This is a genomic window from Streptomyces sp. NPDC001816 (genome assembly GCF_042892235.1).
Taxonomy (GTDB): Bacteria; Actinomycetota; Actinomycetes; order Streptomycetales; family Streptomycetaceae; genus Streptomyces.
This window is the reverse complement of record NZ_JBIATY010000003.1, coordinates 167,251-223,609: the sequence shown is the minus strand read 5'-3', so window position 1 is coordinate 223,609 and position 56,359 is coordinate 167,251. Positions and strand designations below refer to the sequence as shown.

At 71.4% G+C, this 56,359-nt stretch carries 49 protein-coding genes, 3 tRNA genes and 1 pseudogene (2 of these 53 running past the window's edge); 23 read left to right on the top strand and 30 right to left on the bottom strand.

What is annotated here, in order from left to right:
* Positions 1 to 429: the 5' portion of a vancomycin high temperature exclusion protein gene (locus ACFYZZ_RS12040; RefSeq protein ID WP_389174237.1), read on the bottom strand. It extends 249 nt beyond the left edge of the window; the window shows 429 of its 678 coding nt (coding positions 1-429); its start codon is at positions 427 to 429; the stop codon falls past the left edge of the window.
* Between the two features lie 184 nt (positions 430 to 613).
* Here ACFYZZ_RS12040 and ACFYZZ_RS12035 point away from each other — a divergent pair, with 184 nt between their 5' ends.
* The 4 genes from ACFYZZ_RS12035 (at position 614) to dnaG (ending at position 6,267) form a co-directional block, all read left to right on the top strand.
* Positions 614 to 1,474 (top strand): sirohydrochlorin chelatase, encoded by an 861-nt coding sequence (locus ACFYZZ_RS12035; protein WP_389174234.1) that lies wholly within the window; start codon positions 614 to 616, stop codon positions 1,472 to 1,474.
* 170 nt (positions 1,475 to 1,644) lie between these two features.
* Positions 1,645 to 2,922, top strand: a complete 1,278-nt coding sequence (locus tag ACFYZZ_RS12030) for a deoxyguanosinetriphosphate triphosphohydrolase (RefSeq protein ID WP_386572030.1) — start codon at positions 1,645 to 1,647, stop codon at positions 2,920 to 2,922.
* Positions 2,923 to 3,059: 137 nt separating this feature from the next.
* Positions 3,060 to 4,325 carry an NAD(P)/FAD-dependent oxidoreductase gene (locus ACFYZZ_RS12025; RefSeq protein ID WP_389174231.1) on the top strand — a complete coding sequence of 422 codons (1,266 nt, stop codon included), beginning with the start codon at positions 3,060 to 3,062 and terminating at the stop codon, positions 4,323 to 4,325.
* Between the two features lie 37 nt (positions 4,326 to 4,362).
* The gene (dnaG, locus tag ACFYZZ_RS12020; protein ID WP_389174229.1) at positions 4,363 to 6,267 is read left to right on the top strand and encodes a DNA primase; all 1,905 of its coding nucleotides are present in this window, start codon (positions 4,363 to 4,365) and stop codon (positions 6,265 to 6,267) included.
* Here dnaG and ACFYZZ_RS12015 read toward each other — a convergent pair.
* A complete protein-coding gene (locus ACFYZZ_RS12015; RefSeq protein ID WP_389174226.1) occupies positions 6,264 to 7,250 on the bottom strand; it encodes a nucleotidyl transferase AbiEii/AbiGii toxin family protein in 987 nt (328 codons plus the stop codon). The genes dnaG and ACFYZZ_RS12015 overlap by 4 nt on opposite strands.
* Complete coding sequence (locus ACFYZZ_RS12010) at positions 7,247 to 7,885, bottom strand: hypothetical protein (RefSeq protein WP_389174223.1); 639 nt, start codon at positions 7,883 to 7,885, stop codon at positions 7,247 to 7,249. Before ACFYZZ_RS12010 ends, ACFYZZ_RS12015 begins: the two co-directional genes overlap by 4 nt.
* 199 nt (positions 7,886 to 8,084) lie before the next feature.
* Between ACFYZZ_RS12010 and ACFYZZ_RS12005 the strand changes: the two are divergent.
* Positions 8,085 to 9,294 (top strand): annotated as a pseudogene (locus tag ACFYZZ_RS12005) (RNA polymerase sigma factor).
* Positions 9,295 to 9,330: 36 nt separating this feature from the next.
* Here the strand turns inward: ACFYZZ_RS12005 and ACFYZZ_RS12000 are convergent.
* The 4 genes from ACFYZZ_RS12000 to ACFYZZ_RS11985 all read right to left on the bottom strand — a co-directional run bounded on the left by ACFYZZ_RS12000 (position 9,331) and on the right by ACFYZZ_RS11985 (position 14,969).
* Positions 9,331 to 11,259 carry an ABC transporter ATP-binding protein gene (locus tag ACFYZZ_RS12000; protein ID WP_389174220.1) on the bottom strand — a complete coding sequence of 643 codons (1,929 nt, stop codon included), beginning with the start codon at positions 11,257 to 11,259 and terminating at the stop codon, positions 9,331 to 9,333.
* On the bottom strand, positions 11,259 to 12,992 hold the full coding sequence (locus ACFYZZ_RS11995) for an ABC transporter ATP-binding protein (RefSeq protein ID WP_389174218.1): 1,734 nt from the start codon (positions 12,990 to 12,992) through the stop codon (positions 11,259 to 11,261). The genes ACFYZZ_RS12000 and ACFYZZ_RS11995 overlap by 1 nt, the downstream gene beginning before the upstream one ends.
* 131 nt (positions 12,993 to 13,123) lie before the next feature.
* Positions 13,124 to 14,581: an FGGY-family carbohydrate kinase gene (locus tag ACFYZZ_RS11990; RefSeq protein ID WP_389174215.1), complete on the bottom strand. Its 1,458-nt coding sequence runs from the start codon at positions 14,579 to 14,581 to the stop codon at positions 13,124 to 13,126.
* Between the two features lie 82 nt (positions 14,582 to 14,663).
* Complete coding sequence (locus tag ACFYZZ_RS11985; RefSeq protein WP_389174213.1) at positions 14,664 to 14,969, bottom strand: YtxH domain-containing protein; 306 nt, start codon at positions 14,967 to 14,969, stop codon at positions 14,664 to 14,666.
* 158 nt (positions 14,970 to 15,127) lie between these two features.
* Between ACFYZZ_RS11985 and ACFYZZ_RS11980 the strand changes: the two genes are divergently transcribed.
* The 3 genes from ACFYZZ_RS11980 to ACFYZZ_RS11970 all read left to right on the top strand — a co-directional run bounded on the left by ACFYZZ_RS11980 (position 15,128) and on the right by ACFYZZ_RS11970 (position 15,532).
* Positions 15,128 to 15,200, top strand: a tRNA-Asn gene (locus ACFYZZ_RS11980).
* A 6-nt stretch (positions 15,201 to 15,206) separates the two neighbouring features.
* Positions 15,207 to 15,279 (top strand) — tRNA-Asn (locus tag ACFYZZ_RS11975).
* Positions 15,280 to 15,455: 176 nt separating this feature from the next.
* Positions 15,456 to 15,532: transfer RNA gene (locus ACFYZZ_RS11970), tRNA-Ile, on the top strand.
* Between the two features lie 398 nt (positions 15,533 to 15,930).
* Here ACFYZZ_RS11970 and ACFYZZ_RS11965 read toward each other — a convergent pair.
* Both ACFYZZ_RS11965 and ACFYZZ_RS11960 read right to left on the bottom strand, forming a co-directional pair.
* Complete coding sequence (locus ACFYZZ_RS11965; protein ID WP_389174211.1) at positions 15,931 to 16,185, bottom strand: Txe/YoeB family addiction module toxin; 255 nt, start codon at positions 16,183 to 16,185, stop codon at positions 15,931 to 15,933.
* Positions 16,182 to 16,445 (bottom strand): type II toxin-antitoxin system prevent-host-death family antitoxin, encoded by a 264-nt coding sequence (locus ACFYZZ_RS11960; protein WP_351228691.1) that lies wholly within the window; start codon positions 16,443 to 16,445, stop codon positions 16,182 to 16,184. Before ACFYZZ_RS11960 ends, ACFYZZ_RS11965 begins: the two co-directional genes overlap by 4 nt.
* Positions 16,446 to 16,728: 283 nt before the next feature.
* Here ACFYZZ_RS11960 and ACFYZZ_RS11955 point away from each other — a divergent pair, with 283 nt between their 5' ends.
* Together ACFYZZ_RS11955 and ACFYZZ_RS11950 are read left to right on the top strand one after the other, a co-directional pair.
* Positions 16,729 to 18,411, top strand: coding sequence for an SWIM zinc finger domain-containing protein (locus ACFYZZ_RS11955; protein WP_389174209.1), 1,683 nt, complete (start codon positions 16,729 to 16,731; stop codon positions 18,409 to 18,411).
* Positions 18,412 to 19,091: 680 nt separating this feature from the next.
* The gene (locus ACFYZZ_RS11950; RefSeq protein ID WP_389174206.1) at positions 19,092 to 20,504 is read left to right on the top strand and encodes a helix-turn-helix domain-containing protein; all 1,413 of its coding nucleotides are present in this window, start codon (positions 19,092 to 19,094) and stop codon (positions 20,502 to 20,504) included.
* Between the two features lie 75 nt (positions 20,505 to 20,579).
* Here ACFYZZ_RS11950 and ACFYZZ_RS11945 read toward each other — a convergent pair whose 3' ends face one another.
* Positions 20,580 to 20,741 carry a hypothetical protein gene (locus tag ACFYZZ_RS11945; RefSeq protein WP_389174203.1) on the bottom strand — a complete coding sequence of 54 codons (162 nt, stop codon included), beginning with the start codon at positions 20,739 to 20,741 and terminating at the stop codon, positions 20,580 to 20,582.
* A gap of 446 nt (positions 20,742 to 21,187) precedes the next feature.
* Between ACFYZZ_RS11945 and ACFYZZ_RS11940 the strand changes: the two genes are divergently transcribed.
* From ACFYZZ_RS11940 to ACFYZZ_RS11910, 7 genes are read left to right on the top strand one after another with little or no spacing between them, the layout of a single operon-like run.
* Positions 21,188 to 21,889 carry a hypothetical protein gene (locus tag ACFYZZ_RS11940; RefSeq protein ID WP_389174200.1) on the top strand — a complete coding sequence of 234 codons (702 nt, stop codon included), beginning with the start codon at positions 21,188 to 21,190 and terminating at the stop codon, positions 21,887 to 21,889.
* 1 nt (position 21,890) lies between these two features.
* The gene (locus tag ACFYZZ_RS11935; RefSeq protein WP_389174198.1) at positions 21,891 to 23,168 is read left to right on the top strand and encodes an ATP-grasp domain-containing protein; all 1,278 of its coding nucleotides are present in this window, start codon (positions 21,891 to 21,893) and stop codon (positions 23,166 to 23,168) included.
* Positions 23,161 to 24,444 carry an acetyl-CoA carboxylase biotin carboxylase subunit family protein gene (locus ACFYZZ_RS11930; protein ID WP_389174195.1) on the top strand — a complete coding sequence of 428 codons (1,284 nt, stop codon included), beginning with the start codon at positions 23,161 to 23,163 and terminating at the stop codon, positions 24,442 to 24,444. The genes ACFYZZ_RS11935 and ACFYZZ_RS11930 overlap by 8 nt, the downstream gene beginning before the upstream one ends.
* Positions 24,441 to 25,550 (top strand): LLM class flavin-dependent oxidoreductase, encoded by a 1,110-nt coding sequence (locus ACFYZZ_RS11925; RefSeq protein ID WP_389174192.1) that lies wholly within the window; start codon positions 24,441 to 24,443, stop codon positions 25,548 to 25,550. Before ACFYZZ_RS11930 ends, ACFYZZ_RS11925 begins: the two co-directional genes overlap by 4 nt.
* On the top strand, positions 25,550 to 26,839 hold the full coding sequence (locus ACFYZZ_RS11920; protein WP_389174189.1) for an MFS transporter: 1,290 nt from the start codon (positions 25,550 to 25,552) through the stop codon (positions 26,837 to 26,839). The genes ACFYZZ_RS11925 and ACFYZZ_RS11920 overlap by 1 nt, the downstream gene beginning before the upstream one ends.
* Positions 26,836 to 27,372 carry a flavin reductase family protein gene (locus ACFYZZ_RS11915; protein ID WP_389174186.1) on the top strand — a complete coding sequence of 179 codons (537 nt, stop codon included), beginning with the start codon at positions 26,836 to 26,838 and terminating at the stop codon, positions 27,370 to 27,372. Before ACFYZZ_RS11920 ends, ACFYZZ_RS11915 begins: the two co-directional genes overlap by 4 nt.
* Entirely contained in the window at positions 27,369 to 28,358 is a 990-nt protein-coding gene (locus ACFYZZ_RS11910) for a 2-hydroxyacid dehydrogenase (protein WP_389174183.1), read from the top strand. Before ACFYZZ_RS11915 ends, ACFYZZ_RS11910 begins: the two co-directional genes overlap by 4 nt.
* 301 nt (positions 28,359 to 28,659) lie before the next feature.
* Here the strand turns inward: ACFYZZ_RS11910 and ACFYZZ_RS11905 are convergent, their stop codons facing one another.
* The 5 genes from ACFYZZ_RS11905 to ACFYZZ_RS11885 all read right to left on the bottom strand — a co-directional run bounded on the left by ACFYZZ_RS11905 (position 28,660) and on the right by ACFYZZ_RS11885 (position 37,422).
* On the bottom strand, positions 28,660 to 29,697 hold the full coding sequence (locus tag ACFYZZ_RS11905) for a rod shape-determining protein (protein WP_389174180.1): 1,038 nt from the start codon (positions 29,695 to 29,697) through the stop codon (positions 28,660 to 28,662).
* Positions 29,698 to 29,819: 122 nt separating this feature from the next.
* Positions 29,820 to 34,316, bottom strand: a complete 4,497-nt coding sequence (locus ACFYZZ_RS11900; RefSeq protein ID WP_389174177.1) for an SAV_2336 N-terminal domain-related protein — start codon at positions 34,314 to 34,316, stop codon at positions 29,820 to 29,822.
* On the bottom strand, positions 34,306 to 35,358 hold the full coding sequence (locus ACFYZZ_RS11895) for an AAA family ATPase (protein WP_389174175.1): 1,053 nt from the start codon (positions 35,356 to 35,358) through the stop codon (positions 34,306 to 34,308). Before ACFYZZ_RS11895 ends, ACFYZZ_RS11900 begins: the two co-directional genes overlap by 11 nt.
* Positions 35,359 to 35,383: 25 nt before the next feature.
* Positions 35,384 to 37,048, bottom strand: coding sequence for a trypsin-like peptidase domain-containing protein (locus ACFYZZ_RS11890; protein WP_389174172.1), 1,665 nt, complete (start codon positions 37,046 to 37,048; stop codon positions 35,384 to 35,386).
* On the bottom strand, positions 37,045 to 37,422 hold the full coding sequence (locus ACFYZZ_RS11885; protein ID WP_389174170.1) for a CU044_2847 family protein: 378 nt from the start codon (positions 37,420 to 37,422) through the stop codon (positions 37,045 to 37,047). Before ACFYZZ_RS11885 ends, ACFYZZ_RS11890 begins: the two co-directional genes overlap by 4 nt.
* A gap of 219 nt (positions 37,423 to 37,641) precedes the next feature.
* Between ACFYZZ_RS11885 and ACFYZZ_RS11880 the strand changes: the two genes are divergently transcribed.
* Positions 37,642 to 41,274, top strand: a complete 3,633-nt coding sequence (locus tag ACFYZZ_RS11880; RefSeq protein ID WP_389174167.1) for a S8 family serine peptidase — start codon at positions 37,642 to 37,644, stop codon at positions 41,272 to 41,274.
* A gap of 1 nt (position 41,275) precedes the next feature.
* On the opposite strand, the gene ACFYZZ_RS11875 is transcribed toward ACFYZZ_RS11880, so the two are convergent.
* The 5 genes from ACFYZZ_RS11875 to ACFYZZ_RS11855 are packed head-to-tail and all read right to left on the bottom strand — an operon-like array spanning position 41,276 to position 45,857.
* On the bottom strand, positions 41,276 to 42,637 hold the full coding sequence (locus ACFYZZ_RS11875; RefSeq protein WP_389174164.1) for a carboxyl transferase domain-containing protein: 1,362 nt from the start codon (positions 42,635 to 42,637) through the stop codon (positions 41,276 to 41,278).
* The gene (locus tag ACFYZZ_RS11870) at positions 42,630 to 44,117 is read right to left on the bottom strand and encodes an acyl-CoA synthetase (RefSeq protein ID WP_389174162.1); all 1,488 of its coding nucleotides are present in this window, start codon (positions 44,115 to 44,117) and stop codon (positions 42,630 to 42,632) included. Before ACFYZZ_RS11870 ends, ACFYZZ_RS11875 begins: the two co-directional genes overlap by 8 nt.
* A 54-nt stretch (positions 44,118 to 44,171) precedes the next feature.
* Entirely contained in the window at positions 44,172 to 44,777 is a 606-nt protein-coding gene (locus tag ACFYZZ_RS11865) for an O-methyltransferase (RefSeq protein WP_389174159.1), read from the bottom strand.
* Between the two features lie 33 nt (positions 44,778 to 44,810).
* Positions 44,811 to 44,996 (bottom strand): DUF397 domain-containing protein, encoded by a 186-nt coding sequence (locus ACFYZZ_RS11860; protein WP_389174156.1) that lies wholly within the window; start codon positions 44,994 to 44,996, stop codon positions 44,811 to 44,813.
* 9 nt (positions 44,997 to 45,005) lie between these two features.
* A complete protein-coding gene (locus ACFYZZ_RS11855; protein WP_389174154.1) occupies positions 45,006 to 45,857 on the bottom strand; it encodes a helix-turn-helix domain-containing protein in 852 nt (283 codons plus the stop codon).
* Between the two features lie 203 nt (positions 45,858 to 46,060).
* On the opposite strand from ACFYZZ_RS11855, the gene ACFYZZ_RS11850 reads away from it, so the two are divergent.
* A complete protein-coding gene (locus ACFYZZ_RS11850) occupies positions 46,061 to 46,471 on the top strand; it encodes an ATP-binding protein (protein ID WP_389174152.1) in 411 nt (136 codons plus the stop codon).
* Positions 46,472 to 46,522: 51 nt separating this feature from the next.
* On the opposite strand, the gene ACFYZZ_RS11845 is transcribed toward ACFYZZ_RS11850, so the two are convergent.
* The 8 genes from ACFYZZ_RS11845 to ACFYZZ_RS11810 form a co-directional block, all read right to left on the bottom strand.
* A complete protein-coding gene (locus ACFYZZ_RS11845) occupies positions 46,523 to 47,014 on the bottom strand; it encodes a GNAT family N-acetyltransferase (protein ID WP_389174150.1) in 492 nt (163 codons plus the stop codon).
* Positions 47,008 to 47,877 carry a protein kinase gene (locus ACFYZZ_RS11840; RefSeq protein WP_389174148.1) on the bottom strand — a complete coding sequence of 290 codons (870 nt, stop codon included), beginning with the start codon at positions 47,875 to 47,877 and terminating at the stop codon, positions 47,008 to 47,010. The genes ACFYZZ_RS11845 and ACFYZZ_RS11840 overlap by 7 nt, the downstream gene beginning before the upstream one ends.
* Complete coding sequence (locus tag ACFYZZ_RS11835) at positions 47,847 to 48,257, bottom strand: hypothetical protein (RefSeq protein ID WP_389174146.1); 411 nt, start codon at positions 48,255 to 48,257, stop codon at positions 47,847 to 47,849. Before ACFYZZ_RS11835 ends, ACFYZZ_RS11840 begins: the two co-directional genes overlap by 31 nt.
* Before the next feature lie 191 nt (positions 48,258 to 48,448).
* Positions 48,449 to 48,865, bottom strand: a complete 417-nt coding sequence (locus ACFYZZ_RS11830) for a hypothetical protein (protein WP_389174145.1) — start codon at positions 48,863 to 48,865, stop codon at positions 48,449 to 48,451.
* Positions 48,866 to 49,058: 193 nt separating this feature from the next.
* Entirely contained in the window at positions 49,059 to 49,910 is an 852-nt protein-coding gene (locus ACFYZZ_RS11825) for a helix-turn-helix domain-containing protein (protein ID WP_389174143.1), read from the bottom strand.
* A gap of 20 nt (positions 49,911 to 49,930) precedes the next feature.
* A complete protein-coding gene (locus ACFYZZ_RS11820; protein WP_389174141.1) occupies positions 49,931 to 50,440 on the bottom strand; it encodes a DUF6879 family protein in 510 nt (169 codons plus the stop codon).
* Positions 50,437 to 50,682, bottom strand: a complete 246-nt coding sequence (locus ACFYZZ_RS11815) for a hypothetical protein (RefSeq protein WP_389174138.1) — start codon at positions 50,680 to 50,682, stop codon at positions 50,437 to 50,439. Before ACFYZZ_RS11815 ends, ACFYZZ_RS11820 begins: the two co-directional genes overlap by 4 nt.
* A gap of 113 nt (positions 50,683 to 50,795) precedes the next feature.
* Positions 50,796 to 51,869, bottom strand: a complete 1,074-nt coding sequence (locus ACFYZZ_RS11810) for a MerR family transcriptional regulator (protein WP_389174135.1) — start codon at positions 51,867 to 51,869, stop codon at positions 50,796 to 50,798.
* 138 nt (positions 51,870 to 52,007) lie between these two features.
* On the opposite strand from ACFYZZ_RS11810, the gene ACFYZZ_RS11805 reads away from it, so the two are divergent.
* Positions 52,008 to 52,886 (top strand): RimK family alpha-L-glutamate ligase, encoded by an 879-nt coding sequence (locus ACFYZZ_RS11805; RefSeq protein ID WP_389174133.1) that lies wholly within the window; start codon positions 52,008 to 52,010, stop codon positions 52,884 to 52,886.
* On the opposite strand, the gene ACFYZZ_RS11800 is transcribed toward ACFYZZ_RS11805, so the two are convergent.
* Positions 52,883 to 53,818 (bottom strand): LysR family transcriptional regulator, encoded by a 936-nt coding sequence (locus ACFYZZ_RS11800; protein WP_389174131.1) that lies wholly within the window; start codon positions 53,816 to 53,818, stop codon positions 52,883 to 52,885. The two genes, ACFYZZ_RS11805 and ACFYZZ_RS11800, sit on opposite strands and share 4 nt — an antisense overlap.
* A 95-nt stretch (positions 53,819 to 53,913) precedes the next feature.
* Here ACFYZZ_RS11800 and ACFYZZ_RS11795 point away from each other — a divergent pair, with 95 nt between their 5' ends.
* Positions 53,914 to 54,744, top strand: coding sequence for an oxidoreductase (locus tag ACFYZZ_RS11795; protein ID WP_389174128.1), 831 nt, complete (start codon positions 53,914 to 53,916; stop codon positions 54,742 to 54,744).
* A gap of 4 nt (positions 54,745 to 54,748) precedes the next feature.
* Here ACFYZZ_RS11795 and ACFYZZ_RS11790 read toward each other — a convergent pair whose 3' ends face one another.
* Entirely contained in the window at positions 54,749 to 55,315 is a 567-nt protein-coding gene (locus ACFYZZ_RS11790) for a hypothetical protein (protein WP_389174125.1), read from the bottom strand.
* Positions 55,316 to 55,465: 150 nt separating this feature from the next.
* On the opposite strand from ACFYZZ_RS11790, the gene ACFYZZ_RS11785 reads away from it, so the two are divergent.
* Positions 55,466 to 56,239, top strand: coding sequence for an IclR family transcriptional regulator (locus tag ACFYZZ_RS11785; RefSeq protein WP_389174123.1), 774 nt, complete (start codon positions 55,466 to 55,468; stop codon positions 56,237 to 56,239).
* Positions 56,236 to 56,359, top strand: partial view of an SMP-30/gluconolactonase/LRE family protein gene (locus ACFYZZ_RS11780; RefSeq protein WP_389174121.1) — the beginning only. Its footprint extends 722 nt past the window's final position; 124 of the gene's 846 nt are visible here — the first part of the coding sequence; its start codon is at positions 56,236 to 56,238; its stop codon lies beyond the right edge, outside the window. The genes ACFYZZ_RS11785 and ACFYZZ_RS11780 overlap by 4 nt, the downstream gene beginning before the upstream one ends.

The window sequence follows — 56,359 nt, the reverse complement described above, 5'->3', positions numbered from 1 at the left end:
CCCGAAGATCTTCCTGGCCCGCACACAGGAGTCCCAGGTGTCGAACCCCGCGTAGTCGCTGACGATCCGGCCGTCCGGCACCCCGTGCTGCCTGAGGTACGTGCGCATGGCGTCCGGCTCGTCGTAGTCCTTGCGGCTGTTGTCCCCGGTGACCAGCACGACCTTGATCCGGCCCGCCCGGTACAGCTTCGCCGCCGCGTCCAGCCGGTGCGCGAGATACGGCGACGGCTCCCCGTCCCACAGCCCGGCCCCGAACACCACGGCGACGTCGGTGCGCGGCACGTCCGCCGTCGTCCGCAGCCGGTCCGCCGTCGACACGTACAGCCAGGTGGCCGGCAGCAGCGCCAGCACACACACGGCCATCACGGCCTGCACCAGCTGCCGCTGCCCCCTGCGCGTGCGCGGCAGCCGCGGTCGACGGATCTTCATACGGTCCCCCAGTGCTCGGTTCCCCCAGTGAGTGGTCCCCCAGAGATCGGTTCCGACCTTGGAGGACGCGCGGGACACCGATCCGGTTCGCCTCACATCGTGCATTCGTACGAAGTGAACGCACGGAAAATACCCGTGACGGCCCGGCAACGGCGGCGCAACCTCCCGGCGCCAGGATCCTTCCATGACGGCGTCGAACCCTCCTCGCGACGAGTCCCGCATCCACCTCGACAGCACGGCGCACCTCATGAACAGCATCAGCAGCCAGCTCGTCGGCCGGCTCCGGCTCGTCTCGCCGATCGGCCGCCGCCGCCCGGTCCCGCCCGCCCTGGTCCTGGTCGCCCACGGCAGCCGCGACCCGCGCGCGCTCGACACCGTACGGGCCCTGATGGACCGGGTACGCGAACTGCGTCCCGCCCTTCCCCTCCACCTGGGTCACATCGAGCTGAACGAGCCCCTGCTCCCCGACACCCTCGCCGCCCTCGGCGACGCCCCCGCCGTCCTCGTCCCGCTGCTCCTCGGCCGCGGCTACCACGTCAAGCAGGACATCCCCGAGATGGCCGCCGCCGCACCCGCCCGCACCCGCGTGGCCGCCCCCCTCGGCCCCCACCCGCTCCTGGTCGACGCCCTGCACACCCGCCTGACCGAGGCCGGCTGGCCCACCACCATGGACGCCGCCACGCGCCGCTCGACCGCTGTCGTCCTCGCGGCAGCGGGCTCCCGCGACCCCGACTCGGCCACCGACACCCGCCGCACGGCCCGCCTCCTCGCCGACCGCCTCGGCGTCCCGGTGATCCCCGCGTACGCCTCGGCGGCGACCCCCACGGTCGAGACGGCCCTGCACGCCCTGGCAGCGAGGGGCCGCCACAGAGTGGCGATCGCGTCCTACTTCACGGCCCCGGGGCGTTTTGCGACGCAGTGCGGGCAAGCAGCGCCGTGGATCGCGTCGGCCCCCCTGGGCGCCCAGGAGACGATGGCCCGTCTGATCCTGCACCGCTACGACCAGGCGCAGGCGAGCACGGAGGCGGAACTGGCCTCAGCTTGAAACTCGGAACTTGCTTCAGGCTGAAACAAGGGGCGACGGCAACTCCTTAGGGGCGCGGGGAACTGCGCGACCAGCCACAACGCACCCGCACCCGCCACACAACCCAACTCGGCAGACGAGTAGGCACCCGGCATCCCCCATTTGTCACTGCCGCCCCTTACTGTCGAATCATGGAAGGCACCGCACAAGAAGACACCGCCTACGACCCGACGTCAGTCGACCGCTGGGCCCCCGAACCCGACAAACGCCCAGGCCGCACCGCCTTCCAACGCGACCGCGCCCGCATCCTGCACAGCGCAGCACTTCGTCGCCTGGCCGGCAAAACCCAGGTGGTCACGCCCGGCACACGCAGCCTCGCATGGGACGCCAGCCCCCGCACCCGCCTCACCCACTCCCTGGAGTGCGCCCAGGTGGGCCGAGAGCTGGGCGCGGCCCTCGGCTGCGACCCCGACCTGGTGGAGGCGGCCTGCCTCTCGCACGACCTGGGTCACCCGCCCTTCGGCCACAACGGCGAAGTCGCGCTGAACGAATTCGCCGACGACTGCGGCGGTTTCGAGGGCAACGCGCAGTCCCTGAGGCTCCTCACCCGCATCGAGCCCAAGCGCTTCACCCCTGAGGGCTCCGTCGGCCTCAACCTCACCCGTGCCGCCCTGGACGCCGCCACCAAGTACCCCTGGCCGCGCGGCGCCCACCCCACCGCCCCGAAGTCCCCGAAGTTCGGCGTGTACGAGGACGACCGCCCGGTGTTCGACTGGGTCCGCAAGACCGCACCCGGCACCCGCACCTGCTTCGAGGCCCAGGTCATGGACTGGTCGGACGACGTGGCGTACTCGGTGCACGACGTCGAGGACGGCCTGCACGCGGGCCACATCGACCCCAACTGCCTGCACGCGGAGCCCGAGCGGCAGGCGGTGTTCGAGGTGGCCATCGGCCGCTACGTCCCCGCGGACACCGACCCGGCGGAGCTGGCCGCCGCCCTCGACCGCCTCCAGGACGAGGAGTGGTGGCCGCACGGCTACGACGGCACGGCGGTCGCCCAGGCCCGCCTCAAGGACGCCACCAGCCAGCTCATCGGCCGGTTCTGCCTGGCCGCCGAGACCGCCACCCGCGCCGCGTACGGCACCGGCCGGCTCACCCGCTACGGCGCCGAACTCGTCGTACCCCGCGAGACCCGCATGGAGTGCGCGGTGCTCAAGGCGGTCGCCGACCGGTACGTCATGCAGCGCGCCGAGCAGGAGCGGCTCCGTGCCGACCAGCGGGTGGTCGTCGCCGAGCTGGCCGAGGCGCTCACCGCCCGCGCGCCGGACGGTCTGGAGCCCCAGTTCCGGGCGCTGTTCGAGGAGGCACCCGACGACCACGCGCGCAAGCGGGTGATCGTCGACCAGATCGCCTCCCTCACCGACGCCTCCGCACGCTCGCTGCACGCGAGACTGACGGGGCATATGTGAGAGGAACGTGACGCAGGGTGGCCTGATCGGGGCACTCCCTCTTCCCGCAGCACGCTGCGTGCGGGACGCTCGCATGTGGCGGCACCCGCTGTGTTTTCTGAGGGGACACCCCTCAGACACCCCGTAGGAGGCATCAAGTGGTCGACGCGGATCAGACATTCGTCATCGTCGGAGGCGGTCTCGCCGGTGCGAAGGCGGCCGAGACGCTCCGGGCGGAGGGCTTCAGCGGCCGGGTGATACTGATCTGCGACGAGCGTGACCACCCGTACGAGCGCCCGCCCCTGTCCAAGGGCTTTCTGCTCGGCAAGGAGGAGCGCGACAGCGTCTTCGTGCACGAGCCGGCCTGGTACGCGCAGAACGACGTCGAGCTGCACCTCGGCCAGACCGTCGACCGGATCGACCGCGTGGCGAAGACCGTCCGCTTCGGCGACGACGGCACCCTCGTCCACTACGACAAGCTGCTGCTCGCCACCGGCGCGGAGCCCCGCCGCCTCGACATCCCCGGCACCGGCCTCGTGGGCGTCCACCACCTGCGCCGCCTCGCCCACGCCGAGCGGCTCAAGGGCGTCCTGCAGCACCTCGGCCGGGACAACGGGCACCTCGTGATCGCGGGCGCCGGCTGGATCGGCCTGGAGGTCGCGGCGGCGGCCCGCGAGTACGGCGCCGAGGTCACCGTCATCGAACCGCTGCCGACCCCGCTGCACGGCGTGCTCGGCCCGGAGCTGGGCAACGTCTTCGCCGAGCTGCACCGCGAGCACGGCGTCCGCTTCCGCTTCGGCGTCCGGCTCACCGAGATCGTCGGCCAGGACGGCATGGTCCTCGCCGTGCGCACCGACGACGGCGAGGAGCACCCGGCGCACGCCGTCCTCGCGGCGATCGGCGCGGCGCCGCGGGTCGCGCTCGCGGAGTCGGCGGGGCTGGAGATCGCCGACCGGGCGCACGGGGGCGGTGTCGTCGTGGACGAGCGGCTGTGCACCTCCGACCCGGACATCCACGCGGCCGGTGACGTCGCCGCGTTCCCGCTGGCGCTCTTCGGCACCCGGATCCGGGTCGAGCACTGGGCCAACGCCCTCAACGGCGGCCCGGCCGCCGCCCGCGCCATGCTCGGCAGCGACGTCGTCTACGACCGGGTGCCCTACTTCTTCACGGACCAGTACGACCTCGGGATGGAGTACAGCGGCTGGGCGCCGCCGGGCTCCTACGACGAGGTCGTCATCCGGGGCGACGCGGGCAAGCGGGAGTTCATCGCGTTCTGGATCAAGGAGGGGCGCGTCCTGGCCGGGATGAACGTGAACGTGTGGGATGTCACAGAGCAGATCCAGAACCTGATCCGTTCCCAGGCCCGGGTGAACACGGAGGCCCTGGCAGACCCGCACGTGCCCCTCGACAGCCTGGTCTCCTGAACCCGGAGGTGTCACTGCCGCCCCGTAGAATCACCTCGTGGCAGGACGGATCAACGACGAGGACGTGAAGGCGGTACGGGACGCGGTCCCGATCGACGCCGTGGTCTCCGAGTACCTCCAGCTGCGCAACGCCGGTGGCGGCAACCTCAAGGGGCTGTGCCCCTTCCACGACGAGAAGTCGCCCTCCTTCCAGGTCAGCCCGAGCAAGGGACTCTTCCACTGCTTCGGCTGCCAGGAGGGCGGCGACACCATCACCTTCGTCATGAAGGTGGACCACCTCTCCTTCTCGGAGGCTGTCGAGCGCCTGGCCGCCCAGGCCGGCATCACGCTGCGCTACGAGGAGGGCGGGTACAACCCCGCCCACCAGCGCGGCGAGCGCATCCGCCTGGTCGAGGCGCACAAGATCGCCGCCCAGTGGTACGCCGAGCAGCTCGCCACCAGTCCCGAGGCCGAGACCGGCCGGATGTTCCTCGCCGAGCGCGGCTTCGACCAGGCCGCCGCCGTCCACTTCGGCGTCGGCTACAGCCCTCAGGGCTGGGACCACCTCACCCGCTACCTGCGCGGCAAGGGCTTCACGGACAAGGAGCTGGTCCTGTCCGGACTGTCGCAGGAGGGCCGCCGCGGTCCCATCGACCGGTTCCGGGGCCGCCTCATGTGGCCCATCCGGGACATCGGCGGCGAGGTCGTCGGCTTCGGCGCCCGCAAGCTGTACGAGGCGGACAACGGCCCGAAGTACCTGAACACGCCCGATACGGCGATCTACCGGAAGTCCCAGGTCCTGTACGGCATCGACCTCGCCAAGCCGCACATCGCCAAGGCCAGCCGGGCCGTCGTCGTCGAGGGCTACACGGACGTCATGGCCTGCCATCTGGCCGGTGTGACGACGGCCGTCGCCACCTGCGGTACGGCCTTCGGCGGCGACCACATCAAGATCCTCCGCCGACTCCTCATGGACAACGGCTCGGCCCGGGTGATCTTCACCTTCGACGGCGACGCGGCCGGCCAGAAGGCGGCCCTGCGCGCTTTCGAGGACGACCAGAAGTTCGCCGCCGAGACCTACATCGCGATCGCGCCCGACGGCATGGACCCCTGCGAGCTGCGCCTGGCCAAGGGTGACGAGGCGGTCGTCGACCTGGCCGAACCCCGCACTCCGCTCTTCGAGTTCGCGCTGCGCCAGATCGTGAGCCGCTACGACCTCGACACCCCGGCGGGCCGCGCGGCCGCCCTGGACGAGGCCGCGCCGATCGTCGCCCGCATCAAGAACAGCGGCGCCCAGCACGAGGTGGCCGTCGAACTCGCCGGCATGCTCGGCATCCTCGACACCCAGTTCGTGGTCAAGCGCGTGGCCCAGCTCGCCCGCTGGGCGCGCGAGCGCGGCGGTAAAGGGCCGCAGCAGCAGCCCCGCGGCCCCCAGCAGCAGTGGGAGGCCGGCCCCCGCCCCGGCCCCTCCGGCCCGGCCCTCACCCTGCGCAACCCCGTCTTCGCCGCCGAGCGCGAACTCCTCAAACTCGCCCTGCAGCGGCCCGAACTGGTCTCCCCGGCCTTCGACGCGTACGGCATCGACGAGTTCACCGCCCCGCCCTACGCCGCCGTACGCCAGGCGATCGCGGAGGCGGGCGGCGCCGAATACGGCGTCCCGGACTCGCAGGAATACCTGGTCCGCGTCCGCGAGGCCGCGCCCGACGACGCGGTCCGCGCGATGGTCACCGAACTGGCCGTCGAGCCGATCCTGCGCCGCACCGTGGACGAGACGTACGCGGGGACGGTGCTGGTGCAGATCCGCCGCCGCGCCGTGGAGCGCCGCATCCGCGACATCCAGTCCCAGCTCACCCGCCTGTCCAGCGGCGGCGACCCCGCCCAGCTGGCCGCCGTGCAGAACGAGATGTGGGTTCTGCAGCAGTACGACCAGACCCTGAGGGAGCGGGGCGCGGCAGCGCTCTAGCCGGCCTGGGGCGGGAACGCCGGTGCCACCGCCCGCACCAGCCGCTCCGCGAACTCCTGCCCCCGCTCGGCGAACTGCGGGTACTCGGTGACGAAGTGCTGCCACTCCGCGTGCCCGGCGGCCTGCACGACGTTCGCCAGGGGGATCGGCCGCTCCAGCGAGGGGTTCGGCCACTCGCCCGACTCCCGGACCACCTCCTGCAGCAGCTCGTGGGAGAGCGAATGGCGCTCGGCGAGGAGGACGGCGTCGTACAGGTCTTTGCCCTGCGGGTAGATGTCTGTGATCAGCCACATGAGCTTCCAGGCGAGCGACAGCCCGGGCGTCGCGGCGAGCAGGGTCGCGCCGCCCGGCAGTTCCACGGGCTCGGGCGCCTGCGGCAGCCGTTCGTTGAAGACGAAGTCGAGCTGGACGTGCCCGCCGGGCAGCCTGGGTGCCGACCAGGGCAGGACCACACGGCGGCCGGGCACCCTCTCGTAGGTCCAGATGTCCTCCACGACGGCCTTCCGCGCCGAGAAGCGAACGGGGCCTTCCCGGACCTCGGCCGCCTCCGCGATGCCGTCGAGCATGCGGGCGGTGCGCTCCTCGTCGATCCGCCAGGCGGCCGGTACGACGACGAAGTCCAGGTCACCGGGGTCTCGGGCGGACTGCCCGAACCACATCGACATCAGCATGCTGCCGCGCAGCACCAGCGCCTCGGCCCACTCGGAGTCCGAGATCGAGGCCAGCACGAGATGCAGCGCCTGCCGACGGGCCGTACGCCATGCCTCGCCGAGCGCCGGGTCGGTGAAAACGGGGTCGGTGGCCCGGTAGGCGTTCTGGTACTGCTTCAGGGCCGGCTCGAAGACAGGCCGCTGTGTCACTCCGTCGCCGGGCACCCAGGTCAGCGTCCGGGGCAGATCCTTCGCCTGCCGCGTCGCCTCGTCCAGCGGCTCGTGCGGGATCTCCTCGCTGCGATATCCGAACTCCCGCCATGTTCCGCTCATCCGCGCACCCCCTGGGACACCGGCTCCTCGAGCCACCCCTCGTCCACCGACTCGTCGCTGTCGTAGAGCACGAACTCCCGCTCCACGGACAGCACGTCGAACCCGTCCAGCTCCGCCAGCAGCCGCTCCAGCGCCTGCCCCGCGTCCTCGTCCGCCACGCCCCGGCAGCGCTGGGTGACGAACCGCTCGTGCCGTCCGCCCCGCTGTACCCGTCGGGCGTTCCACGACAGGTGTGCGCCGTGCGGGACGACCCGTGCGGTCAGGGCGCCGAGGTCGGTGTCCGCGTCCAGGAGCAGCTTCACGTGGTGCTCGAAGTACTGGCCACGGGACCGTCCGCCACCGCAGGGACCGGCCGGCACCTCCGGTGCCCACGGCACCGACTCGATCTTCACCCGGACCGGCGCGAAACCGTCCGCCCGCAGTGCCGCCACGGTCCGGTCCGCCCGCGCCGACTCCTCGGCGTACGACGTGGATCCGGCGAGGGTGAGCATCGGCTGCTGCCGCATCCGGCCGCGGGCCAGCACGATGTGCGTCAGCTTCAGCCCCGCGGCAGCCGCCCAGACGCGCAGCCGCTCCGCCTCGGCGGGGGCCGCGCAGTCGACGGTCACATGGGTTTCGTACAGGAGTCCGGACACCGGGAGATCGTCGCAGACCGGCCGGGGTGCGGCACCCGTGTTTCCGGCCCTGGTCACCAACCGGTCACGGGCCGGATGCAAAAAGTCACCGCAAGCCCCTCGTGGCGGAGATGTGTCTTCCCCCACACTGGGGGCGGTGCCGAGTCCCCAGGGCCTGTCCAGGAGCGCAGGCCGTCGACTCTCCGCTCCCGAAGTACCGCTGCCGCACACCTTGAGCAGCGATCATCCTGGAGGTCGCCCCCGTGCAGACCCAGACCCTCAGCCAGACCGACAGCAGCACCAGCGCCACCGCCGACGAGTCGGACGCCGAGTCCGACGTCCTGGTGGCCGTGCCCCCGCAGGGCCGCGCCCTCGGCCACCCGGACGGCGCCCCCGAGCCGGCGGAGCCGCCTGCCGAGGCGCTGCGGGAGGACCCCGACGAGCCCGGCGAGCCCGAAGCGCCGGAGGAGACCCCCGAGCCCGTCGAGGCCCCGCCCGCCGCCCGCGCCGAGACCGGCGGGCCCTCCTCGGACCTGTTCCGGCAGTACCTGCGCGAGATCGGCCGCATCCCGCTGCTCACCGCGGCGGAGGAGGTCGAACTCGCCCGCCGGGTCGAGGCGGGGCTGTTCGCCGAGGAGAAGCTGGGCAGCACCCCGGACCTGGACAGCCAGCTCGCGCTCGACCTGGACCGGCTCGTCGTCATGGGCCGGATGGCCAAGCGCCGCCTCATCGAGGCCAACCTGCGACTCGTGGTCTCCGTCGCCAAGCGGTACGTCGGCCGCGGCCTGACCATGCTCGACCTGGTCCAGGAGGGCAACCTCGGGCTCATCCGGGCCGTGGAGAAGTTCGACTACGCCCGCGGCTACAAGTTCTCCACCTACGCCACCTGGTGGATCCGGCAGGCCATGTCCCGCGCCCTGGCCGACCAGGCCCGCACCATCCGGGTCCCCGTGCACGTGGTGGAGCTGATCAACCGGGTCGTCCGGGTGCAGCGCCGCATGCTCCAGGAACGCGGCTACGAGCCGACGCCGGAAGAGGTCGCCGCGCATCTGGACCTGCCCCCCGAGCGGATCGGCGAGGTGCTGCGCCTGGCCCAGGAGCCGGTGTCCCTGCACGCCCCGGTCGGCGAGGAGGACGACGTCGCGCTCGGCGACCTCATCGAGGACGGCGACGCCACGAGCCCTGTCGAGTCGGCCGCGTTCCTGCTGCTCCGCGAGCACCTGGAGGCCGTGCTCTCCACCCTCGGCGAGCGGGAACGCAAGGTCGTCCAGCTCCGCTACGGCCTGGCCGACGGCCGTCCGCGCACCCTGGAGGAGATAGGGCGCCTGTTCGGCGTGACCCGGGAACGGATACGGCAGATCGAGTCGAAGACGCTGAACAAGCTCCGGGATCATGCCTTCGCGGACCAGTTGCGGGGATACCTGGACTGAGGGGGCCGCCCACCTGACGTGAGCGACCCCCGGGAATCAGTCGACCTCGGCCACCGCCTGCGCGAACTGTGCCTTGTACAACCGCGCATAAGCCCCGTCGGCGGACAACAGCTCCGCGTGGGCGCCCTGTTCGACGATCGAGCCGTTCTCCATCACCAGGATCGTGTCGGCGTCCCGGATGGTGGAGAGCCGGTGCGCGATGACGAACGAGGTCCGCCCGTCGGCGAGTTTGGCCATCGCCTTCTGGATCAGCACCTCGGTGCGGGTGTCGACGGAGCTGGTCGCCTCGTCCAGCACCAGGATCGTCGGGTCGGACAGGAACGCCCGCGCGATGGTGATGAGCTGCTTCTCACCGGCGCTGACCCCCGTGCCCTCGTCGTCGATCACGGTGTCGTACCCCTCGGGCAGGGTACGGATGAACCGGTCCGCGTGGGCCGCCCGCGCCGCCTCCTCGATCTCGCCCGGGGTGACTTCGCGCGAGGCGCCGTAGGCGATGTTGTCCGCGATGGACCCGCCGAACAGCCAGGTGTCCTGCAGCACCATGCCGATCCCGGACCGCAGTTCGTCCCGGGACATCTTCCGGATGTCCACGCCGTCCAGGGTGATCCGGCCGCCCGAGACGTCGTAGAACCGCATCAGCAGGTTGACCAGCGTGGTCTTGCCGGCACCGGTCGGGCCGACGATCGCCACCGTCTGCCCGGGCTCCACCGTCAGCGACAGGTCCTCGATCAGCGGCTTCTCCGGGTCGTACCGGAAGGACACGCCCTCCAGCGCCACCCGCCCGCGCAGCTGCGCCGGCCGCTCGCCCGGCACCGGATCCGCCTCCTGCTCCTCCGCGTCCAGGAGTTCGAAGATCCGCTCGGCCGAGGCGACACCCGACTGCACCAGGTTCGCCATCGACGCGACCTGCGTCAGCGGCATCGAGAACTGCCGCGAGTACTGGATGAAGGCCTGCACGTCACCGATGGACAGCGCGCCCGACGCGACCCTGAGGCCACCGACGACCGCCACCAGCACATAGTTCAGGTTCGACACGAACATCATCAGCGGCTGCATCACACCGCTGTTGAACTGCGCCTTGAACCCGGCCTCGTACAGCGCCTCGTTCTGCTCGGCGAACTGCTTCGCCGACTCCTGCTGCCGCCCGAACACCTTCACCAAGGTGTGCCCGGTGTACATCTCCTCGACGTGCGCGTTCAGCTTGCCGGTGGAGCGCCACTGCTGCACGAAGTGCGGCTGCGACCGCTTGCCGACCCGGGTGGCGACCACGAACGACAGCGGCACCGTCACCAGCGCGACCAGCGCCAGGATCCAGGAGACGTAGAACATCATCGCGAGCACGCCGATGATGGTCAGCACCGAGTTGATCAGCTGGCCCATCGACTGCTGCAGCGTCTGCCCGATGTTGTCGATGTCGTTGGTGGCCCGCGACAGCACCTCGCCGCGCTGGCGCTTGTCGAAGTACGACAGCGGCAGCCGGGACAGCTTCGTCTGCACGTCCTCGCGCATCCGGTACATCGTGCGGTTCACGGCCCGGTTGACCAGCCGGGTGGCGACCGCCATCAGCAGACCGGCGACCAGGAAGGTGCCGAGCGCGAGCAGCAGGACGTTCCCGACGGCATCGAAGTCGATGCCCTTGCCGGGGGTGAAGTCGGTGCTCTTCAGCATGTCGGCGATGGAGCCCTGGCCCCGCTCGCGCATCGACCGGAGCACCTGCTCCTTGGTGGCCCCGGCCGGCATCTGCCGGCCGATGATGCCGGCGAACACCAGGTCGGTGGCCCTGCCGAGGATCTTCGGGCCGATCACGTTCAGGGCGACGCTGACGACCACGCACAGGATCAGGGCGTAGATGGTGACCCGTTCGGGCCTGAACCGGGCGACGAGCCGTTTGCCCGACCCCTTGAAGTCCATCGAGCGCTGGTCGGGGCCGCCCCCGGCCATCATGCGTCCCATGGGCCCGGCCATCAGGCAGCCTCCGCTTCCGTGAGCTGGGAGAGCACGATCTCCCGGTACGTCTCGTTGCCCGCCATCAGCTCGTGGTGCCGGCCGGTGCCGACCACCAGGCCCTCGTCCAGCACGACGATCCGGTCCGCGTCCCGGATGGTCGCCACGCGCTGGGCGACGATGACGACGGTCGCCTCGGCGGTCTCCTGGGCGAGCGCCGAGCGCAGCAGAGCGTCTGTCTTGTAGTCGAGCGCGGAGAAGGAGTCGTCGAAGAGGTAGATCTCCGGGCGCTGGACGAGGGTGCGGGCGATGGCGAGGCGCTGGCGCTGACCGCCCGACACGTTCGTGCCGCCCTGCGCGATCGGCGCGTTCAGGCCGCCCTCCAGCTTTGTCACGAAGTCCTTGGCCTGCGCCACCTCCAGCGCGTGCCACAGTTCCTCGTCGGTGGCGTCCGGGTTGCCGTAGCGCAGGTTGGTCGCGACCGTCCCCGCGAACAGGTACGGCTTCTGCGGCACGAGCCCGACGGTCTTCGCGAGCAGCGCCTGCTCGACCTGCTGGACGTCGACACCGTCCACCAGGACCTCGCCCTCGGTGGCGTCGAACAGCCGCGGGACCAGACCGAGCAGCGTCGACTTGCCGCTGCCGGTCGAGCCGATCACGGCGGTCGTCTCACCCGGCCTGGCGACCAGGTCGATGGACTTCAGCACCGGCTCCTCGGCACCCGGATAGCGGAAGCCCGCGCCCCGGATCTCCAGATGCCCGTGCCGGCGCAGCTCGACGACCGGGGAATCCGGCGGCACCACGCTCGAGTCGGTGTCCAGGACCTCCTGGATGCGCTCGGCGCACACCTCCGCGCGCGGCACCATCATGAACATGAAGGTGGCCATCATCACGGACATGACGATCTGCATGAGATAGGCGAGGAACGCGGTCAGGTCGCCGATCTGCATCCCGCCGCTGTCGATGCGGTGCGCGCCGAACCACACCACCGCGATCGACGACAGGTTCACCACCGTCATGACGATCGGGAACATCAGCGCGAGCATCCGGCCGGTGGCCAGCTGCATCTCGGTCAGGTCGCCGTTCGCCTTCCCGAACCGGCCCTGCTCGTACTCGTCCCGGACGAAGGCGCGGATCACCCGGTTGCCGGTGATCTGCTCGCGCAGCACCCGGTTCACCGTGTCCAGGCGGACCTGCATGGCCCGGAACAGCGGCCGCAGCCGGCGCACGATCAGCGTCACGGAGATGCCGAGCACGGGCACGACGGCGATGAGCACCGCGGACAGCGGCACGTCCAGGCCGAGCGCCAGCACGATCCCGCCGACACACATGATGGGCGCCGACACCATCAGCGTGAACGTCATCAGGGCCAGCATCTGGACCTGCTGGACGTCGTTGGTCGTACGGGTGATGAGCGAGGGTGCCCCGAAGTGACCCACCTCACGGGAGGAGAAGGACTGCACCCGGTCGAACACGGCACCGCGCACGTCCCGGCCGAGCGCGGAGGCGGTGCGAGCGCCGTAGTACACGGCACCGATGTTGCAGACGACCTGGGCCAGCGAGATGCCGATCATCAGGGCGCCGAAGGACAGGATGTAGCCCGTGTCACCCTTCACGACACCGTTGTCGATGATGTGCGCGTTGAGCGTGGGCAGGTAGAGGGTGGCGCAGGTCTGCAGGAACTGCAGCAGCACCAGGAGAGCTATGGGTTTCTTGTAGGGCCTGAGGTAGGTCCGCAGAAGTCGTATGAGCACGCTACGTCTCTCGGAGTCGGCGGTAGGAGCTGGTCGGTTGCCCCTGGCCCCTATCGTCGAACACTCCACCCGCGTTACCTCAACCGATTAACCCAACGGCGGTGCCCGTACGACCCTGTGGGTTTTTGGCGCTATGGGCGAAATGCCCCGGGGTGGGTCTGCTCCCGCACCGACACGAACTGCTGCCGCACGGCCTGACCCACAGCCAGTTGGTCGCCCGGCTCCAGGATCTGTGCGGCCGGCCCCGGCCAGACCGGCGGGGTGCGCGGGTCGAGTGCACCCTGCGACACACCGAGCGCCCACGCGGCCTGCCGGGCCGCTCCGATCGCCGCGTAGTCCGCGGGCTGCGGTACGACGACCTGCACGCCGAACAGCGAGGGCGCCGCGGCCTGCACGGCGGGCAGCTCGGCGGCCTGGCCCAGCAGGAAGATCCGCCGCACCTCCACACCCCGCCCGCGCAGCACGTCCAGCGCGTCGGCCAGCCCGCACAGCATGCCCTCGAACGAGGCCCGCGCCAGATGCTCGGGCTTCATCGACTCGCGCCGCAGCCCGGCGATGGTGCCGGCGGTGTGCGGCAGACTCGGCGTCCGCTCACCCTCCAGGTACGGCAGGAGCACCAGCCCGTGCGACCCCGGAGTCGACTTCATCGCCAGCTCGGACAGGCTCTCCAGGTCCGGCAGACCGAGGAGTTCGGCGGTGCCGCGCAGGGTGCGTACGGCGTTCAGGGTGGTGACGACCGGCAGGTGCATGCCGGTGGCGTCGGCGAGGGACGTGATCATCCCGGCCTGGTCGGCGAGCGCCTCCGGGTGCACGGCCATCACGGACCCGGAAGCCCCGAGCGACACGACCGCGTCCCCGAGCCCGATCCCGAGCCCGAACGCGGCGGCCATGGTCTCCCCGGTGCCGGCCGAGATCAGCAGCCCCTCCGGGGTCGTACCGGCCGCGTCCGCCGGGCCGATCACCTCGGGCAGCATCGCCTGGTGGCCGAGCGCCAGCTCGACCAGGTCGGGCCGGTAGCCGCCGGTGGCGGCGGACCAGTACCCGGTGCCGGAGGCTCCGCCGCGGTCGGTGGTCCGGCGCACGGGCCGCCCCAGCAGCTGCCACACCAGCCAGTCATGAGCCTGCAGCAGAGCGGCGATCCGGTGCGCGTTCTCGGGTTCGTTCTTCGCGAGCCAGCGCAGCTTGGTCACCGGCTGCGCGGCCTGCGGCACACAGCCGACCGCCTGCGCCCAGGCCTCCCGGCCGCCGAGCGCGTCGATGAGATCGGCCGCCGCGACCTGCGCCCGCTTGTCGCCGCCGACCAGCGCCGGACGCACCGTGTTGCCCTGCGCGTCCAGCGGGACCAGCGCGTTCTGCTGCGAGGAGACCCCGATGGCCTGCACGCCCTCCAGCAGGCCGCCCCCCGCGGCCTCGCCCAGGGACAGCAGCCAGGCCTGCGGATCCACGTCGCTGGGCCGCCCGCCCGCGCCTTCCGGTGCTTCCACCGGATGCGGGGCGTACCCCTGCCTCAGTACGGCGCCCGTGTCCGCGTCGCAGACGACGATGCGCGTGAAATCGGGCGAGCTGTCCAACCCGGCGACTATCCCCATGTCCAAAATTCTGCCGTATCGCTGCGCTTGCTTTGGCCGTGGGCGCCGTGGGAGTTGTCGTGTTCGGCGCCGATAGGTTCAGCTACGTGTTGCTCGTGCCCCAGTCGTCCTCCGGGAAGCCGTTGGTGTTGCGTTCGCGCAGGGAGCGGACGCGTTGGGTCACCGAGTCGGGGACGTGGTCGCCGACCTTGTGGGTGACCGTGTGGAAGGCCTTGCCCGCGTACACGCGGCCCTGCTGGGCGGCGGTCTCCGCGGTGTTGCGTACGGCGGGGTTCTGCGCGATCTGACGAGCGGACTTCTTCAGCTGCTCGTAGCGCTCGCGTCCAGCCCTCGTGCCGAGTACGTAACCGAGGGCCATTCCGGCGACGAACGTGAGCCGGTAGCGCATGGCTGTCACCCTTCCCTGGGGTAGGTGTGTGGTGCGGCGTCGGGACCGGGGGGAACCGATTGGCGGAGCACCCCCCTGCTTGCGCTAATGTATGTGTCGCAGCGAGCGCCCGCCGCCTGGCGAACACCCAGGTAGGTACGTTCGATGCAACGAGGCGATCCTCCGTAGCTCAATTGGCAGAGCAGCCGGCTGTTAACCGGCAGGTTACTGGTTCGAGTCCAGTCGGGGGAGCTTCGGTCCTCCGTAGCTCAATTGGCAGAGCAGCCGGCTGTTAACCGGCAGGTTACTGGTTCGAGTCCAGTCGGGGGAGCACGCTGAACGAGGACCCTTCGGGGTCCTTTTTCATGTCCGCGGGAACCACGGCGCGCGCGCCGAAGTCCTCAAGGTCAGGAAGCAGCGCAGAAGCCGACCATCCGAAGCAGGAGATCGTATGAGCGGCTATGCTGCGGCAGACGGCGCGCACACATGTACGCGACACGCCGCTATGGGGCGGTAGCTCAGCCGGTTAGAGCAGCGGACTCATAATCCGTCGGCCGTGGGTTCGAGTCCCACCCGCCCCACCAGGCGCTACACGCGCAGAAGCGTTTCTACCTGCGGAGATGTAAGGGCGAGGGTCGCCACGCCAGCGTGGCGACCGCCGTTCACTCCCTCAGGTCAAGATCCAGGGGACACGCAGGGGACACGGTCAGGCGACATGCGAGTCATGGCCGGAATTGGTTGTATCGCCTGATTGGCGCCGTGGGTGGAAGGCGTCGAGCGAGGCCTCGGCTCTGGGCTGCCTCTTCCGTGCGCCGGGGCGCCACAGTTCCGGGGCGGGCACATCGGCGGTCGGCGTGTTCGTGCTGGAGCGCCCGCACTCCGCTGCCGGCTCGGCCCACCGCTACGAACGGGACGAGCAGTTGGGTGCTCTCCGTCGGCGGCGTCGCCACATTTTGGGCCGGTGATGGTTCTTCGGACCGAGTCAGTAGTGGTATCGAGCCTGGACGATGATCAACTCATCGTCGGTCGGCTTGTACACGAGTCGGTGCGTGTCGTCGATTCTCCGAGACCAGTAGCCCGACAGGTCACCCTTCAGGGGCTCCGGCTTGCCGATGCCCTTGAAGGGATCGCGCGTGGTGTCGTCGATCAGCTTGTTGATGCGCTTGACCATCTTGCGGTCGCTCTCGGCCCAGTAGGTGTAGTCCTCCCAGGCGTGGGACGTGAACGAGATCTTCACGCACGCTCCGCGTCGGGGTCGATCAGCGCGCGATTCTGGGCCTTGCCGGCCTCTGCCTCGGCGATGGAGTCGAGCAGGCGGCGGGCGTTCTTGGGGGAGCGCAGGAGGTGCACTGTCTCGGTCCAAGAGCTGAAGTCCTCTTCGGACATGAGCACGGCGTTGCCCTTGCGGGAAGTGATGTGAACCGGAGCGTGATCCTCGTTGACCTGCTCGATCAGCGGGAACAGGTTCTGACGCGCCTCGCTGGCGGTGATGGACATGGTTGCTGCCCCCTTTCTCGACTTGTACAAGATATAGTACGAGTCTTGATCGTGTCCACAGATCCCGGCGCGTCCGCTGGAGTGGTGTATCGAAGCCACTCAGTGGTCTCGTTTGCGGCCATGCAGTGGGTTCGGTGGGCAGGGCGGCCTGTCTCGCCGTTTTCTGTCCCGATCGGGTAGAGGCGGGCCTTGGCCGGCAAGGTCAAGTCCCATGTAGCGGGGGCCTCCACCCACTCGTCGTTCAGCTCGGTCGGTACCGCGCCTTCCGCGGTTGAATACCGGTGTGGCACGGAAAGTGGTGGGATTCGACGAGGACGATCTGAGGGCGCTGGCCGGAGCTCGGTCCTTCGAGCGGGGGCTGGGGTATCTGGACGCGGTGAGCGGTCTGGAGGTTGGGGAGGGCTCGGTCACCGCTGTGGTACACGGTACGGATGTCTACGAGGTGGAGCTCACCCTCGGCGGCGAGGAGGGGATCTCGGGATGGTGCGGCTGCCCGTACGGACGGGAGGCCAACTTCTGCAAGCATTGTGTGGCGGTCGGGCTGACCGTGCTGCGGCGGGCGAAGGCGATCCCGCATCAGCAAGCCGCCGCACAGGCGCGGTCTTCCGCCTTGGAGGCGTGGCTTTCGGCGCTGTCACGTGACGAACTCCTGGCGCTGGTGCGGGAGCAGGTTGCCGAGGACCGGGAGCTGCGTCGGCGCTTGGAGCTGCGGGCCGCTGCTGCTCGTTCCGACCTCGGTACGGTCCGGGATCGGATCATCGCCCTGATCGATCCACGGCCGTTCGCCCGGTACGGGTACATCGAGTACGCGGATGCCTCCGGGTATGCGCGGCAAGTCGCCGAGGCGGCGAGCGCCCTGCGTGCCTTGGCCGCCGACGGGCAGGCGGCACAGGCGGTCGGTCTGGCCGAGGAGGCGATCCGGGTGTTGGGGGAGGCGTACGGGGAGATCGACGACTCCGATGGTGTGGTCTGGGAGGCCGCCGCCGCGGTGGCCGAGGCCCATGTGGAGGCCTGCGGGGTCGCCCGCCCCGATCCGGATCGGCTGGCCGAGTGGCTGGTTGGCACGGTGCTCGACGACAGCAACGACGTGACCGACCTGGATCCGCTCGACTATGCCGACGTGCTGGGGCCGAGCGGACTGGCCCGCATGCGGCAGCTGACGGCCGAGGCGCTCAGGCGCGGGCCGTCCGGCTGGGCGGCGCGGTACCTGATGGAACGCCTGGTCAAAGCAGAGGGCGACGTCGACGCGCTGGTCGCCCTGCATGCGCAGGACCTCGACCCGTCCGGTGCCACTCATCTGCGTATCGCCGAGGAGCTGGAATCGGCGGGACGTGTGGACGAGGCGCTCGCCTGGGCGGAGCGCGGACTGCGAGAGTGCGCTGCCGAGACATACATCGATGGCCGCCTGGTCGACTACGTGTGCGTGCGGTACGCGCAGACGGGGCGGGCTGCCGACGCGGTCGCGGTGCGCCGAAACCGGTTCCGTCTCGAGCGGTCCCTGGCCGCCTACCGGCAGCTGCGCTCCGCCGCCCGGGCTGCGGACTGCTGGGAGGCCGAGCGCGCGGCGGCGCTGGCCACCTTGGAGGAGGACGCCCGTCGTGAGCGCGGCGGCCGGTACGGCGGGCCCGTGCTGATCGACGCGCTGCTCGACGACGGCGACCTGGACGCCGCCTGGCGGGAGGCCGCCGGTCACGCCGACGACCGGCAGTGGGCGCAGCTCGCCGACCTGTCGCGCGAGACGCGCCCGGCCGAGGCGCTCGGCGTGTACCTGCGGCTGGTCGAGCGGTCGAAGGAGCCGACGGGTGACCGCGCCTACGAGCACCTGGCGTGGCTGCTCCAGGCTGCCCGTGACTGCCATCGCGCGCTGGGGACCGAGGACGCGTTCACCCTGTTTCTCGCCGACCTGCGGATGGAACTGAAGCGCAGGCGGAAGCTGATGAGCATCCTTGACCGGCACGGGCTGTGAAAGGGCTCCGGCAGAGGCCTCATCGGCGATGGGAGAACGACCGGGACAGGGGCCGGCTCTCCCCGTCGGAAGGCAATTCCGCTGCCGGAGGGTGGTGAAAAGGGGCCACCCCATTACTCGACCTGGGCTGATGCAGCTCGACGTCCCCAGTTCCCCTCACGGGAGGGCTCTGCGGACCGTCAGGGGACACGCAGGGGACGGAAGGACCCGGAAAAATCAGGAAGGCCGACGCGGAGCCAGAACGGCAAAGTGCCTCTGACCTGCGGTTATAGGAAAGACGAAGTAAGAGCCGGAACCAGACGGCTCCGTGCACGGAATGGACCAGCTCTTTCCCCGGCGCCGCAGATCGGCTAGGGCTCACGCCTGCACGCCAGGGGCCGCCGCGCATTGCCCCGCCATTGGTCGTCGGCGCCTGCCCCATGGGGGTGTCTTCGGTGACCGCTTCGAGCCGGGAACGAAAGGCTCTCACGGGGGAATCGCCGCTTGCTGCGGTCGGCCGGTCTTGAGTGGGCCGGTGATCCAGGAGCCGCCCTGACTGGAGGGGAGGTCGAGTACGGACATCGCAGTCGGCACTTACAGCGAGATCTTGTGTCGAGCCTGGTGTACGAGCCATTTGACTCAAAGGCATGACCCACTAGTGTGTCGGCACACGCCTTCATTGCCGGAGAAGGGGACCCGCGGTGACCACGTCTGTCAGCACTCTGGGGCAGCGCCTGCGCGCGTTGCGGCGTGAGCGGGGCCTAAGTCAGAGCGATCTGGCCGGAGGCGCGGTCTCCGCCAGTTATGTGTCGTTGATCGAGTCCGACCGCCGCACTCCGGAGCCGCCGGTGGTCGAGCTGCTGGCCGAACGCCTGGGCACGACCGTGGAGTACCTGCTGACCGGCCGGGACCGCGCCGAGCTCAACGAACGCCGACTCCGACTGCGCTTCGCCGAGCTGGCGCTCGCCAACGGCGCCGCCCTCGAGGCCAGGGACCGGCTGCTCGACCTGGCTCAGGAGAGCGACCCGGAACTGCGCTGGGAGATCCTGTGGGCGCTGACCCGGGCGTACGAGGCACTGGGCGAGACCGACCGGACGCTGGACGGGGTCGAGCGGCTGATCGACGCCGCCCGGCGGGGTGAGACGCTGCCGGTCGGACTGCTGCCGCTGCTCACGCAGCGATGTCGGATCCTCAGCGAGGCCGGCGACTTCGGCCGGAGCATCGAACTGGGCGAACAGGCGTTGCAGGAGGTGCGCCTACTGGGCCTTGAGGGCACCGACGACGAGATCCGGCTCGCTTCCACGCTGGTCGCCGGCTACTGGGGCCGCGGTGACCTGGCGACCGCGCAGCGGCTGGTCTCCCGGGTGATCGAGCGGGCCGAGCGCAACGGCTCGCGCCGGGCGCGCGGCTCCGCGTACTGGAACGCGGCGTTGGTCGCCGAGGCCCGCGGTGATCTCGCACTCTCCTTGGGGCTGGTGGAGAAGGCCCTCGCCCTGATGGCCGAGGACGACTCCGAGCACAGCCTGGCCCGGCTGCGCCTGACCTACGCCTGGCTGCTGCTGCGAGCTGAACCGCCGGAGCTGGAGCAGGCCGGGCCATTGCTGAACCAGGCGTACGAGGTGCTCGTGCGGGTGTCGGACACCGGTGACCTGGCCGCATGCGAGACGGAACTCGCCCGCCTGGAACTGCTGTCGGGCCGCCCCGCGGACGCCGTCGGCATCGCGCTGCGCGCCATGGGCAGGCTGGAGACCCGCAAGGCGGTCGAGGCGGGCCGGGCTCGCTGGGTGCTCGGCCTGGCGATGGTGTCGGACGGCCGGACCGCTGCCGGGATCGAGGAGTGCCGGACGGCCGCCGAGGAACTCCAGTCACTGGGGGCCCAGCTCGAGGCCGCCCAGGCGTGGCGTGAGGTCGCCGAACTGCAAGCCCGTCACATCGGCGCGGACCAGGCCCTGGAGGCATACCGCCGGATGGCGGACTGCGTCCGGGTCAGGCCTCCGACCCGGCTGCCGGACCCGGACGCCGGCGGACCCCGCGAGCTGAAGTCCGCGGCGGCCGGTGCCGCGGCCGACGGTCTCGCATCAGCCCGCGCCCGGGACAGCCACGCAGGCCACTGACCACGCGCAGTAGGCCGACTTGCCGTGCCGCCACGCCCCACACCGGCCTCATCCCTGTGGGACGTGGTGGGGAGCTCAGCCCGGGAGCACGTCCTGTCCGATGATCTTGCAGCACGGACCCGGGCCGTCCGCCTTGGCCTCGACGGTCGTCGTACCCGGCGTGGAAGCCGGCAGGGCCGCTGTCAGAACAGCGATGACGAGCGTTGCCATCGCTTGTCCGACCTGTGTCCTAGTCATGTCATTTCCTCCCCCGATACGGGCCCAGTCATGGCCCTCAGCTGAACGTCAGCGACGATCGCGCAGTCAAGTTCTCCCGTCAACTCGGTCGCTCGGTACTTCATGGGCATTTCACATAGGGCTGCACCGGCATCTCTCGTCAAGCTTCTGAGCTGCACTTTTGTGGCCCTGGCGGGTGGGGTGGTGGAGTGGGCCCGTCCATCTTGGCGGTCTTCTCACGCTGTTCGTTGAGTCGAGAAGTTCCTTGACTCGCTCCTCGCGGGCTGTGTACGTTCGAGACGAAGCCGCAGCGATGACCAGATCGCCTGAAGGGCTTTTGTGCCTGTGATTGCAGTACGGGGGAGGCACCGAACCTTCGAACCATGGGTGTGTTCTGCCCGACCTCCCTCTCACGACGCTGTCGGAAACGCGGCGAAAGTCCAGTGAAGAAGGGTTGTCAATTCACCATGTCCAAGCTTGACCGCGCGCGTCTCGAAGCGCTGGCCGCGGAACTCCTGGAGAAGCAGTTCGCTCGCGTACCCAAGCTCCGCGAGCTGCACCGCGGGGAGTGGATCGACCGCGACTACTACGTTCGGCACATCACCGAAACGGTTCTGCGCATCCGCCTGAACAACGAGGTCGACAGCTACGCCCTCTACAAGGTCGGTTCCCAGGACGACAACCTGGCCGCCAAGCTCGCCCGCTACCTCGCGGAGGAGTTCGGGCACGAGAACATGTTCACCAAGGACCTGCGGAAGTTCGGACTGACCGTCGACGAGCTCGACGCCACGCCGGTCTTCCCCTCCACCGCCAAACTCATGGGCTACCTGCGGCTGGAGGCCGACCGGTCCGGTCCGGCGCCCACCACGATCTGGGACTGGTTCGTGGAGTGGTACTCCGACCGCTACAACCCGGTCATCACCGCGAAGGCCGAGCAGGAGTTCGGCAAGGAGTACGTGCACGGCACCCGTGCGCACCTCGCCTTCGACGAGGACCACGACCACGACGAGCTGATGTTCCGCACGGTCTCCCGCGCCGTCGAGAAGTTCAGCACTCCCGAGCAGGCCGAGGTGTACCTGACCGTCTTCATCGACCTCATCGGCGACTACTTCAGCGAGCTGTACGAGTCCACGGTCGGGGCACGCGAAGCAGTGCCGGCCGGAGTCTGACATGACGACCGACCTCCGCGACGCGCGACCCGGCCGAGTGCTGGTCGTCGAGCCGGTCTCGTCCGGGACGGCGCTGCTGAGCGCCGCCCGGGACCTGGGGCTGCAGACCGTGGTGGCGTCCTTCGACGCCGACGACCGCCGCCTGCCGGACCGGGTCCGGCAGGACATCGACACCCTGGTCACCGTCGACACCAACGACGAGACCGCCCTCACGCAGGCCGCGATCCGGCTGCACGAGGACGGCGGCCTGCTCGGTGTCCTGCCGGGCTTCGAGTTCTACGTCCCCGTGGTCGCCCGGCTCGCCGCCCGGCTGGGTCTGGCCGGGGTCGCGGAGGACTCGGTCGAGCAGGTCCGTGACAAGACCGCGATGCGGCAGCGGATCGACGCCGCCGGGCTCCGGGTGCCGCGGTGGGCCCCGGCGTCGTCGGCCGCCGAACTCGACGCCGCCGCCGATCACGTGGGCTTTCCCTGCGTCCTCAAACCCACCGACTCGGCCGGCAGCGTCCACGTCAGCCGCGCCGACACCCGCGCCGGACTCCACCGGGCCTACCGCCTCCTGGCCGCGGACTCCCGCCCGGATCTGGGCCGCCGGCTCGACGGCCGGGTGCTGGTGGAGGAGTACCTCGACGGGCCGGAGGTCTCCGTCGAGGGTTGTGTGAGTGCCACCGGTGAGGTGGTCATCGTGGCCGTCACCCGTAAACTCCTCGGACCCGAACCGTACTTCGTGGAGCTGGGCCACATCGTCCAGGCCGGGCTGAGCACCACCGAGCGGGACGCCGTCGAGGCGTATGTCACCGAGGTGGTCGCCGCGCTCGGGGTGCGGGTCGGGCCGTTCCACTGCGAACTGCGGCTGCCCGGCGGCGAACCCGTGCTCATCGAACTCGGCGCACGCATGGGCGGCGACCACATACCCGACCTGGTGCGGCTGGCGACCGGCATCTCCCTGCCCCACCTCGCGGTGGCCGCGCACACGGGTCTGCCGCTGGATCCGGCCCGGCTGCCGACCGGCGTCCCGGCGACGGCGCCGCGCGCCAAGCACGCCGGCATCCGCTTCTTCACCGCGCCCGGCCGCTCCAGCTACCGCACCGTCTCAGGCCTCGCGGACCTGCGGGCCCGGCCCGAGGTGCTGGACGTCGAGCTGTATCTGGCGCCAGGTGAGCCGATTCCGCCCGCGCACGACTTCCGCTGCCGGATCGGGCACGCCGTCTACACCGCCGACTCGTACGCCGACGCCGTCGAGTTCGGGCACCTCATCGACCGTGGAGTGAGCTTTGAGTAACGCCGCATCCCTGCCCGCGTCCGATTCCCTGCCGCTGCTCCTGGTCATCAACCGGTACGACGACGAGTTCGGCGAGTACCACCGCTTCGTACCGGACGGCACCCACCGGCTGGCCTACCTCACCACCGAGGACGGCCTGCCGCCGCTGGACCGTGACACCGCCGTGGCGACCGTCGTCGTACCCGACCTGGAGTACACCACCCTGCTGCCGCACGCCCGGCGCATCGCCGAGGCGCACGGACCGCTCGCCGGCATCGTCGGCGTCTCCGAGTTCGACCTGCTCACCGCCGCCGAACTGCGCGCCGCCCTCGGCGTCCCCGGCTGGAGCACCGACTACGTCACCCGCTTCCGCGACAAGACCGTCATGAAGCGGTGGATCGGCTACGCGGGCATCCGCGCCCCCCGCTACCTCGGACTGACCGCCGCCGCCACCGCCGCCGCAGTCCTGGCACCCGACGCGGGACTGCCCGGCCTGCCGCTGATCCTCAAGCCACGCGACGGCGCCGCCTCCAAGGGGGTCCGGCTGGTCCGCAGCGAGGGGGAACTCGCCGCGGCACTGGGGGACATCGGCCCCGAGGCCCTCCAGGGGTACGAGGCCGAGGAGTACGTCGAGGGCCGGATCCACCACGTGGACGGCATCCGCAGCGGCGGCCGCTTCCACTTCGTCACCGTCTCGGAATACGTGAACACCTGCCTGGACTTCAACGGCGGCACCCCCCTCGGCTCCGTTCTCCTCGACCGCGGCCCCCTCCACGAGCAGCTCACCGGCTTCGCCGCCGACTGCCTGGACGCCCTGGAACTGTGGGACGGCCCCTTCCACCTGGAGCTGATCCTCACCGAGACCGGCGAGCCGGTGTTCCTGGAGGTCGGCCTGCGCCCCGGCGGCGCCGGCGTGCCCTTCCTCCACCGCGACCTGTTCGGCATCGATCTGTACTGCGAGGCCGTCCGCACCACGATCGGCCTGCCGCCGCTCACCGACGAGGCCGTGCTGCGCGGCACCGAGGCCTCCGGCGGCTGGCTGGTCTTCCCCGAACCCCGGCCCCTGCCCGCCCGGGTCACCGCCCGTGACTCCCTGGTCGGCTTGGTCCCCGAGGTGTATGCCGAGGCGCTGCCCGAGGTCGGCCACGTGTTCGACGGCGACGGCGGCTACGACCACGCCGGCGGCCGCTTCCTGCTGCGTGGTACCGGCCAGGCCGCGGTGCGCCGGGCCGTCCAGGAGGCCATCGTCCGCTACCGGCTGGTGGCCGAACCCGCCGCAGTGGAGGTCGGCGCGTGAGCGAGCTGCGTTTCCACTGGGGCTCCGCGCTGGACGACGGCCAGGAGAAGACTGCCCAGAAGTACGCCTCCGACGTCCTGGACCTCGATGGCGCCATCGACTTCACCCGGGAGGCCGACGAACTCGGCGTCGACTCCCTGCTGATGGCGCAGAGCTTCGACCTGCCGGATCCGCTGCCCATCATCGGGACCTTCATGCGCGAGACGCGGAGGCTGAAGTTCATCCTGGCCTACCGGCCCGGCCTGCTCTCGCCGACCCTCTTCACCCAGGTCGTCAACACCCTGTCCTGGATGTCCGGCGGCCGCATCTCGCTCAACATGATCGCCGGCATCTCCCCGGCCGAACAGGCCTACTACGGTGACTTCCTGCCGCACGACGACCGCTACGCCCGCGCCGCCGAGTTCCTGGAGATCGCCCACCGCTTCTGGCGGGACCCGGCCACCCCCTTCGACTACGAAGGCGCCCACTACCGGGTGAAGCAGGCCCAGTTGGGCCTGGGATACCACGGCGGCGGCCGTCCCGAGATCTACGTCAGCGGCGCCTCGGCCGTCGCCCAGGCGAACGCCGTCAGATACGGGGACTGCTGGTTCCGGTACGCCGACGTCCCGGAGGCGGTCGCGAAGTCCGCCGAGCCCGTCCTCGCACAGGGCTGCCGGGTCGGCCTGCGCATGCAGGTGCTGGCCCGCGAGACCCGCGAGGAGGCCCTGGCCGACCTGGCCACGGTCGTCGCCGGCGGCGATGAGAAGCACCGCGAGTGGGTCGCCGAGTTCGTCGAACAGGGCGACTCCCAGGCCGTGAAGAACTCCTTCCGCCTCGCCGAGGAGGCCGGGCACGGCTGGCTCGACCCCGTGCTGTACTCGGGCGTCGTCGCCTACCGCGGCGGCCCGGCGCTGTGCCTGACCGGAAGCTACGCGGAGATCGCCGAGGCCCTTCTCGCGTACAAGGCCGCCGGTGTCGGCGAGTTCATCCTCTCCGGCTGGCCCGCCCGTGACGAGATGCGGCGCTTCTTCACCCGCGTCCTTCCCCTGGTACGCGCACTCGAACAGCAGGAGGAGCTCGAACAGCAGGAGCCGACCGGGTCCGTGGCCGAACGGCAGACGGTCTGATGGCAGGCGAACGGGCCCGGCGCTCGCTCTTCTCGAGCGGCGTGCTGATCGGGCTCATGGCCCAGCAGATCGTGCTGTTCGCCGTACCACTGATCATCTACCGCGACACCGGCGGGGTCACCGCGCTGGGCCTGGCCTACGCGCTGGAATGGCTGCCCAACCTGGTGGCCTACCCCTTCGCCGGGGTGCTCGCCGACCGCGACGGCGGGGTCCGGCTGTTCTCCCGGGCCAACCTCGCCCGGGCCGCGCTGCTCGGCATCGCGGTGGTGCTCTGCCTGACGCTGCCCGGCTGGTCCACACCGGTGCTCCTGGTCAACGGCGCCCTGCTCTCCACGCTGATGGCGGGTGTCCACATGTCCGTGGAGAAGGTCGTCCCGCAGATCGCCGAGGGCGAGAACCTGGTGAAGACGCAGTCCCTGGTGCAGAACATGGAACTGCTCGCCATGGCGCTCGGTCCGGGTCTGGCGGTGGTCGCCGTCCTCGTCCTGGGCAAGGTGGGGCTGCTGGGCCTGGCCGGCGCCATGTTCGCCACCGCCGCGGCCTGCTGGCTGCCACTGCCCCGGCACCGCCCCGAGCCGGCTGCGCGGACGGATGCCGAAAGCTCCGGCGCCCTGCGGGACTCCGTGGCCGAGATACGCCAGGGCTGGCGGCTGCTGGTCGGCAACCGGCCCGTGCTGATGCTCGCGGGCTTCAACTTCCTGATCAACCTGGTGGCTTCGGTCGCCCTGGCCACCAACGTCGCTGTCGTCACAGGTGTGTTCAAGGCCCCCGAGTCGACCTTCGCCCTGCTCAACACCTGTGTCGGCGTCATGGGCCTGATCAACCTCCTGCTCACCCCGCTGCTGCTGCGGCGGTTCCATGTCAGTGCGCTGGGCGTGATCGGGTTCACCGGGCTGTGCGGCGCGCTGCTGCTGCTGGGTCTCGCGTCGTCTCTCGTCGTCTACGCGGTGGGGTTCGTCGGGATGTGGGTCGCCGCCGCGTACTTCAACGTCTACAACCGCACCCAGCGGGTGAAGGCCATCCCCCAGGAGCACCTGGGCAAGGTCACGGGCTCGTTCTTCATCGTGAACGACCTGTCCTTCCCGCTCGCCGGAGCACTCGTAGCGGTCGCCGGTGACGCGATCGGGCCGCAGCGGCTCACCGCCGTACTGACCCTGCCTCTGGCGTTGTTCGGGGTGGTGTTCCTGCCGCTCACCATCCGTGGTTTCCGACGGGCCCTGGCGAACCGCCCGACCGGTGCGGAGCCGGCGGCGGCCACGACCACGGCCGTGACGGGAGGGCAGGCGTGAGCGCCCCGGCCCGCCGCCCGGCGGCACCGCTGGACCAGGACACGTTCCGCGAGGCCATGTCCCATCTGGCCACGGCCGTGTCCATCGTCACCACCACCGACGACCACGGGCGCCGCTGGGGTTTCACCGCGGGCTCCGTCGTCTCCGTCTCCCTCGGCCCACCGCTGCTGCTGGTCGGCGTGGACAACCGCTCCAGCTGTCTGAACGCCCTGACCGGCTCCCGCGAGTTCGCCGTCAACGTCCTGGGGGAGCGCCACCGCCACCTCGCCACCCTCTTCGCCCGGCACGGCGCCGCCCGCTTCGACGGCGCCGACGCCCACGCGTTCGGCCCCTGGCCCGGCTCCCAGGACGGCCCGCCGCTGCTCGCGGGCACCAACGCGGCCTATCGCTGCACCACCGTGAACAGCGTGCCGGCCGGCGACCACCACCTTGTCATCGGCCAACTGACCGGTCTGGTCACCCACGAGCGGGCCGAGCCACCACTCGTCTGGTACCGCAGAGCCTTCGTCACCACGGGAGATCCCCAGCAGTGAACACATCCGCCCGAGGCGGGCGCCGGATCGTCATCACCGGCGCCCCCTTCCCCGAGCCCTCGGTCCGTGCGCTGCACGCCGCCGGCTTCGAGGTCACCACGGCCCCCGGCGATCTCGACGAGCAGGGGGTGATCCAGGCCCTCGACGGCGCCTGGGGATATGTCCTCGGCGGCAGCGAGCGGCTGTCCGCCAAAGCCTGGGACCGGCTGCCGGACCTGGCCGTCGCCTGCTTCCTCGGCACCGGATACGGCTCCTTCATGGAACTGCCCACGGGCCCCTCGCCCATCCGCTTCGCCAACACACCGCACGCCAACGCGGTCGCGGTCGCCGAGATGTCCCTCGCCCACATCCTCGACCTCGTCCGGGCCGTCACCCGCACTGCCACCGAGGTCGCCGAGGGGCAGTGGAGCGAGCGGCCCACTCCTTCCCTCGCCGGTGCCCGCCTGGGCATCGCGGGCATGGGCCACATCGGCCGTGAGCTGGCCCGGATGGCGCACGCCGCCTTCGGCACGGAGATCCTCTACTGGAACCGTACGCCCCGGCCCGAGCTGGCGGCACTGCCCTACAAGGCGGTCGCGTCCCTCACCGACCTCTTCCACTCCGCCGACGTGGTGAGCCTCAACCTCGCCCACGAACCCGGGGTGAACGACGGCGTCATCGCCGCCGAACACCTGGGCGCGCTGGGTCCCTCCGGATACCTGGTCAACTGTTCGCGCGCCGCGCTGGTCGACCCGGCGGCTCTGCGGTCCGCCCTGGCCGAGGGCACCATCGCGGGCGCGTCCATCGACGGCTATTACACCGAGCCCACCCCGTCCCCCGCCGACGACCCCCACGGCCTGCTCGCCTTCGCCCCGACCCGCCTCCTCGTCACACCCCACAGCGGCTTCCACAGCACGCAGGCGATGGCCCGGATGGCCGAGATGGCGGTGGAGAACCTGCTGGCCGTGCGGCGCGGCGAGGTTCCGCCGCACGCCGTACCCGGGTAACCGGCTTCCACCCGCTTCGCGGCGGTGGCGGCCGGCACCTTACGCAGAGCGGTCCACCGACAGGCCCGAGCCGCTCAAGCGTCAAGACATCGCCCGTACTTGGCTTGGACATGTTCTGTCCTGGGCACGGACCTCCTACGAGCCGCCGCGGGGCGGCGCAGGCAGAAGGAGGGCGTCATGGACCGTCGGATCCGGGTACGTGTCAGTCGTCGGCCCGCCGCCCCGCGCGGGCAGGAGATCGACCGCAGGACGCCTTCGGGGCGCATCCTGCCGTACTGACGACCACAGGTCACGGGCCGCCTCAGGCGGCCAGCGGGTCGAGGAGCAGTGGCTCGATCCGGCCCTCCATCATGGCCCCGAGACCCTGTACGGCGCACACGTCGGGCCGTTCGGCGATGTATACCGGGATGCCGGTCGCCTGGCGCAGCATCTGGTCCAGGCCGGGCAGCAGCGCGGAGCCGCCGACCATCGTCATCCCGCGCTCGGCGACGTCGGCCACCAGGTCGGGCGGGCAGTCGCGCAGCACCTTGCCGATCCCGTCCAGGACCGCCGTCAACGGGGTCTGGATGGCGTCGCGCACGGCGGCGGTGTCGACGTGCACGCTGCGCGCGAGCCCGGTGGCCACGTCCCGCCCGTGGATCTCCGTCGAGGCCGGTCCGTGCGGGGTGAGCCCGTTGCCGGACAGGGCGAGCTGCAGCGGCCGTACGGCCCGGCTGGGCAGCATCAGCTCGTGCCGGTGCCGCAGATGCTGCACGATCGCGTGGTCCACGGCCTCCCCGCCCACCGGGATCCGCTCGGCGACCACGATGGACCCCAGCGACAGCACGGCCACCTGCGTGGCCGCCGCCCCGCACACCATGATCATGCTGGCCTCCGGCTGCTCCACGGGCAGCCCGCACCCCACCGCGGCCGCGATGAGCGTGTCCACCAGCTCCACCCGCCGCGCACCCAGCCCGACCAGCGTCTCGATCGTCGCCCGCTGGGCCAGCGGGTCCGCGCCGTGCGGGGTGCAGGCCGCCGCGCGCAGCCGGGGCTTGCGGCGCAGCCACTTGCGCATCTTGTCGCCGAGCAGGTGGCGCAGCATGCGCTGGGCCATCTCGATGTCGACGATCGTGCCGCCGGAGACGGGCCGCTGGACACTGATGTAACCCGGTGTCTTCCCGGTCATCTGCTCCGCGAACTCGCCCACCGCGATGAGGGCACCGGTACGCGTGTTCACGGCCGCGACCGAGGGCTGGTCGACGACGAGACCGGCACCCTTCACATACACCCGGGTACGGGCCGCACCCAGATCGACGCCGAAGTGGCAACGGCGCAGCTGCTCCAGACTGACGGTCACGGCGGATCCTCCCGAGTGCGCGGGCTTTGCGGCCGGACGGCGGCTTCTTTCGCATCCTCTGGGGGATTTCGGCGGCGCGCCTGCGGGAGGGGGCCGGGCGGGGCGCGGCTGAATGGGGGGTTTCAGAGGGAGCGGGCGGCTTCCAGCAGGGTTTCGAGGGACGAGACGGTGACCTCGCTGCCCTCCTCGCGCAGGTGCCGGCGCCCGGCGGAGGTGGGGGCGTATCCGACGAAGGGGAGGCCGAGCTGCTGGGCGGCGGTGAGTTCGGCGATCGAGGAGCTGATCAGGACGCCCGCGGCGACCGGTGTGCCCTGGGCGTCCAGCGCGCGCTGAAGGCAGTCGGGGTGGGGCATCAACAGGCCGAGGTCGTCGCGGCGGCAGTGGATCCCCGTCAGGGGCAGACGGTAGGGCTCCAGGTAGCGGCGGACGGCCTGTGCGCCCACGTCCGTCACCACGCCGACGCGACGGCCGGAATGGTGCAGGGCGCGGACGAGCGCCACGGAGCGGTGTGTCGTGGGCGCGTCGGGAACGGCATCCAGTTCGAGGTCGTCGAGGCGCGCCCGCAGCTGGGGGCCGAGCGGGTCCTGGGCGAAGGCGCGCAGCAGGTCCAGCGGATGCACGAACGTCTCCCGGCCGGCGGCGCCCGCGACGGCCGGCGGCCGGCCCCGCAGCGCTTCTTCGGGGTCGCGGTGCTCGGCGACGACGGACAGCAGGTCGAGGACCGCCTCACGTGCCGTCTGCGCCGAGAACAGCCGGGCGAGGGGACCGTCGAAGCCGATCAGCACGGTTTCGGCGTCGGCGAGCACGGACGACAGCCGACGCCGCGACGGAGCCGGCTGCTCCGGCACCGGCGCGGACATCCCTTCCGGGGTCAGCTGCACGGTGTACGACACCGACAGACCCGGCACCGGCCAGCTGCGCACTCCCGCGTTCACCGCCCGCTGGGCCGCGCCGGCCCGGCGCAGCGGATGACGGCGGGTGATGCGGACCGCCGCGTCGCGCAGATGCTCCAGCAGAAGCCCGAAGATGCCGACGGTCTCACCGCGGACGAAGGCGACCGGATCGTCGACATGCCAGGACAGTTCCACCGCGGCCGTGAACGCGCCCTTGCCGGAACTGGGCAGAGAGACCGTGTGACGAGCCTGCTGCGGGGTGAGGTCGACCGAGTAGCAGGTCTCCGGGCGGGGCGGCCGCGTGCCGTACGGCTGGACCGGGTTGAGCAGCGTGAACGGGCCGTCCGGCCGCGTGTGGACGATGGCCGTGCGGCCCGGGGTGGGGATGCCGAGCTGGTGCAGGTCGTGCGTGATGAAGGGGCCCTGGACCAGGTCGTGTTCCGTCGGTTCGGCGGACGCCGGCCCGAGGAAGCAGTACCAGGCGCTCGGCGGGGTGTCCGTGGAGTCGTCGGGAAACAGCGGCCTGAAGCGCACGGAACCCTGGGCTGCGGAACTGGCGGCGAAGTCCTCGTACAGCGCGGGTGGTACGACGACCATCACGTCCCAGGCCGCGTTCGGCGTCCGGTCGTAGAACTGCCCCCCGAACGTCACCCGGAGACGCGGAGGATCGGTCAGGCGGGCCAGCGCATGCGGGAGTTCGCGCAGGACGGCCACCAGGACGGGGAGCAGAAAGACGCCGGGCTCGATACGCACGAGGTAGCCGTCCGGGCCGACGAGCACCGCGTACTGGCGGGGAGTGAGGGAGCCGCGAGCGAGGATCTCGTGCACCGTGGCTTCGAGGGTGATACGGGCTTCGGGGCGGCCGGTGAGTTCGTCGGTCCTGAAGTGGATCTCGGGGCGGTTGTCGACGGGCTCTTCGGCCAGGACGCCGAGCGTACGGCGCAGGGCGACGAGGTCGGCTCGGGCGTCCCGGGCAGCCGGGCCCGGAACCCCGTACAGCGGCTCCCCCCGCCACAGCTCCAGTGCGTCGACGGCCAGTGCGCCTGCGAGCCTCAGGTCTCCGGCGGCGCGGGCCTGCTGGGCTTCGATGGCCAGCAGGCGGAAACGGAAGAGGTCGATGTCGTCGGGGGCCAGGACGTGGTCGAGGCGGAGGGCGTAGCCGTTCTCGGTGGTGAGGGCGTCGGGGCCGAGGAGGTGGTGGAGGCGGGTGAGATACGAATCCGGCAGGTGGGTGCCGGCGGACGGGACGGGCGGGTCCCAGATGCCGGCGGCCAGTTCGCTCCAGGTGGCCGGCCGGCCCTTCCGCAGCAGCAGGATGAACAGGAGGGCCTGCAGATCGGGATCCTCGATGACGAGCGGGCGGCCGTCGCGCGTCACCTGGAGCGGGCCCAGCAGGGAGAAGCCGAGGGTGCGCTCCCGGTGCGGGGGCGGACGCAGGAGCCGGTCGGCGCCGCGCAGCTGGGTCTCCAGGCTGTCGGAGAGGAGTTCCGTGACGGCCGTGTCCAGTTCCTCTTCGAGCTGTCGGGGAAGGGACAAGTTCTCCAGCGGCAGCGGGAGTTGATGGTCGGTGGACGGGCCTCGGTGCATGGCGCGCACGATGTGCCCCAACGCCCTTAGATCGTCCCCGCGGCCTCCGATGCCGAAGGAGCTGACGTCCAGGACCGGCCCGCGCGGTGTGAGGATGACGTGCGACGCGACCAGCCCCCCATGCGGCCCCGCCTGCGCGTGCAGGGCGTTCACGGCCTCGACGAGAGAGGGGACGAGGGCGACGAGTTCGCCTGCGGGCAGGCCGTGCGGTGCGCTCTTGAGCCGCTGGTACAGACTCCTGCCGTCGACGAACTCCCGGACCAGGTAGGGAACATCGCCGTCCGTGCCGTAATCCCTGACGGCCGCGATCCCCGGATGGTCGACCTGGCTGAGCCGCTGGGCGATGTCCGCGAAGCCGATGCGGAGCCAGTCCGGCGGACGCAGGTACAGCCGCACCAGGACCGTCTCGTCCCCCCGCCGGGTGTCCTGAGCGACCCAGTCCGTGCCCTGCGATCCTGTCGGTCTGACCAGCAGGTACCGCCCCGCGAGCAGCCCGCCTCGCCCGGCGGAACCGGACAGCCGCCGCAGGCTGTCCTGGCTGACCGTCGCGAACGCCTCGCCCTCCACGTCGGTGCCGGTGCCGGAGGGCGCCGCCGTCGAGGCCCGGAACTCGCCCGGCGCCCGCCCCGCTCGCCTGTCGATCACTTCGCCGATGCGGTCCAGGAGTTCGGTGGTGCGATGGCGGGCGGTGCGCGGCAGGCTGAGCAGGAGCAGGTCCCGTACGCCGTCCCGGAAGGCGTAGGAGCCGGGCGGGCCGCCGGGGACGGTGGCGAGCATGCCGCTGAGGATGACCTCGGCCAGGTGCTGGGGGCGCGGATCCGGTTCGAGGGCGGCCTGGACCAGGCGCATGACGGGCAGGTCGGGGCGGCCCACCGCGAGATGGCCGGCCAGCCGGAACGCCTCGGGGGAGGCGGTCGCCCGGAACCGCAGGACCAACTCCTCGGCGGACAGCAGACCCACGTCCGTACGGTCACCGGAGCGGGCCGGCAACGGACGGCCCAACTCGGCGACCGCGGCCGGGAACTCCGCGCCGCCGGCCGTCGTGAGCAGCGCGGCCCAGTGCGCCAGCCACGCCGGCTCGGACTCCAGCACGGGGAGGGGGACGGCGTCGTGGCTCTCCTGCGGGCCCCGCGGCCCGTACGGCACCGCGGAGTCGTAGGACTCGTGGTGCTCATGGTGCTCGTGCCGCTCCTGCCGTTCGTACGGCGTGAACGTGAGCGCCGCCGCGGCGGCCGCGGGGTGCGGTGCCGACAGACGGCCCGGCGTCGTCGGCAGGGCTGTGTCCCGCCACAGATGTTCCGGGAGGGGCTGTACGACGGCCAGGGGCATGCGGCGCGCCCAGCGGAGCAGGGTGTCGTGCCAGAGGGTGCCGGCGGGACCCTCCCGCCACTGCGGGCCCATGCAGTCGCTGATCACGAGGGTGGCCGTGCGGCCGTCGGCGGGGGCGTGCGCGCCGTGGCCGTGGACCGTGCCGTCGGGTGCGGCGCGCAGGAGCGTCACGGTGCGGAAGATGCCCGACTGGGCGAGTGCCGTGTGCAGTTCGTGGACGAGGGGCCGCCACACGGGCATCGTCGGCCCGGTGTCGTACACCAGGTTCAGCCGCAGCCAGCGCTCCTGGGCGGGGCGCAGCACCGGCAGCCAGAACTCGGGGGCCGCGCCGATCCGGGCGATGCGGTCGGCCGTCGCCCGCTCGTCCAGCCGGTGACCGGAAGGGGCGTCGGTACGGCGCTTGAGGGGGCGCAGGGCGCGTTGCAGACCCAGCGGGTGGCGGAGCATCGGGGGTGCCGGTGCCAGCAGGGAGGCATGCCTGCCGGGTCCGGAGGGGGTGCGGGACGGCAGGTGGAGCGGGACGCGGGGTGGATCGTGGGGTGGATTGTGGGGTGTGGTCGGGGCGGGATCCGGTGCCGTCGGGGTGGCCGGGGGTTGCTCCTGCGGGGGCCGGGGCTGCTCCTGCGGTAGGTCCGGGGCGGGCGTCGGAGCCGAGGTCCGCCGCTCCTCGTCGGCCGGCTCCAGCTGCCGGGCCAGCCACAGCAGTTCCGCCAGCTCCAGCGGGGTCGGGCGCACGCCGTCCGCCGCCGCGGCCAGGACGTCGGCCAGGCGGGCGAGCGGGTCCGGGGAGCCGGGACGGTCAGAAGGCATCGGAGCGCTGGGCCTCGCCGAGGTAGGGCATGAGCTGTTCCGCCAGCTCGTCCAGGGAGGCCGCCGGCAGGTCGGAGGAGCGGGCCAGGTAGATCGCGTTGAGCAACTGGTCGGTGGCCAGGTCGCCGCCGCTCGCGCGGGACAGGAACCGGTCGATCAGGTCCCGCGCGTAGCCGTCGGGTTCGCCGTCGAAGTGGGCGCGGACGATGTCGGCGAGGTGGAAGTCGTCGGGCTGGCGCAGCCGCAGGGTGACGCAGCGGCGCAGGAAGGCGGGCGGGAACTCGCGCTCGCCGTTGCTGGTGAGGACGACGAAGGGGAAGGCCCGGCAGCGGACCCGGCCGCGGTCGACCGGCACGCGTTCGTGGGTGCCGTCGACCATGACCATGGCCTTCGGGTCCTCGCCCCGGGACCCGGACGACCGGACCAGCTCGGGAATCTCGTACTGGCCTTCCTCAAGGACGTTCAGGAGGTCGTTGGGCAGGTCCAGGTCGCTCTTGTCGATCTCGTCGATGAGCAGGGCGCGGGGGCGGGCGTACGGGAGGAGGGCGGTGCCGAGGGGGCCGAGGCGCAGATGGTCCTCGATACCGGATTCGGGGATACCGGATCGGGGTGCGGTGGTGCCGAGGGCGCGGGCGGCCGCCACCTGGCGGGCCGCGTACAGGCGGGAGAGGGGGTCGTACTGGTACAGGCCGTCGTGCAGGGTGCTGCGGCTGGTGATGTTCCAGCGCAGCACCGGGCCGAGCTTCAGCTCGCGGGCCACCGCGTAGGCCAGGGAGGACTTGCCGGTGCCGGGCGGGCCGGTGACGAGAAGGGGGCGACGCAGGTAGAGGGCCGCGTTGACCAGCTGGACGGTCTGCGCGGTGGCCCGGTAGGTCGCGGCACGGTGGGCGCGGTCGGGTGAGGTGGCCGCGGTGTCGGCGTCGTCGGCGGGGGTGTCCAGCTCGGGGCCGCCGTCGAAGGCCCGCCAGGGCGGGGGAGCGGGCAACTCGGTGATGCCGTCGTGCGGCTCCTTCGTGCCGGTGTACACGGGCCACAGGGGCATGGGTTCGTTCTCCGTGGGGGGCTGTTCAGGCGACAGGGGTGTGCAGGCTGGCCGGGGGTTCGGGGAAGCAGCGCGGGTCGTCCCACAGGAGCTGGACGTCCCGGGCCCAGTGCTGGTCCGGGTCGTCGGCGGCCTCCACCTCCTCCCGCAGCGTCTGGATGAGACGGGGCAGTTCGGCGGGCGAGACGCCGTGGAGGTACGGGACGAGTCCGTCGAGGAACGCGGTGCCCGCGCAGGGCGTGCCGTGGTCGGCGCCGGGGCAGCCCTCGCGCGGCCAGAGCAGGACCGGTACCGGGGTGTTCAGACCCGCCTCGAAGTGGTCCGGCGCGGCGACGGGCCCGGTGGCGTACAGCGCCAGCTCGGCCTCCTTGTCCTTGAGCCGCTTGCGCAGGCCGGCCGGGCGTTCCCGGTTGCCGCAGTCGACGCGGTGCACGGTCGGGGACGTGGATCCGGTCCCCGACTTCTGCCACTTCTTGGCCAGTTGGTGGCGCAGGCGGGCGCTGTGGTGCCGGGACCGGTCCGCGACGACCAGGGGGTGGGCGCAACCCAGGGGCGTGGAGTCGTCAGGACCGCACTCCCAGTGGGCCACCGGCTCGTTCAGCCACTCACGCGGCAGTACGAACGTGATCAACTCGTCGGCCCCGGGGGCCAGGTGGGTGAACGCCTCGTCCACGCACTCCTGGACGTAGGCCCGCACCCGGGCCCGGGGCAGCCGGACCGCGCCCACGGGCCGGCGCAGTCCGTCGCGGTACGCGGACACCTCGACCGTGACCTGGTCGGCGCCGGCGCCGCTGCGGTCCAGCTCGACCAGGATGGGGGACCAGGAGACAGCGGCGGAGGCAGGGGGTGCGGACAGCAGCTCCTCCAGCCGGTCCGCGAACCTCGTCAACGCGTCGGGGTCCTCGACCTCCCAGTGCACATACCCGGCCGCCGACCGCAGCGAAGGGAAGCCGTCCGGGGGCAGTGGCGGGCCGAAGGGGCCCACGGCGTCCCTGTACAGCCGGTTCGGGTCGCAGTCCAGAGCGGCGTCCGCCGCCCGTCTCACCAGCCCGTACAGCCGTCTCGCCGCGTCGGGGGAGTCGCCGTGGGCCGGGACCAGCTCGCCGAAGCCCGGCCAGTGGCGGGCCAGCACCTCCGTGGGCAGCATCCGGGCGACCCGTACGCCGTGCTCGCCGGCCACCTGCGCGATCATGCCGACCACCCGGCCGTCCGGGAGGGTGGCCGCGGCCCCGCTGAAGCCGTGCGTCAGCGGCTGCCCGTGCGCCGTGACGGCCTCCAGCTGCACCCACTCGTCCGCGATCCGCGTGGCGGACACGGCCCGGTACTCGGCCAGCTGCCCCTCGTCGTACCCGTCCGGGAACCCGTAGGCGACCAGGATCTGGGTGGCGAGGGCGAGTTCGATGCCCGGCGGAGCGAACCGGGCGGCGCTCAGCGGCACCTCATCGGCCAGTTCGAGTACGGCGAGGTCACCCGGGTCGGTCACGCCGCCCGCCCAGCCGCCGTGCGCCGAAACGGCCGCCGGCAGCACGCCTAAGTCCGGCCGGTTCGGGAACGACACCGTCAGCAGCCCCGGCTCACCGTCCCGCACGACATGTGCGCAGGTCAGCACCGTACGGGGAGCCACCAGAAAACCCGCCCCCGCGACCGCGCCGCCGTACTCGATCCGGGCGTGCCAGGCATCCCTGCTCATGACCCGGGAGCCGGCTCCGGATCCGCGTCGGCGGCGGCATCCGGTCTCGCGTCCTTCGAGGACCAGCTCAGCTTCACCACCAGCTGCCCCTCCGCCGCCCCCTTCGCGATGACCGCCCCGGCCTCCGCGCTCAGCTTCACGCCGAACTCCAGCTCCACGGAGTCGGGCCGCAGCGTGCCGTCGCGGAAGACACGGAGTGCGGACTGGGCCGCCGAGCGGACGCCGTCCAGGGTGCCCTCGAAGGTGCGGGCGGCCTGGGCCGCCGGGCCGCCGTTCTCGCCGCGGGAGACGAGCCGGGTGCCGCTCGCGCCGTCCGTGGCCTCCACCACGACGACGGCGCCGTCCTCCGTGGTGAACTCCATCAGCTTGTTCATGGCGTCTTACCCCCGTGTTCCTGATCGACGGCCAAGTCCATTGTTACGGACGGGGAGTGAGGCTGTCCCCGGTTCGACCCGTGCCGCGCGCCGCCGGTGGCGGGAAACCGCCAGGACGCCTTTCCGCCACCGACGGTCAACAGCCCCGCACCACACGGCACATGACACTCGTCCCAGCACTCGACGCGCTCGACACGCTCGACACGAGAAGAGGCGTGGATGACCAGAGGACCAGTCAGACGCGGGGCGGCGCTGCTCGCGACGGGGCTCGTGATCGCCCTGTCGCCGACGGCCCCGGCGGTCGCGCAGCAGGCCGCCACCGCGGCTCAGCGCACCCCGGACGCCACCACCACCGTCACCCTCGTCACCGGCGACCGGGTGACCGTCACCGACCTCGGGCAGGGGAGGAGGACGGTCGCCGTGCAGCGGCCCCGAGGGGCCACGGGCGCCGTTAGGACGCAGGTGAGCAACGGCGACATCAGCGTCGTACCGGACGAGGCGCTGCCCCATCTGCGGGCCGGCACCCTGGACCGGCGGCTGTTCGACGTGAGCGGGCTGATCCGGCAGGGGCTCACGGACGCCAAGGCCGACGCGACGCCGTTGATCGTGACCTACGGCAAGGGTGCGCGGGCCGCCACCCCGGACGGGGCGCAGATGACCCGGACGCTGCCCAGCCTGCGGGGGGCCGCCGTCGAGGCGGAGCGGGGGCGCGCCTTCTGGCGGTCCTTCACGCACCGCCACAGTGTCGGCAAGGTCTGGCTCGACGGGCGCGTCAAGGCCGACATGGCCGAGAGCAACGCGCAGATCGGCACCCAGGCCGCCTGGGACGCGGGGCTCACCGGCAAGGGCGTCACGGTCGCCGTCCTCGACACCGGCGTCGACCTGAGCCACCCCGACCTGACCGACCGGGTCACCGCCACCAAGAGTTTCATCGACGGGCAGGAGGTCGCCGACCGCAACGGGCACGGCACCCACGTCACCTCCACCGTCGGCGGCAGCGGGGCCGCCTCCGACGGCAAGGAGAAGGGGGTCGCGCCCGGTGCCACCCTCGCCGTCGGCAAGGTGCTCAGCGACCAGGGCTCGGGCAGCGAGTCCCAGATCATCGCGGGCATGGAGTGGGCGGCGCGGGACGTGCACGCCCGGGTGATCTCCATGAGCCTGGGCTCGACCGAGGCCAGCGACGGCACCGACCCCATGGCCCAGGCGGTGAACACCCTCTCCGAGGAGACCGGCGCCCTCTTCGTCGTCGCCGCCGGCAACACCGGCGTCCCGTCCTCCATCGGCTCGCCCGGCGCCGCCGACGCGGCCCTCACCGTCGGCGCGGTGGACTCCGCCGACCACGCCGCCTACTTCACCAGCGCCGGACCCCGGTACGGCGACAACGCCCTGAAGCCGGACCTCTCGGCGCCCGGCGTCGACATCCTCGCCGCCCGCTCCCAACTCGTCTCCGGCAGCGGCTACTACACCTCCCTGAGCGGTACGTCCATGGCGACCCCGCATGTCGCGGGCGCCGCCGCCCTGCTCGCCGAGGAGCATCCCGACTGGACCGGCGCGCAGTTGAAGGACGCCCTCATGTCCAGCAGCAGGCAACTCGACGCCTCCGCATATCAATTGGGTGCGGGGCGGGTGAGCGTGTCCGACGCCGCCAAGGCCGACGTGACCGCCACCGGCAGCGCCGACCTTGGCTTCTACAGCTGGCCCTACGAGGCGAACCGGCCGGTCACCCGAACCCTCACCTACCGCAACTCGTCCGACAGGGACGTCCCGTTGAAGCTGTCCGTGCAGGGCGGGCCGGACGGTGTCGCCGTTCTCGCCGACTCCTTGCTCACCGTGCCCGCGCACGGCACCGCGTCCACCACCGTCACCGGTGACGGATCGAATGCGCCGGTCGGGGAGAGCAGCGGGCAGATCGTGGCCACCGGCTCGGCCGGGACCGTGCTCGCGCACACCGCGTTCGGGCTGGTCAAGGAGGAGGAGCGGTACACGCTCACCATCCATGTGCGGGACCGCGAGGGCGCGCCCACCGCCGCCTACCTCGCCGTGCAGCGGCTCGCCGCAGGCGAGGACGCCCAGCCCGCGTACGTCGGCGACTCCGGCACCCTGAAGCTGCGCCTGAAGCCGGGCACGTACAGCCTGGCCTCCTTCCTCGACGTGCGCGGCAGCCACGGCCCCGACTCGCTCGGCCTCGGCTTCCTCGCCGCCCCCGAGATCACCCTCGACCGGGACCGCGACGTCACCCTGGACGGAAGGAAGCTGCGGGAGGTCAAGGCCGACGTCGACCGGCGCACCGAGACTCGTCAGCTGCTCATGGAGTACGACCGGACCGCGAACGGCGCCGACCTGTTCGGCGCGGTCCAGGTGCCCCTGACCTACGACAGCGTCTTCGCCGCGCCCACCGAGAAGGTCGCCCGGGGCGGCTTCGAGTACCGGACCGTGTGGCGGCTGGCCAAGCCGCTGCTGGAGGTCAGAGGGGTCGGCGAGGCGACCGTGCAGGCGGGCGGCACGCTGATCGAGGGGCGCACCAGGCTGCCGCTGGTCGACGTCGGGGACGGGCCGTTCACCGGGGTGGCGGGCAAGGCGGTGCTCGCCCGCCTCGCCGACGGCGCCGACCCGGCCGCGCTGGCCCGGGCCGCTCAGGACGCGGGCGCCAGGGCGCTGTTCGTCACGGACGACGCGCCCGGCCGGCTGATGGCCTGGTGGGGCACGGACGACAACGGCGACCGGCCGCTGCAGATCGCCACGGTGAACAGAGCCGACGCGGCGCGACTGCGGGCGGCGGGACACGTCGACATGGTCGGCACGCGTAACTCGCCGTACGTGTACGACCTGTCGCAGGGGCACCGGGGCGCGATCCCGGACCGGGACCTCACCTACGCCCCCTCCGGACGCCAACTCGCCGCCGTGCGCGTGAAGTTCCACGCAGCCCAGCCGGTGAGCGGCGGCGAGTTCCGGTACTCGATCACCGGCACCTTCCCGATCGGGCTCGGTTTCCAGGAGCGCGTCGACCTGCCCGCCGAGCGCACCGACTACGTGTCCACCGGGCCCGGCCAGCTGTGGCACGAGTCCGTCACCGCCCGCGACGGGGCACTGGAGGAGCGCAGCGGGCTGGTGCGGTACGACGGCGGGGCGCGGCCGGAGCTGAACTGGTTCCGCCCGGTGTGGCACCCGTGGCTGGGCACCGGCCTGGGCTGGGGGCAGCAACGTGCCGGGAACCAGATCGAGTTGAACACCCCGGGCTGGGGCGACTCCGGGCCCGACCACACCGGCTTCGGCGACGTGTGGAGCGACGGCAGCGGGATGAGCCAGACCACCGCCGTCTACCTGGACGGCACGCTGGTCGACCGCCGCAAGAGCTCCGGTGTCCATGTGTGGGACGCGCCCGCCGACGAGCACACCTACAAGGTGGTCACCGACACCGCCCTGGACGCCGGCCAGTGGCAGCCCGCCACCCAGGGCCACACGGAGTGGACCTTCCGCTCCGCGGCCACCCCGGAGGACCGCTGGACCTACCTGCCGCTGATCAACCTCGCCTTCGACGTCGACACCGACCTCGCGGGCAAGGTGCGCGGCGGACAGCGCGTCCCGGTCGGGATCGGCGCCGAGTACGTGGCGAAGGCGGCCGGCACCGGAACCCTCGGCGGCGGCAGGCTGGAGGTGTCGTACGACGACGGCGCGACCTGGCGGACGGTCCCCCTGACCACCGGCCCGGACGCCACCGGCTCGGGTGCCACCTGGCGCGGCACGCTGACCGTGCCGCGCGGCGCCGCCCATGTCTCCCTACGGGCCTCGGCCCACGACGACAAGGGCGGCTCGGTGACCCAGGAGATCACCCGGGCGGTGGCCGTGAGGTGACTCAGGGCCGGGGGCGGTCCGCGGCGGCGGTGACGCTGACGATGCCGCGGACCACCCCCAGCTCCACCAGGTCCTGGGGCCGGATGCGCAGCTGTCCCGCGGTCGCCTCCACCTCCTCGGGCGGGCGCTTGAGGATCGCCGCGGCGAGTTCCGGGGCGATCACCGAGAAGTAACTGTCCGGCGTGGCCCAGGTGTTGCCGGGTGCGGCCAGCGCGAGCGCCCCGCCGGAGCCGCCCTCGCCGATCACCAGCGTGGTGATCGGCACCCGGGCGGCGGCCACCGCCCCGAACACGTCGGCGATCGCCGCCCCGGCGCCCTGCCGCTCCGCCTCGGCGTCATTGGCCGCGCCCGGTGTGTCCACCAGCGTCAGCACCGGGATGTCGAGCCGGTCCGCGAGCCGGATCAGCCGGGCCGCGGTGCGGTACCCGGCAGGCCGGGTGGCCGCCCCCGTCTGCGCCGCGTACGCCACGGTACGGCCGTCCCGCTCACCGAACCCGCACAGCATGCCGTCGGGGTCCGTACCGCCGCAGCGGTCGCCGCTGAGCGAGACCCGGTGCGTGAAGTAGGCGTCCAAGTAGGCCTGTGCGCGGGGGCGTTCGGGGGAGCGGGCACGGCGGACGGCTTCCCAGCCGGTGGCCGGGAGGTCCGGCGTGCCGAGGGCCCGGGGCGCCGGGGCCTCCGCCGCCGGGTTCGTGAGCAGCCGCAGCCAGCGCCCCAGCGTCTCCCGCAGCTCCTCGGGCCGTACCACCGCGTCCGCCGACCCCACCGCCACCTGCGCCTCGGCCGTGTAGGCGGCCGGGTCCGCGTCCGGGGGCCGGACCCGGGAGCCCGCGAAGCCCACCTGGGCGCCCGGGAGCGCCAGGATCACATCGGCTCCGGCCCCGAGGGTGGCCCAGCCGCCGCCGGTCGTGGGGTCCCGCAACACCGCGACCTGCGGCAGGCCCGCCTCCCGGGTGAGCGCCGACTCGCGGGCCACACGCTGCAGTTGGGTGAGTGCCAGCATGCCCTCCTGCATCCGGCTGCCGCCGGTGGCGACCAACGGCACGACCGGGAGCCGGTGGGCACGGGCGTGGTGGTACGCCGCCTCCAGACGGTCGCCGGTGCGCTCGCTCAGGGAACCGCCGAGGAAGCCGAACTCGAACGCGATCAGCACGGCCCGGGTGCCCCCGACGCTCGCGGTGCCGCAGACGACGGACTCCTCCTCGCCGGTGCGCTCGGCGGCACGGGCGCGCGAGGCGTCGTAACCCTCCCAGCCGAGCGGGCCGTCCGCCTGTGGTTCCCTTATCAGGCCGGGGAGTTCGCCGAAGGTCGCCTCGTCCGCGACCAGGGCCAGGATCTCCCGCGCCGACAGTCGCTCAGGCATCGGCCACCAGCGCCCGCTTCATGATCTTCCCCATGTCGTTGCGGGGGAGCGCGTCCAGGTAGTGGACCACGCGCGGCCGCTTGTGCGGCGCCAGCCGGCGGGCCACGTGGCCGGCCAACTCCTCGGCGGCGGGCGGTGCCTGCGGGTCCGCCGGGACGATCCACGCCACGATCCGCTCGCCCAGGTCCGCGTCCGGCTCCCCGGTGACCGCGGCCTCCCGCACCCCCGGATGCTCCAGCAGCGCGTTCTCGATCTCGCCCGCCCCGATCTTGTAACCGCCGCTCTTGATCAGGTCGGTGGCCTTGCGCCCGACGATCCGGACGTATCCGTCGCTCTCCCGCACCGCCATGTCGCCGGTGCGGAACCAGCCGTCGGCGGTGAAGGCGGCGGCGGTCGCATCGGGCCGGTTGAGGTACTCGGTGAACAGGTTCGGGCCGCGCACCTGGATCTCGCCGACGCTCTCCCCGTCCATCGCGGCCACCTCCGTGCCGTCCTCCTCCACCAGCCGAAGCTCGACCCCGGGGAGCGGCACCCCGACCGTCCCGGCCCGGGCCTCCCCGTCGGCCCGCACGCTGGTGTTCATGAGCGTCTCCGTCATGCCGTAGCGCTCGATCACCCGCCGGCCGGTCGCCGCCGCGATCCGCTCGTGGTCGTGCACGGGCAGCGCGGCCGAGCCGGAGACCAGCAACCGGGCCCCGGCCAGCGCCTTCGCCAGCTCCGGATCGTCCGGCAGGGCCTCGGCGATCCTGTGATACATCGTCGGCACCCCGAACAGCATGGTCGCGCCGCCGTTCAGCTCCCGGGCCACGCCCTCGGCGGTGAACCGCCCCAGGTGCCGCACCGAGCCGCCGCGCCGCAGCGGGCCGAGGACACCCAGCACGAGCCCGTGCACATGGAACAGAGGCAGCCCGTGCACCAGCACATCCTCCCCCGTCCACTGCCAGGCGTCGGCGAGCGCGTCCAGGGTCGCGGCGAGCGCCCGGCGCGGAATGACCGCACCCTTGGGCGGCCCGGTGGTGCCGGAGGTGTAGACGACCAGCGCCGGGTCGGTGTCGGAGGCCTGCTCCTCCGGGACGGCACCGGACTCGGACACGTCCACGTCGAGGTGGGCCAACTCGCCGAGGACGGCGGGAAGTTCCACGCCGGGCGCCGCCAGGACCAGATCCGGCGCGCTGTCGTGGACGATGTGCGCCAGCTCCTTCTCACCCGACTTCGGGTTCAGCGGCACCGCGGCCACCCCGGCGAGCAACGCGCCCGTCACCGCCACGGCGGTCTCCAGCTCCGGGGTCGCCCACACGGCCACCCGGTCGGCGCCGCGGATCCGCGCGGCGAGCGCGCCCGCCGCGCCCGCGAGCCCGCCGTACGTCAACGACCGTTCGCCGAACCGCAGGGCGACCCTCCCCCAGACCAAGTCCGGGGGGACCCCCATCTCGCTGCGCTCGCCGGGACCGTCCGTCAGGGCGGGAAAGAGGGAGGACACGCGGCGCACTCCTTGGCTGTGTGGGAAAGCTGTCGGGGGACGACAGCACCCTTCCTACACCAGGAGCCGCGTCCCCACGACCGTGCTCAAGTCGGGCGCGAGGCGCAATTCGGCCGCACGGAGTTCGGGATGCTCCAGCCAGTGCAACCGGGCGAGGTCCGGCACGCCCTCGTGCAGCGGCGGCCAGCCGGTCGCCGGGGTGAAGTCGTCGACGACGACGGTCCCGCCGGGGGCGAGCAGTTTCTTGACGTCGGCGGGCGCGTCCCCGGGTGTCTTTCCCTGCCCGCCGCCGTCGAGCACGAGCAGGTCGAAGGGCCCGTACTCCTCGATCCGCCGCCAGTCGCCGGTGAGCACGGTGACCTCGGGGCGGTCGGCGAACACCCCGGCGGCGAGCCGGGCCCGCTCGGGGTCCCGCTCCACGCTGTACAGCTGCACTCCCGGGGCGGCGCCCGAGGCCAGCCAGGCGAGGCCGACGCCGAGCCCGGTACCGGTCTCCCCGATACGGACCTCGGCGCCGCCCGCCAGGGCGTGCAGCAGGCGGCCCTGTTCGGGGCGGCAGGAGTAGGGGAAGCCGGAGGCACGGGCGGCGGCCAGGGCGTCCCGCACGAGGGGCGGGAGCCCGTCCAGACCCGTGTACGCGTCGGTGTCGTCAGTCGCCATGGGCTCAATTCTGTCCGTAAGCGCCTACGGCGGTCAGCGTTTCTTCAGGGCCTCGATGAAGGGGGTGAAGGCATCGGCCGGGAAGGTGAGGGTTGCCCTGGCCGGGACCTTTGAGTCGCGGATGGATATGTGGGTGTCCAGGTCCGCGATCTCGACGCAGGTGTTGCCATCGCCTCCGCCGGAGTACGACGACTTCTGCCAGCGGACGGTTTGGGCCATGCGGGTGCCTCACAGTTCCTTGGCCATGCGGTGGACGAAGTCCCTTGATTCCACGGGCTGCAGTGCTGCCCGCTCCACCTTATTGAGCAGGGCCCGGAAGCGCGCCAGCTGAGAATCCGCATCGATGAAGGCGGTGCCGTGCGGAGCGTCGCGCAGCACCGTGTCCAGTTGGGGAAGCGGGCCGCCCACGTACATCATCTCGATCCCTGCCCCGGCGAACCCCTCGCTCGCCAGCGGGATAACGCGCACCGTGGCCTGTCCTTGGTCGATCGCGCCCAAAACTTCCAGGAGTTGCGCACGAGCGGTACGGCGATCCGACACCAGGATGCGCAGCGCCGCTTCGTGAATGATCGTCTCGTAAGGGACGGGAACGTCACGCTCCAGCACGGACCTTCGCCTCATCCGATGCTCGACCCGGGGCTTCAGTTCGCTGTCCGGCAGCTCCGGGACCATGTAGCCGAAGACGGCGCGTGCGTAGTCCGGGGTCTGGAGCAGTCCTGGCACGTGGCTGGTGACCACTTCGCGCAGGAACGTGCCGTGGTGCTCGGTCTCGGCGACATCCAGGAATACCGGTGGCAGCACTCCTCGGTACTCCTCCCACCAGCCCTGCGTGCGGTCGGTGACCATAGCGACCAGGGCGTCGATCAACGTCTCGTCGGCGCAGGCATAGTGGGCGGCGAGACGTCGTACCCGCTCCTCGCTGACACCGGCGAGCCCCGCTTCCACCTGACTCATCTGAGCCGAGGTGGAACTGAGCAACCCAGCCACCTCACGCGCCTTCAGGCCGGCCGCTTCCCGTAGCCTGCGCAGCTCGGTGCCCAGGCGCACCTGCCTTGCCGTGGGTTGGCTTCTCGGCGCCATGTGCCCTCCCGGCCTTCAACCACTCTGCTGACGTGCCTCGTTCGGGGTCAGATTACGCGACCTGCTTGCGTGAGGAAAAATTTTTGCTCTACCTTCAGTGACGAGACGCGTACGCAGCGGAAGTGTGCTGCTCCGTCCTGCCGTGACGGCTGCGGCAATGCCACCGCGCGCTAAACACCCCTCCCTCTGAACGGAGTTGACGCATGCCCGAAACCGAGTCCTGGGACTACACCCTCTACATCCCCAACGACCTCAGAGCCGTCACGATCTGCCGCCGCACCCTGCGCCTGATCCTGACCATGCACGGCCTGATCGGGCTCGTGGACACAGCGGAGCTGCTCGCGACGGAGCTGGTCTCGAACGCCGTACGTCACACGAAGGGGCCGGCTGCCCTCAGGGTTCGCCGAACGGCGCAGGGGGTGGTGTGGATCGGGGCGTGGGACACGGACCCCGAGCCGCCGGATCCGCCACGGCCGTTGGAGCAGGTGGGTGAGCTGGAGGAGGGGCGAGGGCTGGGCCTGGTCCGGGCCTGCGCGGACTACTGGGGCTGGCAGCCGTCGGCCCGGTTCGGGAACCGGGGGAAGTTCGTCTGGTGCGAACTTGCGGCGGCATAAGAGCTGTCCCGCTACAGGCTCACGATCACGCTCACGGGGCGCGTTCGGGAGTCACGCCCTTCGGAATTGGTAAACGGGGTGCGGAAGGATCGTCCCGCCGTCAACCTCTCGGAGCGTTGTAGCGCCCACGCGCACGAACCCGGCCTTCACCAGAACGCACCCCGAGGCCGGATTGTCGGGGTGGTGCTTGGCCTCCAGGCGCTCCACGCCGGGATGGGCGAAGACGAGGGGGATGAACTGCCGCACGGCGTCACTGGCGTAGCCGTTGCCCCAGGTGTCTTCCCGGAGGAGGTAACTCACGGCAGCGGCGCCGTCGTCTCGCAGACGTGCCTTCACCAGGCCGATCAGATCGCCGGCGATCTCGATCCCAAAATTCCAGTGCGTACGCGGGTCGTCCTGGTCGTGGCTCACGAATCTGCGGACGGCAGCGGCCGCTTCGTCGGCGGTCATGTCGTAGCCGTGGGTGAAACGGACCGTGCGACCGGAGACGATCCGCTGAAGTGCGGGGGCGTCGCCAAGCGTGAAGGGTCGCAGGGTCACCATGAGGTGATCTCCTCGGCGGTGGGACGCTTGTCAGGGTCCGGCTGTAGGCACGCGCTGATCAGCTCTTCGAACTCGGGGAAGTTCCACGGTCGTGCCCCGACGAGCGGGACAATGCGGCCAGCGGTAATGGCCCGGAGTTTGTCACTGCGGTCCTCCGCGTTGTCGTAGGAGATGGGCCGCTGCCCGGTCCACGCCCAGAACAGGGATGCACCCAAGCCCCAGATGTCGGCAGGGGCGAGGGCCTGGACGTGGGTGTTGTCGTCGGTGGACAGGATGGCGTCGGCGACCTCGGGGGCGGTGGTGTGTGTGATCGCACCCCGATAGGGGATGCGGCTCTCAGTGGGGCCGCACGACAGGGCATAGTCGATGATCGCCGTGTGGCCGTTGCTCATGACCAAGGTGTTGGTGGGCTGCACGTCGGCGTGAGCCCATCCGGCAGTGTGGAGGCGCCCGAGCTGCTCGGCCCACGTGCGGGCGACCCCGAGGAGCCAGGGCCTCACCGACACCCGGTCACCTTCCGGACCCCGGGCCAGGGCGAAGGCGCGGTACAGCGGGACGCCGTTGATCCAGCACACGGCCAGCCATCGGCCGCCCTCCCACGTCCCCGCATCAACCCGGTAGCCGGGACTCAGGGCACGGGACTCGATGAGGTGCAACAGGTGGCGGTCTTCCTGGTCCATCTCGGCGGCCTTGTCGCGCGATGAGGGGGCCTCGGGGTTGTTGGCTTTCAGCGCCGCAGCCCCCCGCGGGCCGGTGATCTTCCACGCCCGCGATCCGCGCCGGTCGCTGAGCAGGCCGTGAGTGAGGGGTCCGTACCGGGCGGTGAGTGCTGCTACTGCTTCGGCAGGAGGTTGTGCGCCCACTGCTTGATCTCCGTCCAGTCGTGGGGAAGTCCTGAAAGGACGTCGCGGCCGTCATCGGCCGAGTTCGCCACGGTGACGGCCAGTTCGGGAGTATCCCGCAGAAAGCGCGGGTCACGGGGACGTACGGCAACGCGGACGGGGATGAACGTGACCGGAGCTGGCGGGTTGCCTTCACCCTCCGGGAATTTCCCGAACATCAGCCCGAGGGGCCCGTACAGGTTCTTCAGCACCCAGTGCGGCCACGTCACCTCCTTCCGTCCGGCTCCCAGGACGGCCACGTTTTCGCACACCAGCGCGCCATGACGTTGGGAAGCCAAAGAGCGAACCCACTCGGCGGCCTGAGCCGCGGCGTAGAAGATCTCCGCTTCGACGGCTTCCACGTCCCCCGCCGCCCCGTACACAGTCCAGCCGGTCATACCCCGCTGGAGGGACGGCGCCAGATAAGGGCAGAACGCAGTGACCGCCTCCACGTATGTGTCCACGTCCACGCTGCGGGGAGCAGTGGTCCGGGCTTCAACGAGGCGGAGCGCTTCAGCGGTCGGCCGGAGCGCTCCGTCAGTGTGCGTGGTGGTCACCGCGTGGCGGCCTTCCGCGGCTTGGGGGCGAAGTCGTCGTCGTCACCGCCGGTGGGGGTGCAGTCCCATTCCGCGACCACGACGCCGGTTTGCCGGTAGCGGGCCAGGGCCTCCGTGTCGATCTGTCCGTCCTTGCCGGTGAACCAGATCTTGGGCAGCGGGCCGAACATCTCCTCGTATGCGGAGACCCACGAGATCGGGCCGGTCCCCTTGTTCTCGACGTGCCCGATCAGGTGGTCGGCGTGCTCGGAGCAGAACTGCGCGTACTCCGGGTCGTTGAGGAGCCGGTGCCATTCGGCGTCGATGGCGGCCGAGAACATCTCCGGCGCCGTTTGCCCGGCCTCGAACTGCCGGACTGTCACGGCGAAGAACCTGCCCAGTTCGGTCCGCTCCGGGCTCATGGTGGTGCTCATGGCGGTGCTCCTCTCGATCGGTCGAGTGATGCATGGGGTGGCGCCGGGGGCGTCTCATGGGTGCTAGCCGGCCTCGGCTTTCTCACTGGGGGCACCTATGTTGGGGCTCGTCATACACAGCCGGGCTGCTGACACAACACGCTAGGAGTGGCCCCGAGTTGTGCTCCAGTCGATTGCACGCACTTCTACGGATTCAGCTCAGTGAGCTGATGGCGTCCTTGACCAACTGGCGGGCCTTCGGGCCGTGGACGGCGAGTTCTCCAAGTTCTGAGAAGACGCGGCCGTACATGGCGATCTCGCTGGGCTGCGTGATGGTCAGGTAGCCGGATACCAGCTCGACGCTGACTTGCGAGGTGTCGTAGATCCAGAACCCTTCAACCGGCCATGCGCGTTCGCGGTTGGGTTCCATCGGGACGATACCGACGCTCACGTTGGGCAGGCGGCCGACGGACAGGAGGTGTTCAAGTTGGGCGCGCATGACGTCCGGACCGCCGAGGCCATTGCGCAGAACGCTTTCCTCGATCAGCACGGCGAACCGGTGGTTTCCCTCGGTGAGGACGTGCTGCCGGGCCATTCGTTCCTCGACAGCGGCGGCCACGTCGTCCACCAGGCCGCGCCGGTCGCGGATCGCCGAAAGAATGGCCGTGGTGTACGCCGGCGTCTGGAGCAGACCGGGCACGAGCCATGAAGCGTAAGCGCGGAACCGCTTGGTGCGCTCGTAGATGGGCCGTACGGATTCCTGGGCAGCGCGCAGCCCGGTCCGTTCCATACGGCGCCACTCCAGGTACATGGAATCGGCCGCGCGGGATTTGGCGATCAGATCGTCTGCCTCGCCGTCGACCCCGCAGGCCCGGCACCAGGCCCGAATGTCGGCATCGGCTGGGGCCGTGGTGGCGTTGATGATGCGGCTTGTCTTGGAGGGGTGCCAATTGCACAGGTCAGCCAGCTCACGCCCTTGGAGTCCCGCGTCCTGCATCAGCTCCCGAAGCCGGTCGGCGACGTCCTTGCGGGCTGTCTGGGCGCTGGAGGAGGGTGAGCTGGGCATGTGCTGGCTGTCCGGTCGGATCAGATGACGTACTGCGCGTGCGGGATGGCACGCTCCCACACTGCCTCGAACGCTGTCGAGCACAGCTTGGCCACGGCCGGCTCGGTGACCGTTTCCATGCCGAGGTCTGCCCATTGCCCGTCGCCGGTGAAGTGGTTGAAGACCACGGTGGTGCCGTCGAACAACCAGAAGTCGACGCCCGGAAGCGCCAGGTCGGTCGTACGGTGGCGCGGAAGCCAGCGGACCTCTTCCCCGGCGGCGATGTTGTGGGCGGCGGTCAGGGAGTGCTCCCAGCGGATGTAGTCGGAGACCGGCTCGGAGACGATCCGAGCCCGGCGAACCACCACCCCCCGGCCGGTGACCTCCCGCGTCAGGTCGGACCAGGAGCGGTATTCCTCGGCCGGGTCGAACGGGCGCCCCTGCTGCCACGCGATGAACACCGGGTCGTCGGTCATGTAGCTGTCGCGCATCTCCAGGTGCACGGCGGAGTGCTGCGCGGTGGCGAAGCCTTGGCGAACCGCTGACGTCACTGCTGGGCCTCCGGGCGGGGGATGAACTGGAGCATGTTGGCGGGGAGCCGGATCACGGTTTCGTGCTTGGGCACGTCGGTGGTGTGGCCGGGGATGGAGCCGACCTCCTGAGCCTCCTTGATCGTCGCGTTGTCCGCCTTCCATGACTGAATGATCAGGTCGCCGGTCTCCTCCTCAAGCCAGATGGTCGGCGATCCGTCGTTGGGCGTGTTGGGGTAGATCCCAAGGAACCGTAGTGTCATGGTGCCCTCCCGTACCAAGCCGGTTGCGTCCACTTGCACTCCTCACCGAATCGCAGGCGTGACGGAGCGTCAAGCGGCTTACGGGTCGACCGTGAGTCGCCGCACGGCCACTTCTATCCGACAGATACGGGTGGGCGGGTGGGCAGAACAACGTCAGCGACAACACAGCTCACGTTGTCAGGACCCCCCGCCGCATTGGCCTCATCGATCAGCAACTGCCCCGCGCCCTCACACGCGAGCAGCTCCTTGATCCGCTCGTCCGGGACGACCCCGGTCAGCCCGTCGGAGCACAGCAGATAACGGTCACCGACCCGAGCCTCGTGCAGCCGCAGATCCGGAACCGGGGCCATGCCGCCACCGAGGGCCTTCAGCAACAGAGCACGCTGCGGATGACTCGCGGCCTCCTCCATCGTCAGGCGCCCCTCGTCGATCAGGGACTGCACGACACTGTGGTCGTGGGTGATCCGGAACAGCTCGCCGTCCCGCAGCAGATACGCCCGCGAGTCCCCGATGTGGACCAGGGCCAGCTGCGAGCCCGTCCACAGCAGCGCGGTCAGCGTGGTGCCGTTCTCCTGGCCGCCCTCCGGGAGGTCATGGACGGCCTCGCTCGCCCCCTGTACCGCGTCCTCCAGCAGGTTCAGCACGCTGCCGGCCGCGATCTCCTCGCCCTCGTCCAGAAACCTCAGCGCCTCCACGGCCGCGCTGCTCGCCGGTGCCCCCGCCGGGCCGAACCCGTCGGCCACGGCGAGCAGCCTGCGGCCCGCGTACACCGTGTCCTGGTTGGCCGGGCGGACCTGCCCACGGTCGGAGTGGGCGGAATAACGCAGTTCCAGCATGGTGGTGTGATCCCTTCTCGACTCACCGGTCAGCTGGTCGACGAGGAACGCGGCGAGATCCCGCCGTACGGCCGTCTCCGCCTCGACCCGTGCCCAGTACGCCCGGATCTCCGCCGCGGCGTCCGCCGGGTCCAGCGCGCACACCGCGCGGATCTCGGCCAGCGGCATACCCAGCCGTCGCAGCCAGGCCACGAGCCGGGCCTGCCGAAGCTGCCCGACGGCGTAGTACCGGTACCCGGTGCCGGGGTCGACCCGGGCGGGCCGCAGCAGCTCCAGCTGGTCGTACAGCCGCAGTGCCTTCGGCGACAGCCGGCTGGCCCTGGCGAAGGCACCGATCGTCAGCAATTCCATGAGGCTCCTCGCGCTCCTCGTCGTCCGCCACCGATGCTGGGGCTTCACCAAAGGTGAAGGTCAAATGCGCTGTCATGGTTCCTGCGGTGCTTGTTAGCCTCACAGCCGATCGAACCGTCGTACGACAGGGAGCCCGCCGTGCCCCGAATAGCGCTCGCCACCTACGACCCCGGAGCCGAGCCGACCAAGGACCGCGACCTGCCGGTGCTGGTGCGGGCGCTGACGGACGGCGGGGCCGAGGCGGAGGCCCGGCACTGGGACGACCCGGACGCCGACTGGGGCGCCTACGATCTCGTCGTCATCCGGTCGACCTGGGACTACAGCTGGCGCGCCGAGGAGTTCGGGGCGTGGGTGGAGCGGGTCGGCGCCGTGACGCGCCTGGCCAATCCGCCCGCCGTGGTGCGCTGGAACTCCGACAAGCGCTACCTCGGCGAGCTGGCGGCGGCCGGTGTGCCGACCGTGCCCACGCGCTATATCGCTCCCGGCGAGCCGGCTGACCTGCCCCTCGATCACGAGTACGTGATCAAGCCGACCTCCGGTGCGGGCGCCCGGTTCGCCGCCCGCTACACCCCCGCCGAGCACGAGACGGCCGTACGACAGCTGTCGCGGATGCACGCGGAGGGCTTCACCGCGATGGTGCAGCCGTATGTGCGGGACATCGACGTCAGCGGGGAGCGGGCACTGCAGTTCTTCGGCGGCGGCCTGCTGCACGCCAGCCGCAAGGGCGCCGTCCTCGCGCCCGGCACCCCCTACGACGCCGACAAGGTCGCCCACCCCGACCTGGAGCCCTGGCAGCCCACGGACGCGGAACTCGCCGTGGCCGAGAAGGCGTTGACGGCCGTACCCGACAGCGCACCGGGGCTGCTGTATGCGCGCGTGGACCTCGTGGACGGGGAGGACGGGCAGCCACGAGTGATGGAACTGGAGCTGGTCGAACCCAACCTGTTCCTGTTCCTGCACCCGGCCTCGCTGCCACGCGTCACGGAGGCCATCCTGGCGGCGGCCGCAGAGGACTAGAGCCTGTCCGGCGCTTCAAGCGGGCCCTGGACCGACCCGACCGTGGCCCGGCAGGCCTCGGCGTACGCCCTGACCAGCGGGCGCCCCTCGTCCTCGCGGCGCCATGCCAGGGCGTAGCGGCTGGGGCCGATGCCGCGGACGGGGCGGGTGGTGACGCCGCCCAGGGTGATCAGCGGGGCGTTGCCCTCGGCGAGCAGGCAGATGCCGAGGCCGGCCACCAGTGCCTCGTACGTCTCCTCCGCCCCGGCGATCTCCGCGCCGATGCGCGGCGGCCGGCCGGCTCGGGCGTCCAGGGCGAGCCAGTAGTCGCGCAGCGGGCCCGCGGTCTTCGGCAGGGCGAGGAAGGGCTCGTCGAGCAGGTCCGCGAAGTCGATCTCGGCACGGGTCGCGAGCGGGTGCGTGTCGGGAAGGGCGACCAGGCGGGGCTCCTCGGCCAGCACCGTCCACGCGTAGCGCTCCTCGTCGGGCAGCGGCAGCCACACGAAGGCGACGTCCGCGCTGCCGTCCGCGAGGCCCGCCGTCGGGTCCTCCCAGCTCACCTGGCGCAGCCGGGCGGTGGCCTCGGGGTGCGCGGCGGTGAAACGGGAGCGGATGGCCGGCAGCAGCCCGCCCCGGCCGGGACTGGTGCTCATGCCCACCACGAGCGTGCTGCGCTGCGCCGCCTTGGCCGCCTCCACCGCGGCCGCGCCCTCCTCCCACGCGGCCAGCACCCGCCGGGCATGCGGCAGCAGCGCCTCGCCCGCGGCCGTCAGCGCCACCCCGTGCTGATCGCGCCGCAGCAGCTCGGCCCCCAACTGGCGCTCCAGCGCCCGGATCTGCTTGCTGAGCGCGGGCTGCGACACGTACAGCCGCTCGGCGGCGCGTGTGAAGTGCAGCTCCTCGGCGACCGCGACGAAGTAGCGCAGATCCCGGGCATGGACGTCCATGGTCATAACCATTGGCTATCACCGTGGGTCTTGGACGGGCAACGGCATCCGGCAGCAGGCTGGTCGTGTCAGGAAAGAGACAGGACTTACGGGGAGTTGCCGTGAACAAGGTATGGCTGGTGACCGGTGCGAGCAGCGGCTTCGGGAGGGCGATCACGGAGGCGGCGGTCGCCGCTGGAGATGTGGTGGTCGGCGCGGCCCGGCGTCCCGAGGCGCTGGACGACCTGGTGGCCGCGCACCCCGACCAGGTGGAGGCGCTGCGCCTGGACGTCACCGACGCGGCCGCGATCGAGGAGGCCGTACGGGACGTGGTGGCCCGGCACGGACGCATCGACGTGCTGGTGAACAACGCGGGGCGCACCCACGTCGGCGCCGTCGAAGAGACCACGGACCAGGAGCTGCGGGACCTGTTCGACCTGCACGTCTTCGGTCCGGCGGCCCTGGTGCGGGCGGTGCTGCCGCACATGCGGGAGCGGCGCTCGGGCGCGATCGTGCAGATGAGCAGCATGGGCGGGCAGATGTCCTTCGCGGGCTTCGGCGCGTACAGCGGGACGAAGTTCGCGCTGGAGGGCATGTCCGAGGCGCTGGCGGACGAGGTGCGGGAGTTCGGGATCAAGGTGCTGATCGTGGAGCCGGGTGCCTTCCGGACGTCGCTGTTCGGCACCGGCCGGGCCGGGGTCAGCGCGGACAGCGGGGTGTACGCCAAGGTGAGCGAGACCCGCGGGTTCGTCGAGAGCGGCGATGGTACGCAGCCCGGTGACCCGACGAAGGCGGCGGCGGTCATCCGGGCGGCGCTGGACGCGGAGCGGACCCCGCTGCGGTTGCCGCTCGGCGACGACGCAGTGGATGCCGTCCTGGGCCACCTCGTACAGGTTCGTGCGGACGTCACCGCCTGGGAGAAGGCCTCGAGGGCGACCACCTTCGACGACTGACCGGTCAGCCGGCCACGCCGTCGACCGCGGTCCGCTGGAGCAGCCCCCAGGTGAACTCGGCGACGACCTCGTGCCGTACGCCGTCCCGGTCCGGGGCGGTGAAGGCCAGCCCCCAGCGGCTGGGGGCCGTGCCCTCCAGCGGGCGGGCCGGGGCGAAGGCGCGGGCGGCCTCGTCCACCGTGCAGGACCACGGGGTGAGGTCGTCCAGGGTTTCCAGCTTCGGCGCCGGGGCACCGGGCGCGCGCACCAGCCACTCGTTCCAGACCGCGCCGTCGGGGGAGACCAGCACCTCGAAGCGCAGACCGGGCCAGAGGGGCAGCGCCCACTGCCGGGCCTCGCAGTCGACGTCGCCGAGGCGGCGCCGGACGACGGCCTCGGGCTCGCCGAGGACCGAGCGGTAGCGGGCGGCCGCGGACCGCGACCTCGGCGACCGGACCATCGCCTGCCACCGCTTGTTGGTCTCCCGCATGTCCGCGATCGACGCGCCGAGCGTGCGCCGGGCGTCCTCGACCAGGTCCGGGTTGTGGTCCGCCATGCGGCGCAGCAGCACCAGCTGGAAGTCGAGTTGCATGGCACCCATGGTGCCCGGCTCCGGCGCCCGCATCCCGAGGACTCCCGCCCATTGCCCGCGCACCCCGCGATGACTAGCCTGTGTTCGTCATGCCGATCGTCTGTTGAAATCTCGAACACAGACGCTTAGACCCAAGGGAGGGGGCCGGACGTGGGACGCCTCGTGCCTGCCGTGACCCGGGCTCTCGACATTCTTGAGCTGTTCCTGGACGGGGACGGGACGCTCTCCGCCCCCGACATCGTGCGCAAGCTGCAGCTGCCGCGCACCACCGTGCACGAGCTGGTCACCACGCTCGCCGCACGCTCGTACATCGTGCAGGTGCCGGGTCAGCCCGGACGGTACCGGCTCGGCGTACGCCCGTACCAGCTCGGCAGCCGCTACGCCGAGCAGCTCGACCTCGCGGCCGAGGGCCAGCAGGTGGCCCGCTCGGTCGCCGAGACCTGCGACGAGACGGTCCATGTGGCCATACTCGAGGGCACCGACGTCATCTACATCGCCAAGGTCGACTCCACGCACGCCGTGCGCATGGTCTCGGCCGCCGGTCGCCGGCTGCCCGCCCACTGCACCTCCGTCGGCAAGATGCTGCTGGCCTCGCTGCCGGAGCAGGAGCTGGCGGCGCGGATCCCGGACGACGCCGGGCTGGCCGCGATGACGCCCAACAGCATCACCGATCCGGCCGCGCTGCGCGAGGCCCTGGCGGAGATCCGGCAGCGGGGCATTGCGGTGGAGAGCCGCGAGTCCAACCCGGACGTGTCGTGCGTGGCCGCCCCCGTGCGCGACCGCGCGAGCCACGTGGTCGCCGCCCTCTCCATCTCGGTCCCCATGATCCGCTGGAACGACGAGCGGCGGGCCGAGCTGGAGCAGCTGGTCGTGAAGGGCGCGGCGGAGCTGTCGGAGCGGCTCGGCCACCGGAGCGTGGCATGACGTCGTACGAGGTCGCCGTGCGGGCGGAGGCGGCGCTCGGCGAGGGCCCGACCTGGGACCCGGCAACGGGCCGCCTCATCTGGGTCGACGTCCTGGGCATGCGCGTCCACACCTACGAAC

Excerpts from the sequence above, each read along its gene's own strand:
- ACFYZZ_RS11890 (WP_389174172.1), bottom strand. The coding sequence starts at position 37,048 with ATGAGCAGGGATGCCTGGCACGCCCGGATCGAGTACGGCGGCGCGGTC.
- ACFYZZ_RS11935 (WP_389174198.1), top strand. The coding sequence starts at position 21,891 with ATGACGACCGACCTCCGCGACGCGCGACCCGGCCGAGTGCTGGTCGTC.
- ACFYZZ_RS11830 (WP_389174145.1), bottom strand. The coding sequence starts at position 48,865 with ATGAGCACCACCATGAGCCCGGAGCGGACCGAACTGGGCAGGTTCTTC.
- ACFYZZ_RS11945 (WP_389174203.1), bottom strand. The coding sequence starts at position 20,741 with ATGACTAGGACACAGGTCGGACAAGCGATGGCAACGCTCGTCATCGCT.
- ACFYZZ_RS11885 (WP_389174170.1), bottom strand. The coding sequence starts at position 37,422 with ATGAACAAGCTGATGGAGTTCACCACGGAGGACGGCGCCGTCGTCGTG.
- ACFYZZ_RS11850 (WP_389174152.1), top strand. The coding sequence starts at position 46,061 with ATGCCCGAAACCGAGTCCTGGGACTACACCCTCTACATCCCCAACGAC.
- ACFYZZ_RS11895 (WP_389174175.1), bottom strand. The coding sequence starts at position 35,358 with ATGCCCCTGTGGCCCGTGTACACCGGCACGAAGGAGCCGCACGACGGC.
- ACFYZZ_RS11815 (WP_389174138.1), bottom strand. The coding sequence starts at position 50,682 with ATGACACTACGGTTCCTTGGGATCTACCCCAACACGCCCAACGACGGA.
- ACFYZZ_RS11855 (WP_389174154.1), bottom strand. The coding sequence starts at position 45,857 with ATGGCGCCGAGAAGCCAACCCACGGCAAGGCAGGTGCGCCTGGGCACC.
- ACFYZZ_RS11860 (WP_389174156.1), bottom strand. The coding sequence starts at position 44,996 with ATGGCCCAAACCGTCCGCTGGCAGAAGTCGTCGTACTCCGGCGGAGGC.
- ACFYZZ_RS11880 (WP_389174167.1), top strand. The coding sequence starts at position 37,642 with ATGACCAGAGGACCAGTCAGACGCGGGGCGGCGCTGCTCGCGACGGGG.
- ACFYZZ_RS11790 (WP_389174125.1), bottom strand. The coding sequence starts at position 55,315 with ATGCAACTCGACTTCCAGCTGGTGCTGCTGCGCCGCATGGCGGACCAC.
- ACFYZZ_RS11900 (WP_389174177.1), bottom strand. The coding sequence starts at position 34,316 with ATGCCTTCTGACCGTCCCGGCTCCCCGGACCCGCTCGCCCGCCTGGCC.
- ACFYZZ_RS12000 (WP_389174220.1), bottom strand. The coding sequence starts at position 11,259 with ATGGCCGGGCCCATGGGACGCATGATGGCCGGGGGCGGCCCCGACCAG.
- ACFYZZ_RS11920 (WP_389174189.1), top strand. The coding sequence starts at position 25,550 with ATGGCAGGCGAACGGGCCCGGCGCTCGCTCTTCTCGAGCGGCGTGCTG.
- ACFYZZ_RS11845 (WP_389174150.1), bottom strand. The coding sequence starts at position 47,014 with ATGGTGACCCTGCGACCCTTCACGCTTGGCGACGCCCCCGCACTTCAG.
- ACFYZZ_RS12035 (WP_389174234.1), top strand. The coding sequence starts at position 614 with ATGACGGCGTCGAACCCTCCTCGCGACGAGTCCCGCATCCACCTCGAC.
- ACFYZZ_RS11875 (WP_389174164.1), bottom strand. The coding sequence starts at position 42,637 with ATGCCTGAGCGACTGTCGGCGCGGGAGATCCTGGCCCTGGTCGCGGAC.
- ACFYZZ_RS12030 (WP_386572030.1), top strand. The coding sequence starts at position 1,645 with ATGGAAGGCACCGCACAAGAAGACACCGCCTACGACCCGACGTCAGTC.
- ACFYZZ_RS11865 (WP_389174159.1), bottom strand. The coding sequence starts at position 44,777 with ATGGCGACTGACGACACCGACGCGTACACGGGTCTGGACGGGCTCCCG.
- ACFYZZ_RS11985 (WP_389174213.1), bottom strand. The coding sequence starts at position 14,969 with ATGCGCTACCGGCTCACGTTCGTCGCCGGAATGGCCCTCGGTTACGTA.
- ACFYZZ_RS11940 (WP_389174200.1), top strand. The coding sequence starts at position 21,188 with ATGTCCAAGCTTGACCGCGCGCGTCTCGAAGCGCTGGCCGCGGAACTC.
- ACFYZZ_RS12015 (WP_389174226.1), bottom strand. The coding sequence starts at position 7,250 with ATGAGCGGAACATGGCGGGAGTTCGGATATCGCAGCGAGGAGATCCCG.
- ACFYZZ_RS11960 (WP_351228691.1), bottom strand. The coding sequence starts at position 16,445 with ATGTCCATCACCGCCAGCGAGGCGCGTCAGAACCTGTTCCCGCTGATC.
- ACFYZZ_RS11825 (WP_389174143.1), bottom strand. The coding sequence starts at position 49,910 with ATGCCCAGCTCACCCTCCTCCAGCGCCCAGACAGCCCGCAAGGACGTC.
- ACFYZZ_RS11800 (WP_389174131.1), bottom strand. The coding sequence starts at position 53,818 with ATGACCATGGACGTCCATGCCCGGGATCTGCGCTACTTCGTCGCGGTC.
- ACFYZZ_RS11990 (WP_389174215.1), bottom strand. The coding sequence starts at position 14,581 with ATGGGGATAGTCGCCGGGTTGGACAGCTCGCCCGATTTCACGCGCATC.
- ACFYZZ_RS11810 (WP_389174135.1), bottom strand. The coding sequence starts at position 51,869 with ATGGAATTGCTGACGATCGGTGCCTTCGCCAGGGCCAGCCGGCTGTCG.